Genomic DNA, 56,094 nt, shown 5'->3' with positions numbered 1-56,094 from the left:
GGCTGCTCACCCAACATCGTGTCATTCGTGCTGCCTATCGGTTATTCGTTTAACCTGGTCGGTTCCATGGTCTACTGTTCATTTGCCTCCATGTTTATCGCGCAGGCCTATAATATTCACCTCTCCTTCGCAGAAATCACCGTCCTGATGCTGACGCTGATGCTGGCGTCCAAAGGGATTGCCGGTGTGCCACGTTCAGCACTGGTAGTGTTGGCTGCAACCATCCCGAGCTTTAACATTCCGGTCGCCGGGATCCTGTTGCTGATGGGAATTGACCACTTCCTGGATATGGGACGTTCAGCAATCAACGTATTAGGTAACGGGATTGCAACGGCGATGCTGGCGCAGGATGAAGGTTTACTGGAAGAAGAACCCGAGCTGGTTGAGCGGGAAGCGTAAGAGAGAAATCTGCCGGATGCGCTACGCTCATCCGGCCTGCAACAGCAATCATTGTAGGCCGGATGAGTTATGGCGATTATGCGACGTGGGAAGCGGCAATATCCAGCAGCGCCATTTCTTCGCTGTTCAGCAGCTTCTCAATGTTGACCAGAATCAGCATCCGGTCACCCAGCGCACCCAATCCCGTCAAATATTCCGTTGACAGCGTGACCGCAAACTCCGGTGCCGGACGGATTTGATCCGTTGTCAGCGACAGCACATCCGAGACGCCATCAACCACAATTCCAACCACCCGCTGACCCAGATTCAGCACGATCACCACGGTGTTTTCGTTGTAATCCACATCGCTCTGGCTAAATTTCACGCGCAGGTCGACGATAGGCACAATCACACCACGCAGGTTTGTGACGCCTTTGATAAACGCTGGCGTGTTAGCGATGCGCGTCACCTGATCATAACCACGGATTTCCTGCACTTTCAGGATATCGATACCGTACTCTTCATCCCCCAGCGTAAACACGAGGAATTCCTGACCTGACGGTTCGCCGGCCAGTTTAGTTACATTACTCATACCGGTCATATTATTCCCTTCTCACTCAATCAGGCGGCTGTGATCGCCACACGTTGTTCGCGGTTTAACCCCTGCAATGCAGAGACATCGACAATCAGCGCGACGCTGCCGTCGCCGAGGATCGTTGCAGCAGAAATACCTGGCACTTTGCGGTAGTTGCTTTCCAGGTTTTTGACCACCACCTGGTGTTGACCAATTAACTGATCCACCAGCAGCGCATAGCGACGCCCTGCACTTTGTAAAATGACCACTATGCCCTGAGTCGCTTCAGTTTTAGCGCCTTCAACCTCAAAGACTTTCCACAACTCAACCAGCGGTAAATATTCGCCACGCACTTCCAGAACGCGCTCTCCTCCGGCCAGCGGATGGAGATCTTCTTCGCGCGGTTGCAGCGATTCCATAACGGCATTCAGTGGCAGAATGAAGACCTCATCGGCCACACGCACGGACATCCCGTCGAGGATCGCCAGCGTCAGCGGCAGCAGAATGCGAATAGTGGTCCCCTGTCCCTGTTTAGACTGGATCTCAACATGGCCGCCCATCTCCTGGATATTTCGCTTCACCACATCCATACCCACGCCGCGTCCGGAAACATCCGTCACCTGTTCGGCGGTCGAAAAGCCTGGAGCGAAGATCAGCATACCCACTTCGTCATCGCTCATGTTTTCGTGGATCGGCATGCCCTGAGAGACAGCTTTAGCCAGGATACGTTCGCGGTTCAGGCCAGCGCCATCATCGGTCACTTCAATACAAATATTCCCGCCCTGATGCTCCGCGGAAAGCGTCAGATTGCCGATTGGGCTTTTGCCGGATTCAAGGCGTTTTTCCGGCAATTCGATACCATGGTCGAGGCTGTTACGCACCAGGTGCGTCAACGGATCGATGATGCGTTCAATCAGGCTCTTATCGAGTTCGGTTGAGCTACCAACCTGCGTCAGCTCGACCTGTTTACCCAGCTTACCGGCCAGATCGCGCACCAGACGAGGGAAACGGCTGAACACGTACTCCATTGGCATCATACGAATCGACATCACCGACTCTTGCAAATCTCGGGCGTTACGTTGTAACTGACCCATACTGGTGATGAGATCGCCGTGATTGACAGGATCCAGTTCGTTAGAGCGCTGGGCCAGCATCGACTGCGTGATCACCAACTCGCCAACCAGGTTAATAAGCTGATCAACCTTTTCAACTGCTACGCGGATACTGGTCGACTCGCTGGCGCGGGCGGGTTTTTCACGTTCCGCGCGGCTATGTGGTGCTTCACTGGTGGTAGCTTTCACCGCAGGTGCCACAGCAACCGGCTGCGGCTCAGTGACAACAGCCACCTCTTCAGCTTCAGCTGCCACAGGCGCTGCGCTGACGGTTTCGAATTCAATTTGGTCAGCTTCAATGACAAAGCAAAGCACCGCGATGATGTCATCTTCTGCGAGGTTGCCATCAAGCGTTGCTGATAACGTGTCGCTTCCTTTTACCACATCGGTTAAGGTCGCCAGATTCCCCAGTTCCTCTTCCAGTAAATCCACTTCGCTGGCTTTCAGGCGCGAGAGAGTAATGCGTTTTTTGCTCTCTTCACTGGCGGGTTCAGGCTTTGCAACCGCCTCTTCCTGCATCGCGGCGCTGTCAACAACGCTAAGTTTTGCTGGGTTGACAACTGCCGGTGCGGTTTCACCTTTCGCTTCGAGCGCTAACTGCCGTAACGCCTGGCAGATATACTCAAAACTGTCGGCATCAGGCTCCACTGAGCTTTTATAGGCGTCGAGCTGTTCCTGCATAATATCTTTCGTTTCCAAAAACAGGTTGATAATGTCGGCATTGAGCTGCATCTCGCCACGCCGCGCTTCATCCAGCAGGTTTTCCATCAGATGGGTCGTTTCCTGCAAAATGGTAAAGCCGAAGGTGCCCGCCCCGCCTTTAATCGAGTGCGCTGCACGAAAAATGGCATTCAGCTGTTCGGAATCCGGGGCTTCAGGAACCAAATCAAGCAGGTGTTGCTCCATATCAGCCAACAGTTCGTCAGCTTCATCAAAAAATGTCTGATAAAAATCGCTAATATCCATGCTCACGCTATCACCTCGGATTGGCTGGTGGCGATGTGGGAACGCTTACCGGCGGGAGTTCCGCTGGCCGTTGTAAGACACTTACCGGCTCATTCTGGCTTTCAGCGTTTTCATGCAAAATGGCCTCTTCTGCCTGCTTATTGAGAACCAGCAGGCTAATACGGCGGTTGATAGCGTCTTCAGGACCGCGATCGCTCAGACGCATCGTGGCGGCCATACCTACCACACGTAATACTTTTCCATCATCCAGACCGCCGCTAACCAGCTCGCGACGCGATGCATTTGCGCGATCGGCAGACAATTCCCAGTTGCTGTACCCTTTCTCACCATTCGCGTAAGGGTAATCATCCGTGTGACCGGAAAGGCTGATCCGGTTAGGGATCCCGTTGAGCACTGGTGCAATCGCGCGCAGGATATCGCGCATGTACGGCTCAACTTCAGCGCTACCGGTCTTAAACATCGGACGATTCTGACTGTCGATAATCTGTATCCGCAGCCCTTCCTGAACTAAATCAATCTTTAAATGCGGACGCAGCGCTCGCAGTTTGGGATCGGATTCAATCAGTTGATCGAGATCGCCGCGAAGTTTGCTCAAGCGGCTCTGTTCCATACGTTTTCTCAGGTCATCAATATTCGGCTGTTTGTTCACCTCGCCCTGCTGCTGGGTGTAATCATCCCCGCCGCCTGGAATCGGGCTTTGGCTATTCGAAATACGATTTCCCCCGGTCACTGCGGTGGCCAGCGGTGTACGGAAATATTCGGCAATCTGGATCAATTCTTTAGGGCTGGAAATAGAAATGAGCCACATCACCAGAAAGAAGGCCATCATCGCGGTCATAAAATCGGCGTAGGCGATTTTCCACGAGCCATGCGCCCCACCACCGTGATTCTTATGCTTGCGTCGCTTTACAACGATAATGGGATGGGCCTGATTTTTCATGCGTCCTCGGTCGTCTGTTGCGCAGTTGGATTTCTCACCGCACGAACATGTTCTTCCAGTTCGATAAACGAAGGACGTTCGCTGGAATACAGTGTTTTACGACCAAATTCAACGGCAATCGGCGGCGCGTAACCATTCAGATTGGAGAGCAGCGTTATCTTCACGCACTGCATCATTTTGGTTGTTTCAGCGCTTTTCTGTCGCAGAACGCTGGCAAGCGGAGAAATAAATCCATAGGCCAGCAAAATACCGAGGAATGTTCCCACCATCGCATGCGCAATCAACGCACCCAGCTCTGCTGCCGGGCGATCGGCAGAAGCCAGCGCATGCACAACCCCCATAACGGCCGCGACGATCCCGAATGCCGGTAGTGAGTCGCCGACCATCGCCAGACTATTCGCCGGGACTTCAGCCTCACTCTCATGAGTCTCAATTTCTTCGTCCATCAGCGCTTCAATTTCAAACGTATTCATGTTGCCGCTGATGATCAGGCGCAGATAATCGACAATAAAATCAAGCATTACAGCATCCGCAAGAATGCGCGGATAGCTGGCGAAGATTTCACTTTCTTTTGGGTTTTCGATGTCGCGCTCAAGCGAGAACATGCCCTGTTGACGCGACTTGGCCATCAGGCGATACAAGAGCGCCAGCAGATCCATATACATCGCTTTGGTGTATTTCGAACGACGGAAAAGCAACGGGATCGCTTTCATCGTCCCTTTGATGGCTTTCCCGTTATTGCCGACGATGAATGCCCCAATACCCGCACCACCGATAATCACCAGCTCAGCCGGTTGATAGAGTGCCCCAAGGTGTCCGCCGGTCATCATGTAACCGCCGAAAACTGTACCAATAACAACCAGGTAACCTAATAAGATAAGCACGACATCATCCTTTCGCAATTGACTATGACAGGATGCGCAGTCGGGCAATTAACGTAAGGTCAGGACAAAAAAAAGCAGCGGTAATTGCTTACCGCTGCTGGAGTGTTCATCCACACCGTATCAGTTAAACAGCCTGTTCGATCTGTTCATCCAGCAGTTGTGGAATAATATCGGCAGCATTCTGGGAAAGTTTACGTCTTTTTACGGCCCGTGATGGCGGTTGGCATAAACTACAGGCAAAGCTGCCTGCGGGTTGGTGTGCGTGGGTGATAAAATTCCCACCGCAGCAATTGCATTGGGACAACTCCAGCAATCCGCTGTCGACAAATCGCACCAGCGTCCACGCGCGGGTTAACGCCAGCAGTGGCCCTTCTTCAGGCTGCGGGCACTGCTCAAGATATAACCGATACGCCTTGATCACTGCATCCACGCCGCTACAGAGACCCGTTTTGAGCAAGAATTGCCATGCATTGCAAAACATCGACGCATGAATATTTTGTTCCCACGTCATAAACCAGTCGGTGGAAAACGGGAGCATCCCTTTTGGCGGAGGACTACCGCGTAATTCTTTGTACAGCTTGATTAATCGACCACGGCTTAATTGCGTTTCGCTTTCCAGCATTTGCAAACGGGCGCCCAATGTGATTAATTCCATTGCCAACTGGATATCACGCGCTTCCTGAACAATGCTTTTTTCGCTCATCATCAAGCCCTTTTCTTACGTGCTGCATCATCGATGTCGCTTAACAGGCGTGTTGAAAGCATGATACCAGTATGAATTTGCTGAAGATCGTCAACGCGGGAGTCTTGCGTCAGGCGAGTAACAGTCTGGTGATCGTCGAAACGGAAATGACATACCAGTTGGTTTGTTTCGGCCAGTTTGACCATTTGAGGAAGAGTTAATGTTGCCAACGTGTCCGCCATTTCCTCGCTGATACCAAGGCGAAACATCGCAGATGCTTTGTCCTGAACGATCAAACGCTGTGCAAGCAATAAATATGACAAATTGATGTCATAAATGTGTTTCAGCAACTCGGATGTATGCATTATTTGCATCCATAATAACCAACATTGTTTTCATGCGGTAAAACCGCACCCCGTGATGTCGCCGGGAAGGCCCGGTAAAAAAAAGCAAAAGGTCAAATACATAGCAGCGTGACGACACTTACGCGTTGTCTAAACATTCCCTTTTAAGAAGGCAGCATCCCTTACAAGCTCACATCAATTCTTACAAATGTCTAAGATTTTTCCTAATTCGACGCAACTCTACCCGCCGTCAGTTACACATACAACGGAGCTATGCTGCGAATTTAAAGAATATGTGATCAAGATCACATAAACCAGCCAAACACTTAACATAAATCCATCAGCGTAGCTTTTACTTTGCTTATTTTTTACTCTGCCATCATCCATTTCAATTCCTGATGTACGAATATTCTTGCAATAAAAGCGAATAGTATTTTGTTCACATCCGTTAATATCACGCCGTGAAATAGCGAGCTGGATCACATATTTAACTCAAAAAATTTTTTTAATTAAATTCATTATAAACAATAAGTTAAATATTTAGAGTGATTAATTAATACCGCGATGTGACGACCTTGCAAATGTTAATATATGTTTAATTTCTATTAACACATTGTTTTCATTAGCAGTGGGTTTCACTTAAGTAACTTGAACATATCTGCAACTAATATGAATCGATTATTCTATTTATAAGAATAATTAATGAATAATCATGATGACATTCACACTATGAAGGAAGGAAACGTTGCAGTATGGAGTAAGCTGAGTAAAGCTGAAAAGCCCTCTCATAATTCTTGAAAAAAAGGAGCGAGTTATGAGCTATTCGCACATTCTTGTTGCTGTTGCCGCCACCCCTGAAAGTCAGCAGTTGTTAGACAAGGCGGTTTCTATCGCTCGCCCTGTCAACGCCCGAATTAGCCTGATTACACTGGTCTCAGACCCCGAACTGTATAACCAGTTTGCTGCCCCCATGCTGGAAGACCTGCGTGAAGTCATGCAGGAAGAGACTCAGGATTTTATCGACAAACTTAGCAAAGAAGCAAAATACCCCATTGAACATACCTTTATTACCTATGGGGCTCTGAATGAACATATCCTGGATGTATGCCGCAAACACGCCGTTGATCTGGTCATTTACGGCAACCATAACCACAGTTTTTTTTCGCGCGCTGCCTGTTCAGCGAAAAGCGTGATTCATACCAGCCAGGTGGACGTTCTTCTGGTTCCGCTAGCTGGAGATTAATCCACAGTGCCACGACTTCATGCGAGTTTAGAACAGGAAGAGATATTGTCTGGCAGTTGGCATTGACTCCGACGCGGCGTGACCGTTTTAAGATCGCAAATGAACGTCGCCTGCCAGTTGTCGATATCGTTTTTGACGATAGTCTCAAGCATTTCAGCGTGGCGCGAGATACGTTCGGTAAGTGGCATCGTCAGCGCCTGGTTTAATGCGCCTGCCACTTCATCCCGATCATAAGGATTAACAATAAGCGCGGAGGTTAGCTCGTTCGCCGCCCCGGCAAATTGCGATAAAACCAGCACGCCAGGGTTAGCAGGATCCTGTGCGGCCACAAACTCTTTCGCCACCAGGTTCATACCATCGCGCAACGGGGTCACCAACCCTACATCCGAGTAGCGGAAGATCTTCATCAGCAATTTACGATCAAAATACTGGTTCAGATAGTAAAGCGGCGTCCAGCCCAGTTGCCCATATTTGCCGTTGATTCGCCCCGCCTCTGTTTCCAGTTGGTGGCGAATATCCTGATAGGCCTGCACCTCTTCACGCGAGGTCGGTGCTATCTGCGTATAGCGAATTTTACCGTGGTGCTGCGGATAATGTTCCAGTAAGGCCTCATAGGCCTGAAAGCGCTCCGGCAAGCCTTTGGAGTAATCCAGACGCTCCACGGAGAAAATATTCTGCACATTTTTAAGCTCCGCTTTTAGCTGTGCCAGTTTTGGTGGCAGCGGACCGGACGCCTGTCGAGCAATCTCATCCGGTTCAATACCGATGGGATAGACCTGAGTGCGAAACGCTTTTCCCCATGCCAGGTGCTGCTTATCTTTATGCGTGGTCACCCGAGTCTGGGCTGCGAGACAGTCCAGAAAAGCCTGGCGATCGTTTTCGGTCTGGAAACCAAGCAAATCAAAATCACACATTTGCTCAAGCAGCGCCAGATGTGGAGGGAGCGCATTAAAAATTTCCGGCGTCGGAAACGGAATATGCAGGAAAAAACCGATGCGATTACGCACGCCGCGCTTACGTAACTCGCAGGCAAACGGCAACAGATGGTAATCATGAACCCAAATAATGTCGTCATCGCCAAGCAACGGCAGAAGTTTATCCACCAATAAGGCATTAACCCGTTGGTAGCCTTCCCAGGCAGAGCGCTGAAACTGAACTAAATCCAGTCGATAGTGAAACGCGGGCCATAAAACCGCATTTGAAAACTGGCAGTAATACTCTTCGTAATCTTGCTCACTCAAATTAAACGAGGCCCAGGTGATATTGCCACGCGTGACCTTTTTTAACGGTTTATCCTCATTACCTGTATCACCACTCCAGCCAAACCATAAACCACCAGCAGCTTTTAACGCGCCCAGTACACCGACCGCGAGCCCACCCGCGCTCCCTTTGTCATCTGGTGAGGCGATACGATTAGATACTACGACTAAACGACTCATAGCCACCTCTTCTGTTATTCGTTGCTTTCGGTTCTTGCTGCGAAGAGTTAATTTTCTCCAGCCAGCGCCAGACATCCCTGACGCCATCCAGACGCCATGTCGCCTGCGTCGGCCCGATCCCCACCTTCACGGAAATACCGCCAGCGCGGTTAACTACAGCAAACCCTGTTTCATCTGTCAGATCATCACCGAAAAACACAGGGATCCGGCCAGCAAAAGGCGCTTCCTGCATAAATGCAGCTATCGCGTCGCCTTTATTGCTGCCCTTAGGCTTTATTTCCACGACACATTTTCCGTGCTGCAGAGCAAGCTGCGGCCATCTGCGCGTGATGCCTTCAGCCAGGGTAACCAGCGCCGCTTCGTGTTCGGGTGCCTGGCGATAATGCAACGCGAAGGCCATGCCTTTGGTTTCAAGTGTTACCCCCGGTAACGTCACCAACGCTGCGTGTAATAACGCCCCGGCTTCACGTTCGATACCTTCAGGCAGGTTTACTATGTGCGTCTGACCATTGATGTCACGGCGTTCTGCCCCATGTACTCCGGCAAGCGGAAAACGAAACGGAGTAGTGAGTGCGTCAAGCTCAACCATTGAGCGCCCTGAAATCAATGCCAGCGCATCCGCATTCTGCGTCGCTAACTGATGTAGACATTGCAGGATTGTCTTCGGGACAACGACCTGGTCGGGAAAGGGTTTAATCTCAGCAAGTGTCCCATCGAGATCAAAAAAGTAAGCACAGTTTGCAGATTGTTCAGGGGGTAAAGTCAGTGATGCTGTCACCCGGTTATCCTCCTCATCATGGTCAGAACGCCACGCGGATCGCGGCATATAGATGATGTATGACGGATATAAGTATAGACAGTGTGACCATGCTCGCCATTTGAAAAAACAATCGCCAGCCGGGTAGCGGCTGGCGACGGGCAGAAGCTAGACTAAAAAGTTGGGGTTTAAATCATCAAACGGTACGCTTCGCTTTTTGCTTATAACGGTCGAAGATCACCGCCGCCAGCAGGATGAGGCCACGTACCACATACTGCGCGAACGGAGAGATATTCAGCAGGTTCATCGCATTCTCAACTGTACCCAGGATCAGCACCCCGGCCACCACATATGAGATTTTTCCGATGCCGCCTTTAAGCGAAACGCCCCCTAACACGCAGGCCGAAATAACGATCAACTCATAACCGATTGAGGTCATTGGCTGGCCGCTGGTCATACGCGATGCGAGGATAATCCCGGCAATGGCGGATACCAGACCGGAAAGAATAAAGATAATAATCTTGGTGCGAACAACCGGAACCCCAGCCAGGCGCGCCGCCTCTTCATTGCCCCCAATGGCCAGGGTATTACGCCCAAACGTGGTTTTGTTCAGCAGTAAGCCAAAGACAATGAAACAAACGACCGTGATCCAAATAGGCGCCGGCAGACCAAACCAGTTAGCATAGCCGAGTGTGAAGAAACGCTCGTCTTCAATCCCGACTGCCTTACCGTCGGAGATAATATAGGCCAGACCACGTACAATCTGCATTGTCGCAAGAGTCGTGATCAGGGCGTTAATTTTTAACCGCGCAATCACGAACCCATTGACCAGGCCACACAGAATACCGAGCAGCAGTCCGGCAGCCACACCAATCCACAGACTTTCGGTCATGTTAATAACTACGGCAGTGGTAACACCAGCACAGGCAATCACAGATGCGACAGACAAGTCGAAATCACCGGATGCCAGACAAAACAGCATCCCACATGCGACCATGCCCGACATCGATACTGCCAGCCCCAGTCCCTTCATATTGATGAAGGTGGCAAAGTTTGGCACAAAGAGGGAACAAACCAGGAACAGCACGGCGAACACCACCAGCATGCCGTATTGATCCCAAATGCGGCCCAGATTTAGCGCCGACTTCGCAGCACCTGAACCCGATGTAGAAACGGAAGACATCATACTCTCCTTATTCAGGCTACAGCCTGGCTGACTTTAGGCATAGCAAGGCTCAACGCCTGGCGCTCATCCGCCTGTTCATGAAGTAACTCACCGGCAATTTCGCCTTCTCTCATCACCACAATACGGTCGGCGACACCGAGCACTTCTGGCAGGTCACTGGAAGCAAACAATACGGCCACACCGCGCGCCGCGAGGGCATAAATCACGTTATAAATTTCATGCTTGGCGCCCACATCAATGCCGCGTGTCGGCTCATCCAACAAAATCACCTTCATCTCTTCCGATAACCAACGACCGAGGATAGCCTTCTGTTGATTCCCGCCGGAGAGGTTCATGATCAGTTGCTCTGCACCCGGCGTTTTGATGTTGAGTGAATGAATATGGTGATCGGCATTGGTCTCTTCCCAGCCGTTGTTGATCACGCATCCCCCCAGAACATGCTTACGCCGTGCACTAATGTTGATGTTGTTGCGCACTGAATGGACCGGAATGATCCCTTCGGCTTTGCGATCCTCCGGGCACAGCATCATACCCGCTTCAATGGCATGGCTTGGTTTACGGATATCGATAGGCTGTTCATCAATAAATACCTGGCCCGCCGTGATACGCGTACCGCCGAACAGCCCTTTCATTAATTCGCTACGTCCGGCCCCCACCAGGCCAAACAGCCCGACAATTTCACCGCTTCGCACAGATAAGCTGATTGGCGTACGCACGCCTGGAGCTTTGACTTCATGCAGCCGCAGACGCTCTGTGCCATACGGTCTGGATTTCCAGCCATAGATATCCCCGAGGTCACGCCCGACCATCGCCTGCACCAACGCATCGTGATCGACCTGCTGCATGTCCGAGAACGTTTTGACGTAATGACCATCTTTAAACACGGTGATGGCATCGCTGAGAGCAAAAATCTCCTCCATACGGTGCGAAACGTACAGAATGATACGTCCTTCGTTGCGCAGCTCACGGATAACGCGAAACAGATTCTCAATCTCGCGAGCCGACAGGGAGCTGGTTGGTTCATCAAAGGCGATAATTTTGGCGTTTCGCGCCAGCGCTTTTGCAATCTCCACCATCTGCCACTGGCCAATGGAGAGGTATTTCAGTGGGGTATCGGGATCAATATCCATCCCCAGATGCTTCAGCTGGATTCCTGCTTCATAGTTCAGCAGCGAGCGGTTCACAATCCCGCCTTTGTGCGGTAACTGCCCTAAGTAAATATTCTCGGCAACGGTCATTTCCGGGACGAGATGCAGTTCCTGATAAATAATGGCGACACCGGCGTTGAGTGCGGCAGTGGTATCCGCGAACGAAACTTCCTGTCCGCGGATCGTCAGAGATCCCGTTGTTGGCGCATAGTTACCGCTGAGAATTTTTAAGAGTGTTGATTTCCCGGCGCCATTTTCGCCCATCAGCGCATGCACCTGTCCGGCATAGCAGTCGAAACTGATATCCGTCAGCGCCTTAACGCCCGGGAACGTTTTGCCAATGCCGCGAAATGAGAGATACGGGGTAGACTGTTGCATAACGTCTCCGTGAGTCAGGATTTTACCGGCCTGGAAAACCGCCGGACGTAGGCCCGGTAAGCACAGCGCCACCGGGCATTGCGCCGGATGGCGGCTTCGCCTTATCCGGCCTACAACATCGCAGCATTTCTGTTACTTACCGCCTAAGCCTTTCTTCGCCAGCTCTTCTTTGAAGTTATCGCGGGTAATCAGCACCACATCCGTCACTTCAGTGAATGCCGGTGGCTCTGCACCTTTCGTTACCCAGTTGTAGAGCATTTCACTGGATTTATAGCCGTGCACGTCCGGGCTTGGCAGCAGTGAACCGTAGAACCCGGTCGCTTCGCCTTTAGACAGCTCGCTAACCGCGTCAACGCCGTTGATCCCGATACCAATCACGTTTGGTGCTTTGAAGCCCTGCCCTTCGGTAGCACGTACGCCACCCAGCACGGTGTTGTCGTTCATGCCGACAATCAGCCAGTTTTTGACTTCAGGATGCTGAACCAGCATGGAGTTGGCGGCGTCAAATGCGCCGGGGATGTCATTCGATTTTGTTGGGACCTGGTAAATTTGTTTTTCCGGGAAGCCTGCGGCTTTAAGCGCTTCCATTGAACCAGAAGTACGACGACGTGCGGTATCCAGTTCGTTGGCGGTAATGGCCATTACGGCGGTGGATTTCACATCCCAACCGCGTTTTTGCATCTCCTTGTACAGCTCCTGGCCCTGGCGTTCACCAATTTTGGTTGCCGCCATCATCACCAGCGGCACGGTATCCATCGGCTTACCTTTAGCGTTGGCAAACTGGTCGTCGACGGCAATAACTTTCATATCGTAGCCACGCGCCTTAGCCATAATGGCTGGTCCCAGTTTTGGATCTGGCGTGCAAATCACAAACCCTTTTGCTCCACTTGCAGCCAGGCTGTCGATGGCGTTAAGGGTTTTCTCACCATCCGGAACGGCAATTTTAATCACCTCAAAACCAAGGTCTTTACCGGCTTTATCGGCAAATTTCCATTCAGTCTGGAACCACGGTTCTTCCGGCTGTTTGACCAGGAAACCGAGCTTCATGGATTCAGCGATAGCGGATTGTGACATAATGGCCGCCAGACCGATGGCAGCCAGCGCTTTAGTGAATTTGTGCATGGTTAACTCCAGCTTTAACGTTCTTTTATGTAGGGTAAAATCAGACGATTTTTTGTAATTCGGACGTAAAACAAGGCATTACCTTTTATTGATAAGATCAATGCCAGTGCTGAGAGTATTTGTAGCGGGAAATTGATTCTCCATAAGAGAGCGGCATCACACCACAGAATTACAGTAATTGCGTACATAAATTCAGCGGGAAATGACATAAAAAAACGCGGTTTTGTCGACGGGAAAAAAGAGGGATAGCAGATTAGTCCATAACGTCAGCCAACGAATCCTTGTTCCCGAATACCGAAGCATTCGGGAAAATGATTACCATCGGTAATAAATGTGGTCAGCGTGATCGCGAACCGGAATGTCATCTCCCAATAGACGCGCCGCAAGCGTGAAAGCAAAATCGAAAATATGCCCTAACCCTTTACCGCTAATCAGGTTGCCATCTTCCACAACCGGCGCATCGATATATTCCCCATCCGTGACGTTTTGCCACAGATCTCCCGAACACACGTAGCGGCGCCCCTTCAGCAGGCCGTTGCCGCCCAGCACACGCGCAGCCGCAGAACACACCGGGCAAATGAGTTTTCCAGCCTCGTCATGGCGAGCGATAAACTGGATGACAGCCTCACTGGCGGCAAGATTAACGCTGCCCTGCGGCCCGCCAGGCAACACGACAGCATCGTAGAGGTCCGTCTGACGCATAGCCAGCGTGCTGTCCGTCACCATCGGCACGTCATGGTAGCTCACCACCGCACGGGACTCGGCGCAGGCCAGTGTTTCAACTTCGATCTGCAGGCGGCGCAGAATATCAATGGTAACAATGGCTTCCGCCTCTTCAAAACCAGGTGCCAGTAGCACGGCAACCTTTTTCATACACACTCCTCGATTTTTCCAAATACACCAAACAATAAATGCCGAATCATTCAGGCGCTTAACTTTATTAATTTCCACAAAACTGATCTGGCGCAAAAAATTAGCCAGCAGATAGCGTTCACCGACGCGGGTCAATGGTGAAATTTCTTCATCCGAAGACCAGATAATCATCTGGCGACAGACAATACCTGATTGTGAAATTCCATTTCGTGATATGAAACATCATTTCATTATCAATATTTTACTTTAATCCCATAAATATCAATCTGTTATATTCACAGCATTTATATGCACAAGCGGAAAAATCACTAATATTGCTATGACAATATGTAAAAAATCATAAATACGCAGATTTAAGGATTTTCTTATGTCGGGACTGGAGTTATGCTGAATCTCGATCGGGAGCGAATATAATTCGTGATCACTAAAGGACCGGCGGAACGGATTTATTCTGCTAACAGTTTTAATTGTACGTAGTGGTGACGTGTAGCGGCAGCCCGTTGCACTGACGTTAGTAACGTACATTCCCCTTTCTGGAAATAAGGATATTGATATGGCTGCAGTTGGAATTGTTCATAAACTCAACACACAAATGAACCTCGAGTTCTACGCATCGAATCTTTACCTGCATCTCAGTGAATGGTGCTACGAACACAGCCTGACTGGCACCGCAACCTTTCTACGCACCCAGGCGCAAGGTAACGTGACTCAAATGATGCGTATGTTTAATTTTATGAAAAGTGCCGGGGCTAACCCTATCGTCAAGGCTATTGATGTTCCGGGTGATGAACTAACTTCCCTTGAAGAACTGTTTCAGAAAACGCTGGATGAATACCAACAGCGCTACAGCAAGCTATCACGCTTAACTAATGAAGCAGAAGCCTTGAATGATGCAACAACCATTGATTTTCTTCACGATCTGGAAAAAGAGCAGCAGCAGGATGGCGTGCTGTTACAGACGATTCTTGATGAAGTCCGCAGCGCTAAACGTGCGGGACTGTGCATGGCGCAAACCGATAAGCACCTGCTGAACGTCGTGAACTATCAACATCACTAATCTTCAATTTTCATCGTGTTAATGCCGGATAACGATGCGACGCACCTTATCCGGCTGGTGCTTAATTTTCTCTACGCTCACGCCTCTCATTCTGCGAGGCGCAAAAAAACCTTTCTAAAACCTGAAACAACGGTTTATTTTAGTGAGATTCATTCTGCGGCGTGAATTTCAACTCGATCAAGGCAACCGCTTTTTGTATTGCGCGCATAGTGACCGGATCGGCACCTGCAGGATGGCTGGAAAAGTCGATGCTTTTCAGCTGGCTGGACATTTTCTCCCGAACTTCTACTGGGGCAATAACATCAAGAACATCCAGAATCTGCTTGATAACCAGCTGACAGGCAACAACGTCCGAGAGCAGTTCCTGATCGGCATTCAGTGTTTGGGACATAGTGAGCTCCTTATAGAAAGGTCGTCATAGTACCCATTCAACGAACGAAACGATAGCCGCGCATGCCTTCCGAATGCGCTGAAAATAAAAATAGTTCCAGTCAGTTTCTTTTGAGATGGCAAGCACAACATGAGTGAACATTTTGCGGTTGAGAACAAACGCGGTCTATCCCCGGCGGCATTACTTGTTGCCGGGGCTTTCTTTATGGAGTTTATTGACGGCACGGTGATTGCCACCGCACTGCCCGACATGGCGAAAAGTTTTGGCGTGCAGGCAGTTGACCTAAACATAGGTATCAGCGCCTATCTGATCACCCTCGCGGTACTGATCCCCGCCAGCGGCTGGATTGCGGATCGCTTCGGCGCCCGAAAGGTGTTTACCCTTGCACTGGCGATATTTACTCTCGCCTCGGTTTTATGCGGTTTGTCCGAAAGCCTTGAGAGCTTTGTCGCCATGCGAATCTTACAGGGTATAGGTGGTGCGCTAATGGTTCCGGTTGGCCGACTCGCGGTATTACGAACCACGCCTAAACATCAGTTGATCACCGCTATTGCGACCCTGACCTGGCCCGCGTTAGTCGCACCCATCATTGGCCCTCCCCTTGGCGGATTCATTACCAGCTATGCCAACTGGCGCTGGATCTTTTTCATTAATGTACCGCTCGGAATACTGGCGATTGCGCTGGCGCTACGTTTTATTCCGGATATTCATGACGACGAGCGCCGCCCATTTGATATAACGGGATTTATCGCAACCTCTGTTGCGATGGTGAGCCTGGTGTATGCCATGGAGTTACTGGGAACCCAACAGCCTCAGGGCTGGCTGACCGCCGGACTTTTGGCGCTAGGAACAGTGACCTTTCTGTTTGCACTGCATCATTTTCATCGCACCGCCTGGCCAATGATTCGCCTTGATGCCATGAACGTCCCTACTTTTCGCGTCACCATGTATGGCGGATCGCTGTTTCGTGCCTCTATCAGCGCCGTGCCGTTTCTGCTGCCGTTAATGTTTCAGGTAGGTTTTGGCATGAACGCTTTTCACGCGGGTTCGCTGGTACTGGCGGTATTTGTCGGCAATCTGACGATTAAACCTGCCACCACACCGTTGATACGCTGGCTGGGCTTTAAGAAACTCCTGTTGATTAACGGTGCACTTAACGTTCTGGCGCTGCTGGCCTGTGCATTAATTACGCCACAGACCCCCGTGTGGGTTATTTTGCTGGTGTTGTATCTGGGCGGCGTGTTCCGCTCAATTCAATTTACCGGCGTCAGCACACTTGCCTTCGCTGACGTCCCCGCGGCACAAATGAGCTACGCTAATACGCTGTTCAGTACGGCGACACAATTAGCGGTGGGGTTGGGCATTTCTTTAGCCGCTATTGGCATCCGCATTGGCGATGTGGTCAGTGAAAAGCTGGTATTGGGCAATGTTCCGGGGATCAGTTTCCGGCTGGCCTTTGTCGCTATTGCCATTATTTGTCTGGTAGGTATGGTGGATACGCTGCGGCTCACCCGTGATGCAGGAAGCGCAGTATCGAACAAGAACAGGTAGCCCGGAGGGTGAAAGCCGCCGGGCCAACAGGATTTAGCCAATCACCTCGCGTACAAACGCTTCGATTGCTTTGTCCTGGCAGTTTTCAAAGAAGCACTGCTGGAAGCGCGGGCCTGATACAGCGGTTTTCACCAGTTCAGGATCGATCGCGCGCAGCGTGTCCAGATAATTTTCTTTTACCACAGCCGCTTTCACCTGATTCAGAATACCGGCGTTACGCACCTGCGGCTCTTTACGCTCCGGTGGGTAGCCTTCACCGTTACGCCCGGTGAACGCTTTTTCAAACATATAGCGCACATTCAGCTCAGCACCCCAGCCAAAACCTTTGGCGAATGCCAGAGAAAGCGCGTTGCCGTTGTTAATCTGAGAGAACAAGAACGCATCTGCAGGATCGAGGCAATAACCACACACCACACCCGGATGGATATTCAGTGACATCATTGCCCCCTGGCCCGTACCGCAACCTGTAACAACAAAGTCTACAGCTTTGGAATTAAGCAGGATGCTGGCCATAATGCCTAAATGGATGTAGGTCAGATGATGATCATTTTCGTCGCTCATCCCAACGTTATAGACCGGAAAACCTTTCTCATCCGCAACGGCCTTAAGCTCGTTATGGATGATGGCGTTTTTGCTTGCCTGGCTGTTTTCCATCATCAATGCAATTTTCATTCTGTACTCTCCTGAATGCGCTGCGGTAGCCCGCTGAAAGTCATAACATTCAGCCACATTACTATTTTGCAATCACACTTTCAAATTTAATGAAATTTAGTTTTAAAAAACAAAGTTGCGCTCACATTCCTGTCTGAACAGTTCAGAATTGCCGCAAACAAATGACCTCGTTGTGATTAATCGCAGGTGATCTTCGGGCTATTCAAGCCATTGATGAGGGTCTCTGTATGCCATGATAGTGTATCTTCGAACTTTCAGAGCGATCTCATGAAGACTTTTATCCTGGCGCTTTTGCCGCTCATGCTGACAGGATGCACAATCACAAAACAGGCACAGGTCAGCGAAGCCAGCGCCATCACTGGTGTGGTTCGCCTCACTTATAATCAGGCCATGTTACAAACAGCACGTACCGATGACTACGTTACCCAAGGGACAGCCACCAAAGAGTGTCAGCGCCTGGGCTATGCCAGCGCAGAAGCGTTTGGTCAGCCGGTGTCAACCTGTAGCGTGTATGCTGGCTCTCTGTGCTTAAATACCAAAATTACACTCGCCTGGCAGTGTCATGGTGTCGCGGTGCCCCAATCACCTTCTTTCAATTATTAATATTTCCGACCAGCTCATTTTTGCTGGTCTTTTACCACTTTATTATTTATATCCTCCGTTTAATATCGTTAATGCGTTTTATTCCCATTCGCATTTTTAATAAATAAATTTATTATTTTACCTTTTGCAAATAATTAAATAACAAATTATAGTGACGCCACGTCAATATATAATAACGTTTGTGGAGCAGAACCATGCTGAAAACAGAAATGATCGAGCAACTGAATGAGCAAATGAACCTTGAATTATATTCATCTCTGCTCTACCAACAGATGAGCGCGTGGTGCAGCTATCACAGCTTCGAAGGTGCCGCCGCCTTTTTGCGCCGTCACGCCCAGGAAGAGATGACGCACATGCAGCGTCTGTTCGACTACCTGACCGATACCGGCAGTTTGCCGCGTATTAATACCGTTTCTTCACCCTTTGCTGAATATGCGTCTCTGGATGAACTGTTCCGTGTTACTTACGAACACGAGCAGCTAATCACCCAGAAAATTAATGAGCTGGCACACGCGGCAATGACCCACCAGGATTATCCAACCTTTAATTTCCTGCAATGGTATGTTGCCGAGCAGCATGAAGAAGAGAAATTATTTAAATCTGTTATTGATAAGCTGTCGCTGGCAGGAAAAAGCGGCGAAGGTCTTTATTTCATCGACAAAGAACTGGCTACGCTTGATACACAGAATTAATATTTTAGGGCAATGATGGCAGCCCGCCATCATTACCCCTTGAAATCAGTGACGGCAGATCTTGCTTTCGTGCGTAGAGAAGCCGTCTTCTTTTGCAATAAACTTTCCCTTCGCCGCTAAAAATGCCACCAGCTCGCCTGCCGTCATATCCGCCGCAGAACAAGTGTGAAAACGCGCCTGCTCGCCGAAACGTGCCGTAATCGCCGCTTCAAGGCTGGCATTTGAATACTGCTCGCCAGATTCAATCATCATGTTGAGCACTTCGTGACCGTGAATAGATTCCATACTACCTCCTTAATAAAGTCCGTAGCCTAATGTGAACCGCACATCGTCGCTTTGCGCTAACGCAGGTTTATCAGCAGATAAATGTCATTTGTTATACACCTTAACGGTCAAAGCATCGTAAAGATTAATGTACAGCCATTGTAACGGTGATTTGACGAAAATAGCGTTTTGCCTTAATCTGCGCCGCAGATATAACCATTGATTATCTCTGGGACAGAGGAAAGCGTGAAAAACAGAACCCTGGGTAGTATTTTTATCGTGGCGGGAACCACGATTGGTGCCGGTATGTTGGCAATGCCGCTGGCTGCGGCAGGCGTGGGGTTTAGCGTCACGCTGGTATTGTTAGTCAGTCTTTGGGCGTTGATGTGCTACACCGCGCTGTTGCTGCTTGAAGTGTATCAACATGTTCCGGCAGACACCGGGCTGGGCACGCAGGCAAAACGTTATCTTGGTCGTTACGGACAATGGGTAACGGGCTTTAGCATGATGTTTTTAATGTATGCCCTGACGGCGGCGTACATCAGTGGTGCAGGTGAACTGCTGGCTTCCAGCATCAGTGACTGGACCGGAACAAATATATCTCCGACGACAGGTGTACTGCTGTTCACCTTTGTTGCCGGTGGCGTGGTTTGTGTTGGGACCTCGCTCGTCGATCTGTTCAACCGTCTGCTATTCAGTGCCAAGATAATCTTCCTGGTGGCGATGCTGGCTCTGTTAATGCCGCATATTCATAAAGTGAACCTGCTTACGCTGCCGCTGCAACAGGGGCTGGCGCTCTCCGCGATCCCGGTCATCTTCACCTCATTCGGTTTTCACGGCAGTGTTCCCAGTATCGTCAGCTATATGAATGGTAACATCCGTAAACTGCGTTGGGTGTTTATTACGGGTAGCGCTATTCCTCTGGTCGCCTATATCTTCTGGCAATTGGCGACGCTTGGCAGCATTAACTCGACAACGTTCATGGGGCTATTAGCCAACCACGCAGGCTTAAATGGCTTATTGCAGGCATTGCGTGAAGTCGTGGCTTCGCCGCACGTCGAACTGGCGGTGCATCTGTTTGCTGACCTCGCGCTGGCGACCTCTTTCCTCGGCGTTGCATTGGGATTATTTGACTACCTGGCCGACCTCTTCCAGCGCCGCAATACCGTAGCGGGAAGAATGCAAACCGGCGCGGTGACCTTCCTGCCGCCGCTGGCATTCGCGCTGTTCTATCCGCGTGGTTTTGTCATGGCATTAGGGTATGCGGGCGTTGCCCTGGCGGTGCTGGCGCTGCTCATTCCCTCGATGCTGGCCTGGCAGAGCAGAAAACATAATCCGCAGGCCAACTACCGCGTAGCAGGCGGTGCTCCGGCGCTGGCGCTGGTATTTTTGTGCGGCATTGTGGTGATAGCGGTACAGTTTTCTATTGCAGCAGGATTACTACCAGAAGTGGGTTAAAACAAAGGGGCTTTCGCCCCTTTCTGTTAGTGCAAACAGCACTGCTTATATTTCTTGCCGCTGCCACACGGACAAGGGTCATTTCGCCCTACTTTGGCATCCACTTTCACCGGTACTTTGACCGGCGTTTCCTGAGGATGCGCCATCCAGTAAGCATGCAGGTCCAGCGCTGCCAGGCGGATGGCATCGACGCTCTCTTCAAACGCTTCCGGCGTTAGTTTCTCAACCACCGCAAAGTTCTCTTCCGTACCGTGCAGCGCAATAGCTTCAAGTGCTGGTTTTAACGTGTCCGGTAACGCGGACCAGTCTGACAGTGCGACGCCGCGCATATAACCAAAGCACCACTCTTCAACGATGGTCAGTTCATGCTCGTCAATTTCACGTAAACCAAACAGCGGCTCAAACTGCTCAGGATATTCATCCAGACGATCGGCCGTATCCGCCATATGTTGAAACGCCAGGTTCATGAAACGCGTCATTTCTTTTTCGGAGGACCAGCGAGGGACATACTGCGCGCCGCCCCAAATCGCGACCAGCCACTGCTCTGGTTCAATTTCATACGGTGAACTCAGCACCGCTGTCAGCAAACCATCCAGTTCTGACACATCCAGAATAGCCTTGTCTGTATTGTACTTAGTCAGTACATCATCCAGCCATTCCAGTTCGCTCTCGTTTAATGGTCCCGTTTTCATAACGCTTTTCCTTAGTCAAAAAATCTTGCCTGTGATCATCCTACATGGCTGGAGGGATAACAGATAAAAATGGGCATATGCGGCATACAGCTGCCGCCTGTTCAGGTTAACAGGAAACGCGTGGAATTCCGGAAGTTAACGCACAAAAGAGAACACTAAGCCGCCGGGCATCATACCGGGAAAACACAATAAAACCACCCGTAGGTGGTTTACTGTTGTTCAATACGGTTGAGCGTTGCGGTATAGCCCGTTTTCGCTACCGCGTTAAGTAAAGTATCGGTTGGGAAACCTTCTGGCACAATCGCTTCTGCTTGTCGGGTTTTTAGGGAGGATTTTGCTTTAATCACACCGTCGGTTTCACGTAGCGCCTGATTGACCGAAATAACGCATAACGAGCAGGTCATATTTTGTATATCAAGCACCACTTTTTGATTGGCCGCCTGAGCCCACAGCGGCAGAAGCAGGCATGCAACTAGCGTGAAGATCTTCATTCAAATACCTCATAAAACCAGGCAACGAGCGTTGGATAAAATAGCACCGGCAAAATCAACGCCAACGCGCACCAGTAGAGAACGCGCGCTTGCTTCAACGTTAACCATCCGGAACACCACAGCCGCCTGGAAAAATAGAGCCGCCAGAAGACGCGCAGTAATAAACCCAATGACACCAGCATCAGGGGAATTCGCAAAAACTCAAACTGGGTGAAAACAGCAAAGCTCGCCGCCGAAATACCAAACAGCAGATAGAGCAGCGGTCCAACGCAGCATAAGCCAGCGGTGACGGCAGCCGCCGCGGCCGTCAACAGGGTGAGTCCCGCCCCTTTAGCGTTGTTCTGTGGCGACATAGCTGTAGGAGAACGCTTTAGGATCATAGAAATTGATCGGGTCACCATCGACTTCAGCGTAAGGATAGCCAAAGTTGTTCATGGCTCCCTGCTCCGTTGCCGGATACAGCTCGAAATCACGCCCGTAGTTGAATCCAACCCAGTTCATTTCCCAGTTACCAAACAGGTAAGTGTTTACCGCCTGGACATCGGCGTCCTGATGCGACTTTTTCTCTGCCAGACGCATTTTGGTCACATCAGCAGGATCGCACGGTAACCAGCCGTAACCGGCCAGATAGAATTCGGCGCGACAATGTTGTCCGCCACTCACATCAGCGACACCTGCACTGTCAGCTTTGCCAAAAGCGCTTTTCGAGTAGCGTTCGAGCTTATTGGCTTTGCCCAGACGGATGCCAAACAGTTCGCGTGCCGGAATACCGCTGGCCCGTGCCAGAGCAACAAAAACGGAGCTCATGTCGGTGCATTTTCCTTTGAGCTTACCGCTTTTTAAGATCTCCGCCACATCCCCCGTGCCGCAGCCGATAACGTCGTTATCGCGCTCCATATGGCTACTCACCCACTCGTAAATCAGGCGTGCTTTTTTCAGCGGATCCTGCTCATTACCGGTAATTTTACGTGCGGTTTCCAGAACCTGCCCATCAACTGGGGTATGTGTCGTCGGCAGCAGGTACGGTTTTACATCCAGCGGATAAATAATCTGCTCCGGCGCTTGCCAGGTTTTCAGCGCATCCTGCTTCAGCGGCTCCCAGTCGGCGGTTTCAATGTCGATATCAACGTTAATCAACAGTTCACCCTGCGAGTCAGTCCAGGTGGCAAACAGCGTTTTCGCGCCATAAGTATTATTAGTGGTAACGTACGCATGCTTGTAGTTTCCGCTAAAGGCAAGCGCCGTCATTTGTTGAAACGCGGTATCTACCGGAAGCGGGATCCACAGTTTTACCACGCCGCTCGATCCCTTAGGAGGGTTAAGTTTATACGTCTGGGATAACACAAAGCGCCGACGCGCGACTGGTGCAACGGATGGCTCAGCGGCGTGAACCGTCTGGCTAATAACCGCAGGACCGACTAAACCGGCGGCGGAAAGGAGAACGCTATTTTTGAGAAATTGTCGACGTTGCATTGCTGTCTGTCCATGTTGTAAGAGTTGAGCTACGGCTAAGAAGGTAAAAACCGTGTGCGATCATCACAGCAGACAGACGCTGACATAAAAAGGTGAGCCGATGGAGGTTATTCATCAATAACAGACCTGTTAACTGTGAATGAAATAAGAAACTGCGCGACAGATAGTAAGCCATAGGCAGGCAAAAAGTACAGCCGTGAGAGCGAGTTCAGAATATATAAACATTCGTTGCCAGCTTACGGGCTAACCCTCTGGCCCCTTCGCGCATAACCATATCGTGATTCCAGCGAAAAACAGGTGCCGCCAGCGGGGCAAGATAATTCATCCAGCGGATCGTGGTACGTACATTCCAGTCATATCTGACGATAGTTTCTGCACCACTTGCAGAAAAAGACCACACGCCTCGCCCTTCAACCGCCCCGCTGGCTTGCCCCTCAAGCAGCGAGCAGGGCAGAATATTCAACACGTTGATGTCAAAGGTTAAGCGATAAGGAAGCGCTCCTTTCCAGGTATAACGATGTAGCGCCCCAATGCCCTGTATATCACCTTTTTTAATCTCAACAATGCGTTCCAGACTTTCCCACCATTCCGGCCACTGATCGGGATGAGAAAAAACATCCCATACCTCCTGAATAGAAGCCTCAACCCGCCAGACGGTGGAAAACCGATAGTTAGCCATAATACAGACTCCCTCAAGGCGAGAAGAAATTGGCGGGAAAACGGATGTTAATGACCATAGCATCCAGAAGCACGGTTTCTAATCGCTGCCCATCTGGCGCATAGCTGATCACTTTGGCAGGGAGTCCATGATAATTATCCAGCCAGACGTCATAGCGGTGAACACCATCAACCGCCATTGTTCCAGGCCCAACCACAGATACGTGCATTGTCGCCCGTCCTGCAAGGTTTTCCTTACCAACTGTGGTTGTTGTCCCTTCGCGTTGCAGATGACGAATATTGCCCAACAACACGCCGATATCAGAGCGATCCACCCGATGACCACGCTCATCCTGGATCAATGAATTAGTAGGCGACAGGTGCAAAATGGGCAATGTACCCACACCAAATGGCCATAACGTCACTTTACCGCTGACAGGATTAAAGATAAGCACCGCACCTGAATGCGGTTGGGTAAAATCCATCCGCACATACCCAGGCTTTTGAAAGCTATAGCGAATAATTTTGCTTTCATCGGATGGCGACGAGGAGCGCATCATAACCTGATAAGACCTCAGGTTATTAAATGACTGTTGAGAAAATGCGATGGGATCCGTAGCCCTGGCATTCTGCGAAATGATATCTTCTTTTTCCACCGAATATGCTGCACCACTAAGGGTGAGCAATGCTGCGAACATGACTATCGGAAAAGATGAAATGTTCATAGCAGCCCCCTGAACCAGCACTGTCTGCAAACAGAAGTAATCACCTGTTGACTGTTTTTATTATAGTTCTTAACTGCGCAGCACTACTCTTCCGATCTTTTAAATACAGTATGGACAGCAGGTTTAAAATATTGGTTTTCTTTTCAGTTAAGATGACAACATAAAGCTATACTTTAATAGCCATGCTTTTTATAGGTATTAATCATGAAACTGCCATCGGTATTTTCATGCGCCGTTCTCATATTACTGCTGCTGGCGTCATCGTCTGCCACAGCCAGCGCGTTACAAAACCAGGCCGTCAGAGAGCAAGAGTTGAGCGCGGCACTTCGAGCTGGTAATGGTGTGTTCATCATTGGCGGGACGGGTGATTTCGCTTTCACGTTCAGGGCACGAAACCGAATCCACAGACAGCTGGCGATACAGGATGGCTTTGGCGATCCCATCCTGATGAATAGTTTCCAGGACCACAACTACAATCCCGCCCGCGATGGGTTTATCAACAACCCTGCCCGAGGGGGCTTTATGTTTAACGCGCCGATTCGGCGATAGATTGATTAGCAATAGTGAGTATATAGAGGGCAGTTTACGTTTCTGGCAGGCTGCTTGACGCAAAGTATCTATGCTTGTAAAAAACAGGCACAAAAAAACCACCCGTAGGTGGTTTCACGACACTGCTTATTGCTTTGATTATTCTGTTCTTTCCCATGGTACCCGGAGTGGGACTTGAACCCACACAGCGCGAACGCCGAGGGATTTTAAATCCCTTGTGTCTACCGATTCCACCATCCGGGCTCGGGAAGAAATTGGAGGCGCGTTCCGGAGTCGAACCGGACTAGACGGATTTGCAATCCGCTACATAACCGCTTTGCTAACGCGCCGAAATCTTCTGGCTTTACAGCCAGACATCCGCTATTGCCGATGTCTTAAATTTGGAGCGGGAAACGAGACTCGAACTCGCGACCCCGACCTTGGCAAGGTCGTGCTCTACCAACTGAGCTATTCCCGCATCACCAAGTAACTTTGTTAATCACTTGATTTTGTTATCGTCTGGCAATCAATGCTGCCGTTCGATGCGTTGCATTCTACTTACCTGACGCAATGAGTCAACGATATTTTTCACCACTAACGATCGTTTGCTGAAATTTGCGTCGAAACGATCACTGATCAAGCAAATCTCCACGTGCAGCGCTCAAATACTGGAACATTGACCACAAAGTCAGTATCGCGGCGACGAAGAAAAGTGCGATCCCAGCATACTCTACCCAGATATTTGGACGCCACAGCAGCCAGGCCAGAGCAGCCATTTGCGAAGTGGTTTTCACTTTACCGATCCAGGATACGGCTACGCTGCTGCGTTTACCCAGTTCGGCCATCCATTCACGCAGTGCAGAGATGATAATTTCACGCGCAATCATTGTTGCGGCAGGAAGCGTCACCCACCAGCTGTGGTAATGCTCTGTCACCAGGACCATCGCGATTGCCACCAGCACTTTATCAGCGACCGGATCGAGGAAGGCACCAAAACGCGTGCTTTGGTTCCAGCGGCGCGCCAGAAAACCGTCAAACCAGTCAGTGACCGCTGCGATACAGAAGATCAGCGCACAAACAAAGGGAGCCCAGGTGAATGGCAGGTAAAAAGCCAATACAAAGAATGGGATCAGGATGACGCGAAACAGCGTGAGCAACGTAGGGATATTAAATTGCATATGACGGATAACTATCTGTTGTCAGTGAAATTACCCCTATGTTGCTACAGAGGGCCTAATGTTTCAACGAGTAGAAGATCTTTTCTGCCAGAGCTTGCGAAATACCCGGCACTTTTGCAATTTCTTCGATACTTGCGTTACGAAGACCTTGCAAACCTCCCATATATTTCAACAACATCTGGCGACGCTTTGGCCCGACACCTTCGATGGTCTCAAGCGTACTGGTGCTTTTCACTTTCGCCCGCTTTTTACGATGCCCGCTAATCGCATGATCGTGAGATTCATCGCGGATATGCTGGATAACGTGCAATGCTGGCGAATCCGGCGGCAGGCTAAAGCCCTCACCTTCCGGCTCAAAGAACAGCGTTTCCAGACCGGCTTTACGATCGGCCCCTTTTGCCACACCCAGCAAGAGTGGGTGCTGCTTGTCCCAGGGAACGTCCAGCTCAGCAAAAACGGCTTTCGCCTGCCCTAACTGACCTTTCCCGCCGTCGATCAATATGACGTCCGGAATCTTACTTTCTTCAATCGCCTTACCGTAACGCCGACGCAAAACCTGATTCATCGCCGCATAATCATCACCCGGCGTAATTCCGGTAATATTGTAACGCCGATATTCTGCGCGCAGCGGGCCATTGGCATCAAAGACCACGCAGGAGGCTACCGTCTGTTCACCCATCGTATGGCTGATGTCGAAGCACTCCATACGCTTCACCGCAGGTAACTTCAACACCGATGCCAGCGCCGTCAGACGTTGCGTAATCGTCGACTGCTGAGAAAGTTTTGTGGTGAGCGCCACTGCCGCGTTGGTCCGCGCCAGCTTCAGATAACGTGCGCGATCTCCTCGCGGTTTCGTCTGCACGTTAATCTTCCTGCCGGCCTGTTCAGACAGAGAGTCTGCCAGCAGGGTTTTATCGCTAAGATTAAAATCGAGCAGGATTTCCCCGGGTAAGGTACGCATCTGGCTCCCCTGCAGATAAAACTGCCCGACAAAGGTTTCGACGACCTCGCCGAGTTCCGTGCCACCGGGTACTTTCGGGAAATAGCTGCGGCTGCCCAGCACTTTACCCTGGCGAATAAACAGAACGTGCACACAGGCCATACCGGCGTCAAACGCCACGCCAATGACGTCCAGATCGTCTCCGGTATTAGAGACAAACTGTTTTTCTGTTACGCGGCGTACGGCCTGAATTTGGTCACGAATGCGCGCAGCCTCTTCAAACTCGAGATTTTGGCTGGCCTTTTCCATGCGGGCGATCAGCTGCGTTAATACCTGATCGTCTTTTCCGGACAAGAACAGACGAACATACTCGACCTGCTGAGCATACTCTTCCTCACTCACCAGACCCGCGACACACGGACCGAGACAGCGGCCAATCTGATATTGCAGACAAGGTCGAGAACGGTTGCGATAAACGCTGTTTTCGCACTGGCGGATAGGAAATATTTTCTGCAACAGCGCCAGCGTTTCACGCACCGCATAACCGTTAGGGAACGGTCCAAAGTACTCGCCTTTGGCATGCTTTGCCCCGCGATGCATCGCCAGACGCGGGTGGGTATCGCCGCTAAGGAATATAAAAGGGTAGGATTTATCATCGCGCAGCAATACGTTATAGCGCGGCTGATACAGCTTGATGTAGTTGTGCTCAAGCAATAACGCTTCGGTTTCAGTGTGCGTTACCGTGACATCAATCTGCTGGATTTGCGCGACCAGCGCTTCGGTCTTGCGTGACGCAAGATTGCTACGGAAGTAGCTAGAAAGCCTTTTTTTCAGGTCTTTCGCTTTCCCGACATAGATAACCGTCCCGGCGGTATCATACATACGATAGACGCCGGGCTGACTGGTCACGGTTTTCAGGAACGCTTTGGCATCAAACTGATCGGTCACTGGCTTGTTAATGTCTCCGCATTACACAGGCCATGGCGAATTGCCAGGTGAGTCAGCTCTACATCGCCATGAATGTTTAATTTACTGAACATTCGATAGCGATAGCTGTTCACCGTTTTAGGACTAAGATTCAGTTGTTCTGAGATCTCATTGACCTTCTGACCTTTGGTGATCATCAGCATAATCTGCAACTCGCGTTCAGACAAACTGGCAAACGGGGTTTCCGTTTTCTCAGGCTCAATCTGGCTGAGCGCCATTTGCTGAGCGATATCGGAGGCAATATAACGCTGCCCGGAAAAAACCGAACGAATCGCACTCACTACTTCCTGGGGGGCGGCGCCTTTGCTGAGATACCCTGCGGCCCCTGCCTGCATAACTTTTGCAGGTAATGGGTTTTCGGTGTGCACCGTCAGCATGATCACTTTAATGTCTGCCGTGGAACGCGCAATTTTGCGGGTTGCTTCCAGACCGCCAATACCGGGCATATTCATATCCATCAGCACAACGTCAACGGAATTTGAGCGGCACCATTTTACCGCATCTTCACCGCAGCACGCTTCGCCGACAACTTTTATGCCTTTTATATCTTCCAGAATGCGTCGTATCCCTGCGCGCACCAGTTCGTGGTCATCAACAAGAAAAACGTTGATCAAAGGAATATCTCCAGAATAGGGATAACGCTACCGATAGTTAATCGGTCCTATGTTAACGGGTTTTATCTCAACTTTGAAATGTAAAAAACGCCCGACTTTCGATTTTGCTCTCGTTTTTGGAAATTAGATTGTACGACGAGTGGAAACTATCAGTCCTGACAGCCTTCTGCCACGGTTATATCTGCATAGCTGTTTCAGAATAGTGACAAAAAATTCATATTCCTCCGCTGAATGCAAAATAGGCAGTCAAAGTTGTAACAATAATTAACGAGGAAAATACTCGAAATAAACAACATGTGGAGAAAATATATGCACTGCAACATATTGTTTATTTTAATGTCCACAACATTAATCCGCGCAAAAAACAACCACAGATATTTTTAGCCTCGCTTATGGTATACTCCGCCGCCTTAAGATTTGACATCGCACTTTTTCATTGAAACATAACGAGGAAAATAAATGAGTACGCCTGACTTTTCCACTGCTGAGAATAACCAGGAACTGGCCAATGAAGTCACCTGCCTGAAAGCCATGTTAACGCTGATGCTGCAGGCAATGGGTCAAGCCGATGCAGGCCGCGTGATTCTTAAAATGGAAAAACAGCTCGCGCTGATTGAAGATCAATCACAGGCGGCGGTATTTTCCAACACGGTTAAGCAAATTAAACAAGCTTACCGCCAGTAAAAAGAAACCGGCTGATAGCAATGCTCTCAGCCGGTTTTGCGTCTGACACTCAGAACGATAATTTACTCAGATAAGCCCGGTTGCCGCGGCATAACAGGCTATCTGCGTTTTGTTTGGCGCATTGAATTTCTTTTGCATATTCTTCTGGTGGAAGTTGACTGTATTTTCGGAAATCGACAGAATGATGGCTATCTCTGAAGAGGTCTTCCCCTCGGCCGTCCATTTCAATATTTCCTTTTCCCGCTTGCTAAAGCGCATTTCTGGCGCCATAACCATGTCATCTTCCAGCCGCGTCAGTACAGACAGGCTTTCCCGTACCAGAAGCTGCATCCTGAGCTCCACTTCATCGTTTGCAAAGCGACTATTACGGATACTCGCCCGCGATACCGATAAAAAACCCAACGCCCGATTAGGCAACATTAAGCATTGCGTCATCCCTTTGCGTAAACCGTGATTGCGTGCGGCGTCCCACAAAGGTTGCGCATCGCGAAACAGAGTATCGTTCCAGGGTAAATGCCCCTGACTGAAGTTTTCAGGTTTCAGCACCGGATCAATGGCGAAATAATTTTCGGACTGATAATGCGCCACCCATGCTTTGGGATAGGTCGTATGAAGTGACGTTTTAGGTCGGGTAAAAGGTACCGGATGACGAACACAGAGCGCGTAAAAATCAAACTCTAAGTGCTGCGTCTGTTGCTGTAATTCATTATAGACATCCTCTGCCGCCGCCATTTCCTGAAAGCGTAACAGCATGCTCCGTCGCCAGGTGAAGAAATCATGATCCTGCATACTAAGTGGTAATGCCCCTGAGATTGATAATCATCCAAACATATGAAACAAGCTAACACATAAATGTATTTTATATATGCAAATTATCGGACAAATGAACAATTACTTGAGTATTACTCAACAGCGGAAGGAAGTAACAGAATCAAATGCTAATAATAAAGCAATAATTATAAATAGTTATGCGAAGAGCACTCGCCAGAAACAATCCCAGCGAGCGCTATATGTACTATTTATTGCATCAAAAACTTTTCAAGAAACTGACGGGTACGCGGCTGCTGCGGATGCGTGAATAAGGATTTTGCTGGTCCCTGCTCTACAATCCGTCCTTGATCCATAAATATCGCTCTATCGGCAACATCGCGAGCAAAGCTCATTTCATGCGTCACAATCACCATGGTGCGTTTTTCCTGCGCCAGTTGGCGGATGGTATTAAGTACCTCGCCAACCAGTTCAGGATCAAGTGCGGAGGTCGGTTCATCAAAAAGAATAACCTCAGGTCGCATCGCCAGCGCTCGGGCAATCGCTACGCGCTGCTGCTGTCCACCCGATAAACGCCGCGGATAGCTGGTTTCTTTACCTGCTAGCCCGACTTTCGCCAGCAATTCACGCGCACGAGCTGTCGCTTCAGCTTTTGGTTCACCTTTGACTATCACCGGCCCTTCAATAATGTTTTCCAGCACCGTCCGATGCGGGAACAAATTAAAGTTCTGGAACACAAAACCGACGTGCTGACGTAACTGACGAATCAGCCCTTTCTGCTGGGTCAACGAACGCGCGGTATCAATGGTAATCTCACCCACTTTAATGGTGCCCGCCTCCGGTTGCTCCAGCAAATTAATGCTACGCAGCAGCGTGGTTTTGCCCGATCCGCTCGGCCCGATAATCGCGACTACTTCACCAGGTTTGACGTCAAGATCGATCCCATGCAGCACCGTTTGCCCATGAAATTTTTTGACCAGGTTTCTGACTTCGATAGCACTCATTTCGGCTCTCTCTCCTGGCGATTCAGTTGTTCTTCAAAATAGTTTTGCAGCGCAGAAAGCACCGTCGCCATCACCCAGTAAATCAACGAGGCCGCCAGATACATCGTAAAGACTTCCAGCGTACGCGAGGTAATCAGCTGCGCCTGACGGAACAGTTCCGGTACCTGAATAGTGGCGGCCAAAGAAGTATCTTTCACCAGACTGATAAAGCTGTTGCTCAGCGGCGGCAACGCAACGCGCGCAGCCTGCGGCAGGATTGCCCGGCGCATGGTCTGCCAGCGCGTCATACCAATACTGGCACCCGCCTCCCACTGTCCTTTGTCGATGGAAGAGATTGCCGCACGCAGGGTTTCCGCAGCGTAGGCAGCCGTATTCAGCGACAAGCCAATCATCGCCGCCGGGATGGGATCAAGCTCAATACCAAACTGTGGCAGACCGTAATAGATCATGAACAGCTGGGCAATCAGCGGTGTTCCGCGAAAAATAGAGATATAAAAACGCGCCAGCCAGCGCACAGGCAACAGCGGTGACAAACGCATCAGCGCCAGGATAAACCCCAGCACGAGGCCAAAAAACATGCCGCCGATACTCAGTTGCAGCGTAAAAACCGCGCCTTTGAGCAGATACGGCAGAGAATCAATTACCAGTTGGATACTTTCATGCATTAGCGTTTTCGACCTGGTTGTTACACGTGAGGATGGTAGGCAAACAGTGCAGGTGCCCCACCGGTATGAATAAAGAGGATTGGCCCTTCGTCTTTAAAGCGTTTCTGGCTGATACCGTCAATCAAACCCGCCATCGCCTTACCGGTATACACCGGATCCAACAAAATGCCTTCCAGGCGCGCCAGCAATTTTACCGCCTCCATGCCCTCTTCGTTTGGCGTACCGTAGCCTGGCGCAAAATAATCGTCCCATAGCAGGATATCCGCGGAGGCCGTCAGTTCCAGTTCTCGGGCAATATCCTGCTGCAGCGTAACAACTTTGGGTTTTTGATCCGCCACGCTGCGCGAGACAGTCACGCCGATAAGCTCGACGTCTGGCATCAGTTGTTCCAGGCCCACGGCCAGCCCGGCGTGCGTTCCCGCGCTGCCCGATGCCACTACTACGGAAGAGAGCGCAACAGCCCCTTCACACTGCTGGGCGATTTCCAGCGCGCTTTCCACATAACCCAATGCGCCCAGGGCGTTAGAACCGCCAACCGGGATCACATACGGGCGGAAGCCCTGTGCTTCAATGCGCGTCGCCAGTTCCTGAAGTTGCGCATTCGGGTCGGTCAGCGCATCGCACATTTCGATCTGCGTATTAAACAGGTCCAGCAGCAGACGGTTGCCATTGGTGAGATAGTTTTCCGCAGTAGTGCCAATCGAATTTTCCAACAGCGCCACGCAGTGCAGGCCAAGCTTAGCCGCTACCGCCGCCGTCTGGCGCACATGGTTAGACTGAATCGCACCTGCGGTTATCAGCGTATCAGCGCCTTCACGCAGTGCGTCTGCGGCAAGGAACTCCAGCTTACGCAGCTTATTGCCGCCCATGGCCATCGGCGTGACGTCATCGCGTTTGATGAAAATATCGCGCCCGAGGTAGTCGGAGAAGCGTGGAAGATATTCGAGCGGCGTTGGCGCGCCAATAAATTCCAGACGTGGAAAGCGCGTTAAGTTATGCAGCGGCATACAGCCTCCGGTATTCGTTGTTGTGATGTTCTTTTTATTATGCACGCTCAGGCGCAATGAAATAAAAAAAGGCGCTGTTAAAGGCGCCTTTTTTCATCGGATGCCGATTATTTCGTCACATCCGCTCCAAACCATTTTTCAGACAGCGCTTTCAGCGTACCGTCTTTCTGCATTTCAGCAATGGCCGCATCAACCGCTTTCAGCAGATCTTCATTGCCTTTGCGCAGCGCCACGCCGGACTCCTGGCGGGAGAACGCTTCACCGGTCACAGCCAGCGTATCTTTGGTTTTCTTGACCAGATCCAGCGCCGCCAGACGGTCAACCAGAATGGCGTCGATACGGCCTACACGCAGATCCTGGTATTTGGTCGGGTCATCATCATAGGTACGAATATCCACGCCCTGCACGTTCTGGCGCAGCCACTCTTCATAGTTGGTGCCCAGACCAACGCCGACTTTTTTACCTTTCAGATCGGCAGCGGTCTTAATAACGCCTTCATTACCTTTCTTCACCAGCGCCTGAATACCAGAAACCGTATACGGGGTAGAGAAATCGTATTTTTTCTTACGTTCGTCAGAGATGGTCACCTGGTTGATGACCACGTCAATGCGCTTGGAATCAAGAGAGGCCAGCATACCGTCCCACTTGGTCGGCTTCAGATTAGCTTTCACCCCAAGGTGCTTGGCCAGTTCCTCAGCGAACTCCACTTCGAAACCGGTCAACTTGCCATCATCGCCCTGAAAACTAAACGGGGGATAGGTCCCTTCCAGGCCCACCAGCAGCGTGCCACGCTCTTTAACTTTATTTAACAGACCTTCATCTGCATAAGTCTTTACGCTCATTCCAGCGACAAGTGCAACAGCCATTACACCCATCAGAGCCTGACGTCCCAGAAGTGCTAATTTCATAGTTACCCCGATTATTGTCATTAGTGACTGCTATTTATGAGCATAGTGTAAAGCGTTTGCTGTGTTCCACAAACACGACTCTGTTACACCTTATTCGTTTTTAATATATATCAGAACTGGCTGTCCAGGAGGATTTCTGCATATGTCCCATATGGGTATGGGCTTTGAACTGCTCATACTTACGCAAGGCGATGCGGTAATTGTTGGTGCTGGTTTCCGGCAGCCACGGGGCAAGGTTTTCGTCGAGGAACCCTTCCTGCAGCAGGTCATGAGAGATATTTTGTTCGGTCAGGTGATTCCCGAGGCGACGCAGGCGGACAACGTATTCACGTACCGTACCGTGACTCATTTCGGTCTGCTCAAATAAAAACTGTTTAAAACCGATAATGTCGAAAAAGTCGCTCTGCTCTTTGCAATGCAAATCGCCGCAAAAACGACACAGTGCCACCCACTCTTTTTTCTCCTGCTCCCACTCGGCTTCATCCAACAAAGTGTCCAGTCGGGCGATGGCGATTTTATTCACAATTTGCCCGCGACGAACCAGCGTGATCCGGTCGAGCAACTTAAAGCAATGGGCGCAATGCGTCTGGCTGTGTTTGAAATCTTTGAGGTAGCGGCTTAGAGGCCGTCTTTTTGATTGCTGCACCGTCATGAGAACTCCTGGTAGTCAATTCGTAATGCGGCATTGTTCGGGGTAATGATGTACCCCTATAGCTTACCCAGCTTGGTGCGTAGACGTTTGATGGCCTGACTGTGCAACTGGCTGACCCGTGATTCCCCGACTTCCAGTACCGCGCCAATCTCTTTCAGATTCAGCTCTTCCTGGTAGTACAGCGTTAACACCAGCTTTTCACGCTCCGGCAACGCCTCGATCGCGTCCATCACGCGCTGGCGGAGGTTACCCTCAAGAAGCTGTTGTAACGGGTTTTCCTGCTGATGTTCTTCCGTCACCAGCTCAATACTATCGCCATGCTCTTCCCGCCACTCGTCATAAGAGAAGAGCTGGCTATTATTGGTATCGAGCAACATCTGACGATACTCTTGCACAGGAATAGCCAGACGCGCCGCCACTTCGGTTTCCGTTGCGTTGCGCCCTAATTCCTGCTCCAGTTGTCCCATCGCCTGTGCCACTTCGCGAGCATTGCGCCGAACGCTACGCGGCACCCAATCCCGGCTACGTAGTTCGTCCAGCATTGCTCCACGAATACGCTGCACTGCGTAAGTGGTAAATGCCGTTCCTTGCAAAGCGTCATATCGGTCAACGGCATTCAATAACCCGATGCCGCCCGCTTGTAGCAGGTCATCCAGTTCTACGCTCGCCGGCAAACGCACCTGAAGGCGCAATGCTTCGTGACGCACCAACGGTACATAACGCTGCCACAGCGAGTGTTTATCCATTACACCTTCAGCGGTATACAGTGAATTCACGATAAACAGCCCTGCGTTAAATGAGTTATCGGCATGATTATCCGTTTCTGCAGGGGTTTTAATCGGGTGAATAGTGGGTGAAATGAGGGGTTATTTGGGGGTTACGGGTAAAGCTAAATATAAAAAACCCCGCCGGAGCGGGGTTTGCGCGATAAGCGTAAATTAACGCAGAAGAGACAGAACGTTCTGCGTGGTCTGGTTAGCCTGCGCCAGAACAGAAGTACCCGCCTGTTGCAGGATCTGAGCACGAGACATGTTAGACACTTCGGTCGCGTAATCAGCATCTTCGATACGGCTACGAGCAGAAGACAGGTTGTTAACGGTGTTACCCAGGTTGGTGATGGTAGAATCGAAACGGTTCTGCACCGCACCCAGATCAGAACGCAGCGCATCAACTTGTGCCAGCGCTTTATCTAGGGCTTTCAACGGATCACTTGTTGCTGAGCCAGTGCTAGTAGTGTCTGTTGTCAGTTTGCCATCAGCGCTTTTATAAACGGAGGCACCAATTTCTGGAGCATACTTGCCATCCACATCGGTGGCCGAAGTATAAGATGCAACAGAAACAGCACCATTATCTTTATTTACAGAATAAGCAACTTTATAGTTAGCTACGTCGGTAATATCACCTTTATTGTCAATAAAGGTGGCAGCTGAAGTACCAGTAGCAAAGTCGACTTTTTTACTAAGAGATCCAGAGTTAAAAGTAACTGAAGAGGCTGCTGCCGCTTTCGCATCAGAAAGCACAACATCTTTACTTACGGACGCTTTGTAAGTTACAACCCCCGAAGTCGCTGCAGCACTACCGCCGGCAATTTTATAATCAGTACCTTTAAAATTCAGTGTTGCGCCGTCTACCCCATCACTTGCTTTTTCAAACACGGACTTCATATTTGCTGCAACAGAACCAGTTGCGTTGTTTGTTGATAGATTTCCTGCAGCATCAACAAATGCAGCCTTACCGCCGATAGTCAAGTTGCCCGAGGAGTCAGCTTCAAAGTTTACGACACCGGTTTTAGTTGTGTATGTACCACTAACTGTTTTACCTGGATCAGCTTTGAGTGTTGCAGCCAAATTATCTCGAGCAGTATCTTTAGCTGTATCGTCAGCACCGGTCGTCGTTTTTGTTGTGGTAAAATTACCAGCCTCTGCATTGTAAGTATACTTTTCGGCACCAATAGTAACCGTATCGCCGGTATTCAATTTTTCAAATGCAGCATCGGAAGTTAATGCTTTATTTGTTGTAGTTAGCTCGTAGAGACCAGTACCTGTATTCAGTGTCGCACCTGCAGAGGTTAAATCACTAACTGTTGCTGCTTTGTTAGTTGATACTCCTTTCCCGTTAACGTTAAAACCATTCAGACCCAACGTAGAGGAAGTAATTTCTTTCAGGTCGATGGTGATGGTTTCGCCGTCGTTCGCGCCAACCTGAATTTTCATGGAGCTGTCGGACGCCAGTACTTTCACGCCGTTAAACTGAGTCTGACCGGAAACACGGTCAATTTCACTCAGACGCTGGGTAATTTCGTTCTGGATGGAGTCCAGGTCAGACTGGGAGTTAGTACCGTTGGTTGCCTGAACGGACAGTTCACGCACACGCTGCAGGTTGTTGTTGATTTCGGACAGTGCACCTTCAGTGGTCTGCGCGATGGAGATACCGTCGTTGGCGTTACGGGAAGCCTGGGTCAGACCTTTAACGTTAGCAGTGAAACGGTTAGCGATCGCCTGACCAGCAGCATCGTCTTTCGCGCTGTTGATACGCAGGCCGGAAGACAGACGCTCGATAGCGGAGCTCAGGGAAGACTGAGATTTGTTCAGGTTGTTCTGGGTCAACAGCGACAGGCTGTTTGTATTGATGACTTGTGCCATGATCTTTTCCTTATCAATTACAACTTGATGTTATTGGGCTGTTGCCCACGGTTTCTCACCGTAACCCATGTATCGGCACCTTAAATTCGAACTTTAGAAAATTTTTACTTTCCGCCCTCTTTTTTATTAGCCTCAGAAATACCCGCAATATGCCCCACTATTCTGCGCATTATTTTTACAAAACTATCATTAAACTTTGCGCGCAGATTGCCGATAACCCGCTTAACTACTGTTTGCAATCAAAAGGAATTAGGCATGGCTTCATTTACTTCTCTTGGCGTCGGGTCAAATCTGCCGCTGGATACGTTGCTGAACAACCTGACTATCGCGGAAAAAAAACGCTTAAACCCAATCACTCAACAACAAAGCGATAATACCGCGCGTCTGACCGCCTACGGCACATTAAAAAGTGCACTGGAAAAATTTCAGACTGCGAACACTGCGTTAAATAAAGCCGATCTGTTCAAAAGCACGACCGTTACCAGCAGCAGCGAAGATCTGAAAGTGACCACCGAAGCTGGGGCGGCACCGGGTATCTATACCATTAGCGTCACCCAACTTGCGCAAGCGCAATCTTTAAGAACCAATTCAACGACTACGATTGCTTCAACAAAAGACGCGCTGGGTGATAGTTCAGCAGAAACACGCACCATAAAAATTACGCAGGAAGGCCGTAAAGAGCCACTGGAAATTAAGCTGAATAAAGACCAGACCTCACTGGATGAGATCAGCAAAGCGATAAACGATGCCGATAGCGGAATTTCGGCCAGCATCGTTAAGGTTAAAGATGGCGACTACCAATTGGTACTGACTGCCAGTGAAGGCGAAGCCAATAAAATGACTATCTCCGTTGAGGGAGACAGCAAGCTAAATGACCTGCTGGCGTATGACAGCGAAACCGGTACCGGGAATATGAAGGAACAGGTTAACGCTCAAAATGCGAAGTTAACCGTAAATGGTATCGATATTGAACGTTCCAGTAATAAAATTACCGATGCTCCTCAGGGCGTAGTACTCGATCTGACCAAAAAAGTCACTGACGTTCGAGTCACGGTAACAAAGAATAACGACAAAGCAACCGAAGCCATTAAAGGCTGGGTCGATTCATATAATTCCCTTATCGACACCTTTAATACGCTGACCAAATATAAAGAAGTTGACCCGGGTGCTGAAGCGCAAGACAAAAATAACGGAGCGCTGCTTGGTGACAGTGTTGTTCGTACGATTCAAAGTGGAATTCGTGCACAATTTGCCAACGGTGCCAGTGATGGCGCTTTTAAAACATTAAATGAAATTGGTATTAAGCAGGACGGCGCAACCGGCAAGCTAAAAATTGACGATGATAAGCTGAAAAAAGTCCTGAACGAAAATACAGCCTCCGTGCGTGAACTGTTAGTTGGCGATGGTAAAGAAACCGGTATTACCACCAAAATTGCCACCGAAGTAAAAAGCTATCTGGCCGATGACGGTATTATCGACAGCGCACAAGACAGTATTAACTCAACGCTGAAAAAACTGACTAAACAGTATCTGTCTGTCAGCGCCAGTATTGATGACACCGTGGCGCGTTACACGGCACAGTTTACGCAGTTAGACACCATGATGAGCAAGCTCAACAACACCAGTAACTATCTGAGCCAACAATTTACGGCGATGAATAAATCCTGATAACACGAGGTAAGTATGTATACCGCGAGCGGTACCAAAGCCTATGCACAGGTCAGCATAGAGAGTGGCGTAATGAGCGCCAATCCGCATCAGCTGATTGAAATGTTGTTTGATGGCGCGAACAGCGCCCTCGTGCGCGCTCGCCTGTTTATGCAACAGGGTGATATCGTCGCCAAAGGCGAGGCCTTAAGCAAAGCCATTAACATTATCGACAATGGTCTGAAAGCAGGCCTGGATCAGGAGAATGGCAGTGAAATTGCCACCAACCTGTCCTCGCTGTATGACTATATGATTCGCCGTTTACTGCAAGCTAACTTGCGTAATGATTGTCAGGCCATTGAAGAAGTCGAAGAGTTACTCGGCAACATTGCAGATGCCTGGAAACAGATCTCACCGAAAGCGTCGTCCCAGGAGTCTCGTTAATGACCTCAGCCGTGGAGTTTATCAACCGTTGGCAGCGCATCGCGCTACTCAGTCACTCGCTGCTGGAACTGGCGCAGCGCGGTGAATGGGACCTTTTACTGGAACAGGAAGTTACCTATCTGCAAAGTATTGAAGTGGTCATGGAAGAGCAAACTCCACCGGGCATTACGCGAAGTATTCAGGACTTGGTTGCCGGGTATATTAAACAGACGCTGGATAACGAACAATTACTTAAAACGTTGTTGCAGCAGCGCCTGGATGAGCTCAGCAACCTCATCGGCCAGTCGACACGCCAAAAGACGCTGAATAACGCCTATGGCCGTCTTTCCGGTATGCTGCTGGTACCCGATGCCCCCACCTCGCCACAATAATTTCCCGTCTCGTCTGAATTATCTTCCATACTCCAGAGGTCGGCCAAACGACTTCTGGAGCACGGAAGATGAAAAATCCCACGTTATTGCAGTACTTCCACTGGTATTACCCTGATGGCGGTCAACTCTGGCCCGAGCTTGCCGAACGCGCAGGCGGACTCAATGATATCGGCATCAATATGGTATGGCTGCCCCCCGCCTATAAAGGCGCGTCCGGCGGCTATTCCGTTGGCTATGATTCCTACGATCTGTTTGATCTGGGCGAATTCGACCAAAAGGGAACCGTCGCCACCAAATACGGCGATAAAAACCAGCTGCTGGCGGCAATTGACGCGCTAAAACACAATGATATTGCCGTACTGCTGGACGTGGTGGTTAACCACAAAATGGGCGCAGATGAGAAAGAAAAGATCCGCGTCCAGCGCGTTAACACTGAGGATCGCACGCAAATAGATGATGAGATTGTCGAGTGCGAAGGCTGGACGCGCTATACCTTCCCTGCCCGCGCTGGCCAGTACTCGCAATTCATTTGGGATTTTAAATGCTTCAGCGGCATTGACCATATCGAGAATCCAACCGAAGACGGGATTTTTAAAATCGTTAACGACTACACTGGCGAAGGCTGGAACGATCAGGTTGATGATGAGTTGGGTAATTTTGATTATCTGATGGGCGAAAACATTGATTTTCGCAATCACGCGGTGACTGAGGAGCTCAAATACTGGGCGCGTTGGGTTATGGAGCAAACCCAGTGCGACGGCTTTCGTTTAGATGCCGTGAAACATATTCCGGCATGGTTTTACAAAGAGTGGATCGAGCACGTGCAGGAAGTGGCACCCAAGCCGCTGTTTATTGTGGCGGAATACTGGTCCCATGAAGTCGATAAGCTGCAAACCTACATTAATCAGGTGGAGGGGAAAACCATGCTGTTCGACGCCCCTTTGCAGATGAAATTCCACGAGGCCTCCCGTCAGGGCCGCGATTACGACATGAGCCAAATTTTCACCGACACTCTGGTGGAGGCCGATCCGTTTCATGCCGTCACGCTGGTGGCCAATCACGACACCCAACCCTTGCAGGCGCTGGAAGCCCCCGTCGAACCATGGTTTAAGCCGCTGGCCTATGCGCTGATCCTGTTGCGCGAAAACGGCGTGCCGTCGGTATTTTACCCTGACCTCTACGGAGCGCATTACGAAGACACCGGTGGCGATGGCGAAACCTATCCTATTGACATGCCGATCATTGAACAACTTGATGAACTGATCCTCGCACGCCAGCGCTTCGCGCATGGGGTACAAACGCTCTTTTTCGATCATCCTAACTGTATCGCTTTTAGCCGCAGCGGTACGGATGAGGATCCCGGATGTGTGGTGGTATTGTCTAACGGCGATGACGGGGAAAAGACCATCAATCTCGGTGCCAATTATGGCAATAAAACCTGGCGGGACTATCTGGGAAATCGTGAAGAAAGTGTGGTCACCGATGAAAACGGTGAAGCGACGTTTTTCTGTAACGGCGGGAGCGTCAGCGTGTGGGTGATTGAAGAAGTGTTGTAAAGCTCAACCCCGGTGACCGATGGTTACCGGGGCGTACGGCTTATGGCAGTGGCGTGGCCAGCGGCGTTTTCTTTAACGCGTCAGCACATTCTTGCGTCGGGCGATCCACCCGTTGCAGCGTCATACCGTCATATTCCAGCGTATTGCCTTCTCGCTCAATCTCGTACAGCTCGCGTTTAACCGTCACGTTGGTGAGATCGCCAGAGAGCATCGTCAGTTTCCCCGGCAGCGCGATCACCCGCTGCCACTGGCGACAATCCAGCGTATCGCCCTCTTTCGTTATCACCAGACTGGCAATGGCTTCCGGGCTGACCAGACTGCGTTGCGGACCTTTTGACTGCCAGTATCCTTCCAGACCGGCTGGCGCTGGCGTTTTCACCACGTCGTTATAATTTTCTACTTCGGCGCATCCGGTAAGCGCCAGAAATACACCAACGATTGCTAATTTTTTCATCATTCATCCTGCATGCGAAGAAAATGGGATTGTGGCATTAAAGGCCTGATGTCGCCAGCCTTTCGGCAGCGTTGAGAAAGATTGATCCAGACGGTGTTACCTCTTATTACTCATAGTCAAAAATTCTGAACGGTGTAGTATCCACACTTCTTGTTACATACCTTCTGAGTTCAGAGGCACAACGCATGTCATGGCAACACTTCAAACAGGCCTGGTTGATTAAATTTTGGGCCCCCGCCCCTGCGGTCATCGCAGCGGGTATTCTCTCCACTTACTATTTCGGCATTACGGGAACCTTCTGGGCCGTTACCGGTGAATTCACCCGCTGGGGTGGTCAAATCCTGCAACTGTTTGGTGTGCACGCCGAAGAGTGGGGATACTACAAGCTGATCCATCTCGAAGGCTCGCCCCTGACCCGCATCGACGGCATGATGATCCTCGGTATGTTCGGCGGCTGTTTTGCTGCCGCACTGTGGGCCAACAACGTCAAGTTACGCATGCCGCGCAGTCGGGTGCGCATTATGCAGGCGATAGTCGGCGGGGCAATCGCCGGATTCGGCGCACGGCTGGCAATGGGCTGTAACCTGGCCGCATTCTTCACCGGCATTCCGCAGTTCTCACTACACGCCTGGTTTTTTGCGCTGGCTACGGCTATTGGCTCATGGTTTGGCGCACGCTTTACCCTGCTGCCAATGTTTCGTATTCCGGTCAAAATGCAGAAAGTCTCCGCCGCTTCGCCGTTGACGCAAAAACCGGATCAGGCCCGTCGCCGTTTCCGCCTCGGGATGCTGGTGTTTATCGCCATGATCGGCTGGGCGCTGCTCACCGCGATGGATAAACCCAAACTCGGTCTGGCGATGCTGTTCGGTGTTGGGTTCGGTCTGCTGATTGAACGGGCGCAAATCTGCTTCACCTCCGCCTTCCGCGACCTGTGGATTTCTGGTCGCACCCACATGGCAAAAGCGATCATCTTCGGGATGGCGGTCAGCGCCATCGGTATCTTTAGCTACGTGCAACTGGGCGTCGAGCCTAAAATCATGTGGGCGGGTCCAAATGCGGTGATCGGCGGCTTGCTGTTCGGCTTTGGCATCGTTTTAGCGGGCGGATGTGAAACCGGCTGGATGTATCGCGCCGTTGAAGGTCAGGTGCATTACTGGTGGGTTGGTCTGGGCAACGTTATTGGCTCGACCATTCTGGCCTACTACTGGGATGATTTTGCTCCCGCGCTTGCCACCAACTGGGACAAAGTGAATCTGCTCAACACCTTCGGTCCGCTCGGCGGTCTGCTGGTGACCTATCTGCTGTTGTTTGCCGCGCTGATGCTCATTATCGGCTGGGAAAAACGTTTCTTCCGTCGCGCAGGGCTGACGCCTGCCAAGGAGTCTGTATGAAAAATATCGTGCCTGATTATCGCCTCGATATGGTCGGCGAACCGTGTCCATACCCGGCTGTAGCCACGCTGGAAGCGATGCCGCAATTGAAGAAAGGTGAAATTCTGGAAGTGGTGAGCGATTGCCCGCAGTCAATCAACAATATTCCACTGGATGCGCGTAATCACGGCTATACGGTGCTGGATATTCAGCAGGATGGCCCAACGATCCGCTATTTGATTCAGAAGTAACTGGTTGCCGGATGGCACTGCGCTTATCCGGCAAACATTTTCTGCACGTTGTCCCTACACCTGCATCGACATGACTTCCTGATAGGCCGACACCAGTTTATTACGCACCTGAATACCCATCTGCATCGATACCGACGCTTTTTGCATATCGGTCATCACATCATTTAACGCAATACCCGGCTCACCCAGGGTAAATTTCTCAGCCTGCGTACGGGACGCGGTTTGCACATCGCTGATCCTGTCTAACGCAGCATGCAGTTGTCCGGCAAAACTCACGGTCGGTTGTGGCTGCACATCCTGCATTTTTGCTGACATCGCCGTGGCCTGTAACTGGCTGATGACCCCTTCAATCCCCTGTATTGCCGACATTCTGATCCCCTGGATGATTTTTTACGTAGCTGAGATTACCAGTTAGTCAATAAGATAAAGGCGTTAAATAACGATAAAAAACCACGGTTTTTAACGCATAGAAAAATTCGAAACCGCAAATAATGAGACCGTCAATTTTTCGAGTTTGCTGACCCGGGAGTGAGTCTTGTTCCACTTTGCAAAAAACGCCGTCCACGATAAGCCACGAGGTGCGAGATGAGTGCGACAGCATCGACTGCAACCCAGCTTAAACCTCTCGAGTGGTTAAACCGCCTGCGCGCGAATCCCAGAATTCCTTTGATTGTGGCGGGAGCCGCTGCCGTCGCTATCATCGTGGCGATGGTCCTGTGGGCGAAAGCGCCTGACTATCGCACGCTGTTCAGCAATCTTTCCGATCAGGATGGTGGCGCGATTGTCACCCAACTGACGCAGATGAACGTTCCCTATCGTTTTACTGAGGGAAGCGGTGCTATAGAAGTTCCTGCCGATAAAGTCCACGAACTGCGTTTACGTCTGGCGCAGCAAGGTCTGCCGAAAGGCGGCGCCGTTGGTTTTGAACTGCTGGATCAGGAAAAGTTTGGTATCAGCCAGTTTAGCGAGCAGGTCAACTACCAGCGTGCGCTGGAAGGTGAATTAGCCCGTACCATTGAAACGCTTGGACCGGTAAAACGCGCCCGCGTGCATCTGGCAATGCCGAAACCGTCGCTGTTTGTGCGTGAGCAAAAAGCGCCTTCGGCCTCCGTGACCGTGAATCTTGAACCGGGTCGCGCACTGGATGAAGGTCAGATCAGTGCAGTTACACATCTGGTTTCCAGCGCTGTCGCAGGGTTACCGCCGGGCAACGTTACGCTGGTCGACCAGGCAGGTCATCTGTTAACTCAGTCGAACACCAGCAGCCGCGATCTTAACGATGCTCAGTTGAAATACGCCAGCGATGTCGAAGGCCGCGTTCAACGTCGTATCGAATCGATCCTGTCGCCGATTGTCGGCAACGGTAACGTACATGCGCAGGTCACCGCGCAGCTGGATTTTGCTAATAAAGAGCAAACCGAAGAACAGTACCGTCCAAACGGTGATGATTCCCAGGCCGTCCTACGTTCACGCCAGTTAAACGTCAGCGAGCAGATCGGAAGCGGAGCGCCAGGCGGCGTACCGGGCGCATTGTCTAATCAACCAGCACCGGCTAATACCGCGCCAATCGCCAACCCTCCGGCTAATCAGCAAAATGCGCAAACCACGCAGACGGCAAATAACAACAATAATGCCGGTCCACGCAGTACGCAGCGCAATGAAACCAGCAACTATGAAGTCGACCGTACCATTCGCCACACCAAAATGAACGTCGGCGATGTGCAGCGTCTCTCGGTTGCAGTGGTGGTCAACTATAAAACGTTGCCGGACGGCAAACCGCTGCCGTTAACCGCCGATCAGATGAAACAAATTGAGGACCTGACCCGCGAAGCGATGGGCTTCTCCGACAAACGTGGCGATACCCTGAACGTGGTGAACTCTCCGTTCACGGCGACCGACGATTCCATTGGCGAGCTGCCGTTCTGGAAACAGCCGTTCTTTATTGATCAGTTGATGACCGCAGGCCGTTGGTTGCTGGTTCTGCTAGTTGCCTGGATCCTGTGGCGCAAAGCTGTTCGCCCGCAGTTGGTTCGCCGCAGCGAAGAAGCAAAAGCGGTACAAGAACAAACGCGTATCCGTCAGGAAACCGAAGAAGCGGTAGAAGTTCGCCTCAGCAAAGACGAACAGACCCAGCAGCGTCGTACGAATCAGCGTCTGGGTGCAGAAGTGATGAGCCAGCGTATTCGTGAAATGTCAGATAACGATCCGCGCGTCGTGGCGCTGGTCATTCGCCAGTGGATGAGTAACGATCATGAGTAATGCCCTTACCGGTACCGATAAAAGCGTCATCCTGCTGATGACCATTGGCGAAGATCGCGCGGCAGAGGTGTTTAAACACCTTTCCACGCGCGAGGTTCAGGCGCTGAGTACAGCGATGGCGAACGTACGCCAGATCTCCAACAAACAGTTGACGGAAGTGCTGGCCGAGTTTGAGCAAGAAGCAGAACAGTTTGCCGCGCTGAATATCAACGCCAACGAATACCTGCGCTCCGTGCTGGTGAAAGCGCTGGGCGAGGAACGCGCCTCCAGCCTGCTGGAAGATATTCTGGAAACCCGCGATACCACCAGCGGCATTGAAACGCTCAACTTTATGGAGCCGCAAAGCGCCGCCGACCTTATCCGCGACGAGCATCCGCAGATTATCGCCACCATTCTGGTACACCTCAAACGGGGCCAGGCCGCCGATATTCTGGCGCTGTTCGACGAGCGTTTACGTCACGACGTGATGCTGCGTATCGCCACCTTCGGCGGCGTGCAGCCTGCCGCGCTGGCAGAACTGACCGAGGTACTGAACGGTCTGCTCGATGGCCAGAACCTCAAGCGCAGCAAAATGGGCGGCGTGAGAACGGCGGCAGAAATTATCAACCTGATGAAAACCCAGCAGGAAGAAGCGGTTATTACCGCCGTACGCGAATTCGACGGCGAACTGGCGCAGAAAATTATCGACGAGATGTTCCTGTTCGAAAACCTGGTGGAAGTCGACGATCGCAGTATCCAGCGTCTGCTGCAGGAAGTGGATTCCGAATCGCTGCTGATTGCGCTGAAAGGTGCCGAACAGCCACTACGCGAGAAGTTCCTGCGCAACATGTCGCAACGTGCTGCCGATATTCTGCGCGACGACCTTGCCAACCGCGGTCCGGTGCGCTTGTCGCAGGTGGAAAACGAACAGAAAGCGATTCTGCTTATTGTGCGTCGTCTGGCGGAAACCGGCGAGATGGTGATCGGCAGCGGCGAGGATACCTATGTCTAACGAACTGCCGTGGAAAGTCTGGACTCCGGACGATCTCGCCCCACCAATGGCAGAGTTCGTGCTGGCTGACCACAGCGAAACGCCGCTGTCCGAAGAGACGGAAGAACCCGAGCTTTCAGCAGAGCAACAGCTTGAACAACAGCTCGCACAGCTGCAAATGCAGGCCCATGAGCAAGGGTATAACGCGGGGCTGGCGGAAGGTCGACAAAAGGGTCATGAACAAGGCTATCAGGAAGGTCTGAGCCAGGGGCTGGAGCAAGGCCAGAACCAGGCGCGCGTGCAGCATGCGCCGATCCATGCCCGCATGCAGCAGTTGGTGAGCGAGTTTCAGAATACGCTGGACGCACTGGACAGCGTCATTGCCTCGCGCCTGATGCAAATGGCGCTGGAAGCTGCGCGTCAGGTGATTGGTCAGACGCCTATCGTGGATAACGCTGCGCTGATTAAACAGATTCAACAGTTATTGCAACAGGAACCGCTGTTTAGCGGTAAACCGCAGCTGCGCGTCCATCCGGACGATCTCCAGCGTGTTGAGGAGATGCTCGGTGCCACGCTCAGCCTGCACGGCTGGCGGCTGCGCGGCGATCCCACGCTGCATCACGGCGGTTGTAAAGTCTCAGCAGACGAAGGCGATCTGGATGCCAGCGTCGCCACTCGCTGGCAAGAACTCTGCCGTCTGGCAGCGCCGGGAGTCGTGTAATGACCACTCGCCTGACTCGCTGGCTCAATACGCTGGACAACTTTGAAGAGAAAATGTCGCTGCTGCCTGCGGTGCGTCGTTACGGTCGCCTGACCCGCGCCACCGGGCTGGTGCTGGAAGCCACGGGGTTACAGCTGCCGTTGGGTGCCACCTGCGTCATTGAACGCCAGGATGGCAACGAAACCCAGGAAGTTGAAAGCGAAGTCGTAGGCTTTAACGGTCAACGTCTGTTTCTGATGCCGCTCGAAGAGGTCGAAGGCGTTCTGCCCGGCGCGCGCGTCTACGCGAAGAACATTGCCGGAGAAGGTCTGCAAAGCGGGAAGCAATTACCGCTTGGCCCTGCTCTGCTGGGGCGTGTGCTGGACGGCAGCGGCAAACCGCTCGACGGACTGCCCGCCCCGGATACCACCGAAACCGGCGCGCTGATTACGCCACCGTTTAACCCGCTGCAACGTACCGCAATTGAACACGTCCTGGATACCGGTGTACGCCCCATCAACGCGTTATTAACCGTTGGTCGCGGCCAGCGTATGGGGCTTTTCGCAGGTTCCGGCGTCGGTAAAAGTGTCCTGCTCGGCATGATGGCGCGCTATACCCAGGCCGACGTCATCGTCGTGGGCCTGATTGGCGAGCGTGGCCGCGAAGTTAAAGATTTTATTGAAAATATTCTCGGCGCTGACGGTCGCGCACGCTCGGTAGTGATTGCCGCTCCGGCGGATGTCTCGCCGCTGTTACGTATGCAAGGCGCGGCCTACGCCACGCGCATCGCCGAAGATTTCCGCGATCGTGGACAGCACGTATTGCTGATTATGGATTCCCTCACCCGCTATGCGATGGCGCAACGTGAGATAGCCCTGGCAATCGGCGAGCCGCCGGCAACCAAAGGTTATCCGCCGTCAGTATTCGCCAAATTACCGGCGCTGGTTGAACGGGCCGGGAACGGTATCCACGGCGGCGGTTCAGTTACCGCGTTTTATACAGTACTGACCGAGGGTGACGACCAGCAGGACCCGATTGCCGATTCCGCGCGCGCGATACTGGACGGGCACATCGTGCTGTCTCGTCATTTAGCCGAAGCGGGTCACTATCCGGCCATCGATATTGAAGCTTCAATCAGCCGCGCCATGACCGCGCTCATTAGTGAAAAACACTATGCACGGGTACGTAACTTTAAACAGCTGCTGTCCAGCTTCCAGCGTAACCGCGATCTGGTTAGCGTGGGGGCGTATGCCAAAGGCAGCGATCCAATGCTGGATAAAGCCATCGCCTTATGGCCACAGCTGGAAGCGTTCTTACAGCAAGGCATTTTTGAACGGGCTGACTGGGAAGATTCTCTACAAGCTTTAGAACTGATTTTCCCTGGTGTGTGATTAAGCAGGAGAGCATAGGTCATGGCACAACATGGTGCGTTAGCAACACTGAAAGACCTGGCTGAAAAAGAGGTAGATGACGCCGCTGTCTTATTAGGAGAGATGCGTCGTGGCTGTCAGCAGGCAGAAGAACAGTTAAAAATGCTGATCGATTATCAGCATGAGTATCGCAACAATCTGAATACCGATATGGGCCAGGGTATTACCAGCAATCGCTGGATTAACTACCAGCAATTTATTCAGACGCTGGAAAAAGCGATTGAGCAACACCGCCAACAGCTCAATCAGTGGACGCAAAAAGTGGACATGGCTTTGAACAGTTGGCGCGACAAAAAACAACGATTACAGGCGTGGCAGACGTTGCAGGACAGACAAACCTCGGCGGCGTTACTAGCCGAAAACCGTCTGGATCAGAAAAAAATGGATGAATTTGCTCAGCGCGCAGCTATGAGGAAACCCGAATGATTACTTTACCCCAACTGATTACCACCGACACCGACGTAGCCGCAGGTCTTCAGTCAGGCAAAGCGGTAGATTCACCCGAGGATTTTTTAGCGCTGCTGGCTGGCGCATTAGGCGCGGGCGACGCGCAAGGTAAAGACGCACCTCTGTCGCTTGCCGACTTACAGGTGGCCAGCAGTAAGCTGCAAAAAGGGTTACTGCAAAAAAATGGCGATGCCGCGCAGTCGGTCAAATTAACCGATCTGTTGGCGCAACAGGAGCTACAAACCGAGGCTTCTCTTGCCGACATGACGGACGCTCAGCAACTGTTGTCTGCCCTCACGCCTTCACTAAAAGCTAATGCCCTGACGACACTGGGCAAAGTTGCTCAGCAGGACGAAAAAAACACCACGCTGAGTGATGACGATCTCGCCAATCTGAGCGCGTTGTTCGCCATGCTGCCAGGACAACCGCTGGCTACGCCTGCCGTCGACAGCGCACCAGCCCCAGTTGATGCCACGCTTTCGGCGTTGTCACGTGGCGCTGCACACGGTGCTATCGCCGATAACGCTGGCGAATTGCTGGCGGGTGATGCCAAAAAAGGCAAAGCGGATGTCACGGTTGCTGGCGGTGGTGCAAATCAAGTAAACAATCCAGCACTAACCCCGCTGACAGCGGCGGCGAACGCCAGAGCTGAAATCGACAGCACCCCGTCACCAACCAGCATTGGCATGACTGCGGCCCCGCTAAGTGGTCCGCAAACACACGCACAACCGTTACCGACGGCCGCGCCGGTGTTAAGCGCTCCGTTAGGTAGCCATGAATGGCAGCAATCGCTGAGCCAGCACGTCACATTGTTCACGCGCCAGGGCCAGCAAAGCGCAGAGCTGCGTCTGCATCCGCAGGACCTGGGTCAGGTACATATTTCCCTCAAGATGGACGACAACCTCGCACAGTTGCAAATGGTTTCACCGCACAGTCACGTGCGCGCCGCACTGGAAGCCGCATTACCGATGCTGCGTACGCAGTTGGCTGAAAGCGGGATCCAACTGGGGCAAAGCAACATCAGCAGTGAAAGCTTCGCCGGACAACAGCAGTCTTCCGGGCAGCAACAGCAGGCGGGTCGCGCTCAGGGACAAGACATTTTTGCTGCTGAAGATGACGCAATACTGGCAACCCCAGCCTCACTGCAAGCCGCTGCCCGCGGCGATGGCGCAGTAGACATCTTCGCCTAACGCCAGAGGTAGCATGATTATCCGCGTCTTTTCCACGCTTTGTCGTGGACAGGACACGGGATAATCAGCCCATAAGCTGTACCGAAACAGGAAGCCCGTATCTGATGACTGACTCCGCGATTAACAAAAAAAGTAAACGCGCTATTTGGATCCCTCTGCTGGTATTAATTACCCTCGCCGCCTGCGCAACTGCGGGTTATAGCTACTGGCGCATGCAGCAGCAGCCGTCCGCCAGCGTCAAAGCGGAACCGCCTCCACCGCCAGCCCCGGTGTTCTTTGCGCTGGATACCTTTACCGTCAATCTGGGTGATGCAGACCGTGTGCTGTATATCGGTATCACGTTGCGCATGAAAGATGAGGCGACACGTTCACGTCTTAATGAATATCTGCCGGAAGTGCGCAGCCGCTTGCTGCTGCTGTTCTCTCGTCAGAATGCAGCCACACTCGCCACCGAGGAAGGTAAGCAACAGCTGATTACCGCCATCAAAGAGACGCTGGCGACTCCGCTCGTTGTTGGACAGCCGAAACAGGTTGTCACCGACGTTCTTTATACAGCTTTTATTCTGCGGTAAAGACATGGGCGACAGTATTCTTTCTCAGGCTGAAATCGACGCATTGCTCAACGGCGATAGCGAAACCAAAGACGAACCCATTTCAGGTATCGCAAAAGAAAGCGATATTCGTCCTTATGATCCCAACACTCAGCGTCGCGTGGTACGTGAGCGTTTACAGGCGCTGGAGATCATTAACGAACGCTTTGCGCGCCAGTTCCGTATGGGGTTATTTAACCTGTTGCGCCGTAGCCCGGATATTACCGTGGGTGCGATCCGTATCCAGCCATACCATGAATTTGCGCGCAACTTACCGGTTCCGACCAACCTGAACTTAATCCACCTGAAGCCGCTGCGCGGTACGGGTCTGGTGGTGTTCTCACCGAGTCTGGTATTTATCGCCGTAGACAACCTGTTTGGCGGTGACGGTCGTTTCCCGACGAAAGTCGAAGGTCGCGAATTTACACACACGGAACAGCGCGTTATCAACCGCATGCTGAAGCTGGCGCTGGAAAGCTATAGCGACGCGTGGAAGGCCATCAACCCACTGGAAGTGGAATACGTTCGTTCCGAGATGCAGGTGAAATTTACCAATATCACCACCTCTCCGAACGACATCGTGGTGAATACCCCGTTCCACGTTGAAATTGGCAACCTGACCGGTGAATTTAACATCTGTCTGCCATTCAGCATGATTGAACCACTGCGTGAGCTGCTGGTGAATCCGCCGCTGGAAAACTCACGTAATGAAGATCAGAACTGGCGCAATAATCTGGTGCGTCAGGTTCAGCATTCTGAGCTGGAGCTGGTGGCAAACTTTGCCGACATTCCGCTGCGGCTATCCCAGATTTTAAAACTGAAACCCGGCGATGTACTGCCGATTGAAAAACCCGACCGCATTATTGCTCATGTGGACGGCGTGCCTGTGCTGACCAGCCAGTATGGCACCGTAAACGGTCAGTATGCGTTACGCGTAGAACATCTGATAAACCCGATTTTGAATTCGCTGAATGAGGAACAGCCCAAATGAGTGATATGAATAATCCGTCCGATGAGAACACTGGCGCATTGGACGATCTGTGGGCTGACGCGTTAAACGAGCAAAAAACCACGCCCACCAAAAGTGCGGCCGATGCGGTATTCCAGCAGTTAGGTGGCGGCGACGTCAGCGGTGCTTTGCAGGACATCGACCTGATCATGGACATTCCGGTCAAGCTGACCGTCGAGCTGGGCCGTACCCGCATGACCATCAAAGAGCTGCTGCGTCTGACGCAGGGTTCGGTTGTCGCACTGGATGGTCTGGCAGGCGAACCGCTGGATATTCTGATCAACGGTTATCTGATTGCGCAGGGCGAAGTCGTCGTAGTTGCAGATAAATACGGTGTGCGTATCACTGACATTATCACCCCGTCTGAACGTATGCGCCGTCTGAGCCGTTAATCATGAATACCCAGGCTACTGTTTCTCAACCCGCCGCCGTTCCCGGCTCACCGCTGGTGCAGGTAAGCGGCGCGCTGCTCGGGATCATCGTCTTGATCCTGGCGGCGGCCTGGGTCATTAAACGTCTGGGGTTTGCCCCCAAAAGTGCCGGTACGCGCGGGTTGAAAGTTACGGCCAGCACCTCACTGGGTCCACGTGAGCGCGTGGTGATTGTCGAGGTCGAAGATGCCCGTCTGGTACTTGGCGTCACAGCCTCGCAGATTAACGTCCTGCACACCCTGCCCCCGGCACCTGCCGATGCAGAAGAAAAAACGGCCTCCCCTGCGGATTTCCAGGCCATGATGAAGAGTTTGCTGAAGCGTCCTGGGAGATCCTGATGCGCCGTTTGTTATCCCTTACGCTGGCAGGCTTGTGGCTTTTCAGCCCCGTTGCCCTCGCCCAACTCCCGGGTCTGGTCAGTCAGCCGTTGCCGGGCGGCGGACAAAACTGGACGTTGCCCGTGCAGACGCTGGTGTTCATCACCTCGCTGACGTTCCTGCCTGCAATTTTACTGATGATGACCAGCTTCACCCGCATCATCATCGTTTTCGGTCTACTGCGAAATGCGCTGGGTACCCCCTCTGCACCGCCTAACCAGGTGCTCCTGGGCCTGGCGCTCTTTTTGACCTTTTTCATCATGTCGCCGGTGATCGATAAAATCTACGTTGACGCATACCAACCGTTCAGCGAAGAAAAGATCTCCATGCAGGAAGCCATGGAGAAAGGTGCCCAGCCGCTGCGTGAGTTTATGTTGCGCCAGACCCGTGAAGCCGATCTGGCACTCTTCGCGCGCTTAGCAAACAGCGGTCCGTTACAGGGACCAGAAGCCGTGCCGATGCGAATTTTGCTGCCTGCTTATGTCACCAGTGAGTTGAAAACAGCATTCCAGATAGGCTTTACCATTTTTATTCCGTTTCTGATTATCGACCTGGTGATTGCCAGCGTGCTGATGGCGCTCGGGATGATGATGGTACCGCCCGCCACAATCGCGTTGCCGTTCAAGCTAATGCTGTTTGTGTTGGTAGACGGTTGGCAGCTGCTTGTCGGCTCGCTGGCACAAAGCTTTTACAGTTAGAGGCGCGAAATGACTCCTGAATCGGTCATGATGATGGGCACAGAGGCGATGAAAGTCGCCCTGGCCCTTGCCGCGCCTTTGCTGTTGGTCGCTCTGGTCACAGGTCTTATCATCAGTATTCTGCAGGCGGCGACCCAGATTAACGAAATGACGCTGTCCTTTATCCCCAAAATTGTCGCGGTTTTTATTGCCATCATTGTTGCTGGCCCGTGGATGCTTAACCTGCTGCTCGACTACGTGCGTACGCTGTTCAGCAACATCCCCTATATCATCGGGTAGACAACGTTATGTTGCAGGTGTCCAGCGTTGAGTGGCTCCACTGGCTGAATTTATACTTTTGGCCTTTGCTGCGCATACTGGCGCTCATCTCAACGGCCCCCATCCTCAGTGAACGAGCCATCCCTAAACGGGTAAAGCTGGGGCTGGGATTGATGATTACCGTCGTTATTGCCCCGTCGATTCCCGCCGTTGACGTCCCCATCTTTTCTGTTGGCGCGCTTTGGCAGGCAATGCAACAAATCCTGATCGGTATCGCTTTAGGCTTCACCATGCAGTTTGCGTTTGCCGCAGTACGTACCGCCGGGGAATTAATTGGCCTGCAAATGGGCCTTTCCTTCGCGACGTTCTTCGATCCCGGTAGCCGTCTGAATATGCCGGTTCTGGCACGACTGATCGACATGCTCGCCATGCTGCTGTTCCTGACCTTTAACGGCCATTTATGGCTGATTTCGCTGCTGGTAGATACTTTTCATACTCTGCCCATCGGCGGCAATCCGGTGAACAGCAATGCGTTTCTCGCGCTGGCACGGGCGGGCAGCCTGATTTTCCTCAACGGACTAATGCTGGCCCTGCCGGTAATGACGCTGCTGCTCACGCTGAACCTTGCACTTGGTTTGTTAAATCGCATGGCACCACAGCTGTCGGTTTTCGTCATCGGCTTTCCTCTCACTCTGACCGTAGGTATTTCACTAATGGCGGCGCTAATGCCATTAATTGCGCCATTCTGCGAACGATTATTCAGTGAAATTTTTAATTTACTGGCCGATATCGTCAGCGAAATGCCTGGAAAATAATAACCCTTATTTTTTATCCTGTTTTACTAAGGATTGTCCTAAATTTAAAAAGTGACAACATCCACCAGGATATCTCTGTCGCGGCTTATTTGTTTTTGCCTCACTCACATAACGCAACATTCACTTTACTTTAAGATGTTTCCTGGCAAATTATACGCAACTTTACGGGATAGTAAATTCGCCTGAAAAACAGCGAAAGCGTCATCTTGGGTCGTTATTATTCCGTTTAGTTGTGATGAAATAATCAGGTAAGGGGAATTATCGTTACGCATTGAGTGAGGGTATGCCATGTCAACGATTATTATGGATTTATGCAGTTACACCCGACTAGGGTTAACCGGATATCTGGTAAGTCGGGGAGTGAAAAAAAGGGAAATCAACAACATTTCCAACGTTGATGAACTCAGTCTCGCCTGTGTCTCTCAACAACCCGCTGTGGTGTTTATTAATGAGGACTGCTTTATCCACGATCCTGCTAATAGCCAGCAAATAAAGCGAATCATTAATCAGCATCCCAGCACGTTATTTATTGTGTTTATGGCAATTGCCAACGTGCATTTTGATGAATATCTACTCGTTAGAAAAAATTTATTGATTAGCTCTAAATCGATTAAACCTGACTCACTGGATAAACTACTTGGCGATATTCTGAAAAAGGAAGTAGATATTGCTATTGATGTGAATCTGCCGACATTATCATTAAGTCGAACCGAATCCAGCATGCTGCGTATGTGGATGGAGGGTCAGGGAACAATACAGATATCAGATCAAATGAATATCAAAGCCAAGACGGTGTCATCCCATAAGGGGAATATAAAACGAAAGATTAAAACGCATAATAAGCAAGTTATCTATCACGTTGTGAGGCTTACGGATAACGTCACCAATGGTATCTTTGTGAATATGCGCTAAGACGTTCTGACTGGTGGTGACTCCACCAGTCAGAATCAAACAGCAGAACTCATGTCACTCCACTTTTTCCACAAAGATACCATCCTGATGACCTGATTCATTAAAGAACCAGATACCGAGCGGGTAGTCTTCCAGCGAAACCAGGTACATGGTGCCTTCACTAAACTCTTCGATTGCCAGTACCACGCCCGGTCGACGAGGACCGCCGTCCGTTTTGACTGTGACCCGATCATTCACCTTCATAGTTTTCCTCCTGTGGCTTTGTGCCAGTGTAGAACAAATTCCTTTTTCTGGCAGCGCTGTGCACGCGCGATTGCGGGTTTTATCGACGGTCTATACTTAAGTTGTGCGTATCTGATGTTTGGGTACGCTCCCCCGGTATCCTTAACGGTTGAGAGGTATGAGGATGAAAACCGCGAAAGAGTACAGCGATACGGCCAAACGTGAAGTCAGCGTCGATGTCGACGCGCTGCTAAAGGCAATCAACGAAATCTGCGAGAGTGAAATTCATCGTAGCCAGGATGACCCGGAGCGCGTCAGCGTTGACGGGCGTGATTACCATACATGGCATGAACTGGCCGATGCG

65 protein-coding genes, 3 tRNA genes and 1 pseudogene (2 of these 69 cut by a window edge) are annotated in these 56,094 nt (G+C 51.1%); 31 read left to right on the top strand and 38 right to left on the bottom strand.

The window, feature by feature from the left end; all coding sequences use genetic code 11:
• A protein-coding gene (locus OGX89_RS12255) for a dicarboxylate/amino acid:cation symporter (RefSeq protein ID WP_003833882.1) crosses the window boundary here: on the top strand, nt 1-399 show its end. 861 nt of this gene lie to the left of the window's left edge; only the last 399 of its 1,260 coding nucleotides appear in the window; its start codon lies off the left edge, out of view; its stop codon occupies nt 397-399.
• 76 nt (nt 400-475) lie between these two features.
• Here OGX89_RS12255 and cheW read toward each other — a convergent pair whose 3' ends face one another.
• From cheW to flhD, 6 genes are all read right to left on the bottom strand, one after another.
• Nucleotides 476-979: a chemotaxis protein CheW gene (gene cheW / locus OGX89_RS12250; protein ID WP_003034638.1), complete on the bottom strand. Its 504-nt coding sequence runs from the start codon at nt 977-979 to the stop codon at nt 476-478.
• 20 nt (nt 980-999) lie between these two features.
• Nucleotides 1,000-3,036 (bottom strand): chemotaxis protein CheA, encoded by a 2,037-nt coding sequence (cheA, locus tag OGX89_RS12245; protein WP_063940886.1) that lies wholly within the window; start codon nt 3,034-3,036, stop codon nt 1,000-1,002.
• 4 nt (nt 3,037-3,040) lie between these two features.
• Nucleotides 3,041-3,970, bottom strand: coding sequence for a flagellar motor protein MotB (gene motB / locus OGX89_RS12240; protein WP_003034631.1), 930 nt, complete (start codon nt 3,968-3,970; stop codon nt 3,041-3,043).
• A complete protein-coding gene (motA, locus tag OGX89_RS12235) occupies nt 3,967-4,854 on the bottom strand; it encodes a flagellar motor stator protein MotA (RefSeq protein WP_003034628.1) in 888 nt (295 codons plus the stop codon). Before motA ends, motB begins: the two co-directional genes overlap by 4 nt.
• Nucleotides 4,855-4,978: 124 nt before the next feature.
• Nucleotides 4,979-5,563 (bottom strand): flagellar transcriptional regulator FlhC, encoded by a 585-nt coding sequence (gene flhC / locus OGX89_RS12230; RefSeq protein ID WP_008785071.1) that lies wholly within the window; start codon nt 5,561-5,563, stop codon nt 4,979-4,981.
• The gene (flhD, locus tag OGX89_RS12225) at nt 5,560-5,901 is read right to left on the bottom strand and encodes a flagellar transcriptional regulator FlhD (protein ID WP_003034622.1); all 342 of its coding nucleotides are present in this window, start codon (nt 5,899-5,901) and stop codon (nt 5,560-5,562) included. The genes flhC and flhD overlap by 4 nt, the downstream gene beginning before the upstream one ends.
• Before the next feature lie 793 nt (nt 5,902-6,694).
• Here flhD and uspC point away from each other — a divergent pair.
• Nucleotides 6,695-7,123: a universal stress protein UspC gene (gene uspC / locus OGX89_RS12220; RefSeq protein ID WP_003833893.1), complete on the top strand. Its 429-nt coding sequence runs from the start codon at nt 6,695-6,697 to the stop codon at nt 7,121-7,123.
• Between the two features lie 17 nt (nt 7,124-7,140).
• On the opposite strand, the gene otsA is transcribed toward uspC, so the two are convergent.
• From otsA to OGX89_RS12190, 6 genes are all read right to left on the bottom strand, one after another.
• Nucleotides 7,141-8,562, bottom strand: a complete 1,422-nt coding sequence (otsA, locus tag OGX89_RS12215; RefSeq protein WP_032943805.1) for an alpha,alpha-trehalose-phosphate synthase — start codon at nt 8,560-8,562, stop codon at nt 7,141-7,143.
• Nucleotides 8,537-9,388: a trehalose-phosphatase gene (gene otsB, locus OGX89_RS12210; RefSeq protein WP_370613075.1), complete on the bottom strand. Its 852-nt coding sequence runs from the start codon at nt 9,386-9,388 to the stop codon at nt 8,537-8,539. Before otsB ends, otsA begins: the two co-directional genes overlap by 26 nt.
• 127 nt (nt 9,389-9,515) lie before the next feature.
• Nucleotides 9,516-10,502 (bottom strand): L-arabinose ABC transporter permease AraH, encoded by a 987-nt coding sequence (gene araH, locus OGX89_RS12205; protein WP_003034609.1) that lies wholly within the window; start codon nt 10,500-10,502, stop codon nt 9,516-9,518.
• Between the two features lie 14 nt (nt 10,503-10,516).
• On the bottom strand, nt 10,517-12,031 hold the full coding sequence (gene araG / locus OGX89_RS12200) for an arabinose ABC transporter ATP-binding protein AraG (protein ID WP_125112498.1): 1,515 nt from the start codon (nt 12,029-12,031) through the stop codon (nt 10,517-10,519).
• 132 nt (nt 12,032-12,163) lie between these two features.
• Complete coding sequence (locus OGX89_RS12195) at nt 12,164-13,153, bottom strand: arabinose ABC transporter substrate-binding protein (RefSeq protein WP_003833897.1); 990 nt, start codon at nt 13,151-13,153, stop codon at nt 12,164-12,166.
• A 315-nt stretch (nt 13,154-13,468) separates the two neighbouring features.
• Nucleotides 13,469-14,026 carry a DJ-1/PfpI family protein gene (locus OGX89_RS12190; RefSeq protein WP_125112757.1) on the bottom strand — a complete coding sequence of 186 codons (558 nt, stop codon included), beginning with the start codon at nt 14,024-14,026 and terminating at the stop codon, nt 13,469-13,471.
• Between the two features lie 553 nt (nt 14,027-14,579).
• On the opposite strand from OGX89_RS12190, the gene OGX89_RS12185 reads away from it, so the two are divergent.
• Nucleotides 14,580-15,083, top strand: a complete 504-nt coding sequence (locus tag OGX89_RS12185; protein WP_003034597.1) for a non-heme ferritin-like protein — start codon at nt 14,580-14,582, stop codon at nt 15,081-15,083.
• A 139-nt stretch (nt 15,084-15,222) separates the two neighbouring features.
• On the opposite strand, the gene OGX89_RS12180 is transcribed toward OGX89_RS12185, so the two are convergent.
• The gene (locus OGX89_RS12180; protein ID WP_003034595.1) at nt 15,223-15,474 is read right to left on the bottom strand and encodes a DUF2766 family protein; all 252 of its coding nucleotides are present in this window, start codon (nt 15,472-15,474) and stop codon (nt 15,223-15,225) included.
• 129 nt (nt 15,475-15,603) lie between these two features.
• Here OGX89_RS12180 and OGX89_RS12175 point away from each other — a divergent pair, with 129 nt between their 5' ends.
• The gene (locus tag OGX89_RS12175; RefSeq protein ID WP_125112499.1) at nt 15,604-17,025 is read left to right on the top strand and encodes an MFS transporter; all 1,422 of its coding nucleotides are present in this window, start codon (nt 15,604-15,606) and stop codon (nt 17,023-17,025) included.
• Nucleotides 17,026-17,058: 33 nt separating this feature from the next.
• Here OGX89_RS12175 and OGX89_RS12170 read toward each other — a convergent pair whose 3' ends face one another.
• A complete protein-coding gene (locus tag OGX89_RS12170; protein ID WP_003034591.1) occupies nt 17,059-17,697 on the bottom strand; it encodes an RpiB/LacA/LacB family sugar-phosphate isomerase in 639 nt (212 codons plus the stop codon).
• A gap of 267 nt (nt 17,698-17,964) precedes the next feature.
• Between OGX89_RS12170 and yecR the strand changes: the two genes are divergently transcribed.
• Nucleotides 17,965-18,300 carry a YecR family lipoprotein gene (gene yecR / locus OGX89_RS12165; RefSeq protein ID WP_008785081.1) on the top strand — a complete coding sequence of 112 codons (336 nt, stop codon included), beginning with the start codon at nt 17,965-17,967 and terminating at the stop codon, nt 18,298-18,300.
• 194 nt (nt 18,301-18,494) lie between these two features.
• Nucleotides 18,495-18,992: a non-heme ferritin gene (gene ftnA / locus OGX89_RS12160; RefSeq protein WP_125112500.1), complete on the top strand. Its 498-nt coding sequence runs from the start codon at nt 18,495-18,497 to the stop codon at nt 18,990-18,992.
• A 45-nt stretch (nt 18,993-19,037) separates the two neighbouring features.
• On the opposite strand, the gene OGX89_RS12155 is transcribed toward ftnA, so the two are convergent.
• Complete coding sequence (locus OGX89_RS12155; RefSeq protein WP_003034586.1) at nt 19,038-19,277, bottom strand: YecH family metal-binding protein; 240 nt, start codon at nt 19,275-19,277, stop codon at nt 19,038-19,040.
• A 225-nt stretch (nt 19,278-19,502) separates the two neighbouring features.
• Here OGX89_RS12155 and tyrP point away from each other — a divergent pair, with 225 nt between their 5' ends.
• Nucleotides 19,503-20,714 carry a tyrosine transporter TyrP gene (gene tyrP, locus OGX89_RS12150; RefSeq protein WP_286560553.1) on the top strand — a complete coding sequence of 404 codons (1,212 nt, stop codon included), beginning with the start codon at nt 19,503-19,505 and terminating at the stop codon, nt 20,712-20,714.
• Nucleotides 20,715-20,740: 26 nt separating this feature from the next.
• Here tyrP and OGX89_RS12145 read toward each other — a convergent pair whose 3' ends face one another.
• From OGX89_RS12145 to OGX89_RS12120, 6 genes are all read right to left on the bottom strand, one after another.
• The gene (locus OGX89_RS12145) at nt 20,741-21,406 is read right to left on the bottom strand and encodes a YecA/YgfB family protein (protein WP_003034581.1); all 666 of its coding nucleotides are present in this window, start codon (nt 21,404-21,406) and stop codon (nt 20,741-20,743) included.
• 209 nt (nt 21,407-21,615) lie between these two features.
• Nucleotides 21,616-21,897 (bottom strand): heavy-metal-associated domain-containing protein, encoded by a 282-nt coding sequence (locus tag OGX89_RS12140; RefSeq protein ID WP_003833910.1) that lies wholly within the window; start codon nt 21,895-21,897, stop codon nt 21,616-21,618.
• A complete protein-coding gene (locus OGX89_RS12135) occupies nt 21,894-22,250 on the bottom strand; it encodes a mercuric transporter MerT family protein (protein WP_003833912.1) in 357 nt (118 codons plus the stop codon). Before OGX89_RS12135 ends, OGX89_RS12140 begins: the two co-directional genes overlap by 4 nt.
• Nucleotides 22,228-23,370 (bottom strand): transglutaminase-like domain-containing protein, encoded by a 1,143-nt coding sequence (locus tag OGX89_RS12130; protein ID WP_125112501.1) that lies wholly within the window; start codon nt 23,368-23,370, stop codon nt 22,228-22,230. The genes OGX89_RS12135 and OGX89_RS12130 overlap by 23 nt, the downstream gene beginning before the upstream one ends.
• 208 nt (nt 23,371-23,578) lie before the next feature.
• Nucleotides 23,579-24,049, bottom strand: coding sequence for an SRPBCC family protein (locus tag OGX89_RS12125; RefSeq protein ID WP_003833916.1), 471 nt, complete (start codon nt 24,047-24,049; stop codon nt 23,579-23,581).
• Between the two features lie 13 nt (nt 24,050-24,062).
• A complete protein-coding gene (locus tag OGX89_RS12120; RefSeq protein WP_125112502.1) occupies nt 24,063-24,752 on the bottom strand; it encodes a LolA family protein in 690 nt (229 codons plus the stop codon).
• 204 nt (nt 24,753-24,956) lie between these two features.
• On the opposite strand from OGX89_RS12120, the gene OGX89_RS23780 reads away from it, so the two are divergent.
• On the top strand, nt 24,957-25,301 hold the full coding sequence (locus OGX89_RS23780) for a hypothetical protein (protein ID WP_125112503.1): 345 nt from the start codon (nt 24,957-24,959) through the stop codon (nt 25,299-25,301).
• A gap of 156 nt (nt 25,302-25,457) precedes the next feature.
• Here the strand turns inward: OGX89_RS23780 and OGX89_RS12110 are convergent.
• From OGX89_RS12110 to uvrY, 6 genes are all read right to left on the bottom strand, one after another.
• Nucleotides 25,458-25,544: transfer RNA gene (locus OGX89_RS12110), tRNA-Leu, on the bottom strand.
• A 12-nt stretch (nt 25,545-25,556) separates the two neighbouring features.
• Nucleotides 25,557-25,630: transfer RNA gene (locus tag OGX89_RS12105), tRNA-Cys, on the bottom strand.
• A gap of 52 nt (nt 25,631-25,682) precedes the next feature.
• A tRNA-Gly gene (locus OGX89_RS12100) sits at nt 25,683-25,758 on the bottom strand.
• A 151-nt stretch (nt 25,759-25,909) separates the two neighbouring features.
• Complete coding sequence (pgsA, locus tag OGX89_RS12095; RefSeq protein WP_003030490.1) at nt 25,910-26,458, bottom strand: CDP-diacylglycerol--glycerol-3-phosphate 3-phosphatidyltransferase; 549 nt, start codon at nt 26,456-26,458, stop codon at nt 25,910-25,912.
• Nucleotides 26,459-26,513: 55 nt separating this feature from the next.
• Complete coding sequence (gene uvrC / locus OGX89_RS12090) at nt 26,514-28,346, bottom strand: excinuclease ABC subunit UvrC (protein ID WP_125112504.1); 1,833 nt, start codon at nt 28,344-28,346, stop codon at nt 26,514-26,516.
• Nucleotides 28,343-28,999, bottom strand: coding sequence for a UvrY/SirA/GacA family response regulator transcription factor (gene uvrY / locus OGX89_RS12085; RefSeq protein ID WP_003834023.1), 657 nt, complete (start codon nt 28,997-28,999; stop codon nt 28,343-28,345). Before uvrY ends, uvrC begins: the two co-directional genes overlap by 4 nt.
• Before the next feature lie 296 nt (nt 29,000-29,295).
• Here uvrY and OGX89_RS23880 point away from each other — a divergent pair, with 296 nt between their 5' ends.
• A complete protein-coding gene (locus OGX89_RS23880; RefSeq protein WP_420269641.1) occupies nt 29,296-29,439 on the top strand; it encodes a hypothetical protein in 144 nt (47 codons plus the stop codon).
• Between the two features lie 19 nt (nt 29,440-29,458).
• On the top strand, nt 29,459-29,683 hold the full coding sequence (locus tag OGX89_RS12080) for a DUF2594 family protein (RefSeq protein ID WP_003030482.1): 225 nt from the start codon (nt 29,459-29,461) through the stop codon (nt 29,681-29,683).
• 66 nt (nt 29,684-29,749) lie between these two features.
• Here OGX89_RS12080 and sdiA read toward each other — a convergent pair whose 3' ends face one another.
• The 8 genes from sdiA to OGX89_RS12040 form a co-directional block, all read right to left on the bottom strand.
• Entirely contained in the window at nt 29,750-30,472 is a 723-nt protein-coding gene (gene sdiA / locus OGX89_RS12075; RefSeq protein WP_032934487.1) for a quorum-sensing transcriptional regulator SdiA, read from the bottom strand.
• 230 nt (nt 30,473-30,702) lie between these two features.
• Complete coding sequence (tcyN, locus tag OGX89_RS12070; RefSeq protein ID WP_003030477.1) at nt 30,703-31,455, bottom strand: L-cystine ABC transporter ATP-binding protein TcyN; 753 nt, start codon at nt 31,453-31,455, stop codon at nt 30,703-30,705.
• Entirely contained in the window at nt 31,452-32,120 is a 669-nt protein-coding gene (gene tcyL, locus OGX89_RS12065) for a cystine ABC transporter permease (protein ID WP_003030474.1), read from the bottom strand. The genes tcyN and tcyL overlap by 4 nt, the downstream gene beginning before the upstream one ends.
• A 20-nt stretch (nt 32,121-32,140) precedes the next feature.
• Nucleotides 32,141-33,127: a D-cysteine desulfhydrase gene (dcyD, locus tag OGX89_RS12060; RefSeq protein ID WP_125112505.1), complete on the bottom strand. Its 987-nt coding sequence runs from the start codon at nt 33,125-33,127 to the stop codon at nt 32,141-32,143.
• 107 nt (nt 33,128-33,234) lie between these two features.
• Nucleotides 33,235-34,035: a cystine ABC transporter substrate-binding protein gene (tcyJ, locus tag OGX89_RS12055; protein ID WP_003030469.1), complete on the bottom strand. Its 801-nt coding sequence runs from the start codon at nt 34,033-34,035 to the stop codon at nt 33,235-33,237.
• Nucleotides 34,036-34,135: 100 nt separating this feature from the next.
• On the bottom strand, nt 34,136-34,687 hold the full coding sequence (gene fliZ, locus OGX89_RS12050; RefSeq protein WP_003030467.1) for a flagella biosynthesis regulatory protein FliZ: 552 nt from the start codon (nt 34,685-34,687) through the stop codon (nt 34,136-34,138).
• Nucleotides 34,688-34,743: 56 nt separating this feature from the next.
• Complete coding sequence (locus OGX89_RS12045) at nt 34,744-35,463, bottom strand: RNA polymerase sigma factor FliA (protein WP_003030465.1); 720 nt, start codon at nt 35,461-35,463, stop codon at nt 34,744-34,746.
• 162 nt (nt 35,464-35,625) lie between these two features.
• Entirely contained in the window at nt 35,626-37,329 is a 1,704-nt protein-coding gene (locus OGX89_RS12040) for a FliC/FljB family flagellin (protein ID WP_279890935.1), read from the bottom strand.
• A 255-nt stretch (nt 37,330-37,584) separates the two neighbouring features.
• Between OGX89_RS12040 and fliD the strand changes: the two genes are divergently transcribed.
• The 4 genes from fliD to amyA all read left to right on the top strand — a co-directional run bounded on the left by fliD (nt 37,585) and on the right by amyA (nt 41,347).
• A complete protein-coding gene (fliD, locus tag OGX89_RS12035; protein ID WP_125112507.1) occupies nt 37,585-38,997 on the top strand; it encodes a flagellar filament capping protein FliD in 1,413 nt (470 codons plus the stop codon).
• A 15-nt stretch (nt 38,998-39,012) separates the two neighbouring features.
• Entirely contained in the window at nt 39,013-39,420 is a 408-nt protein-coding gene (gene fliS, locus OGX89_RS12030) for a flagellar export chaperone FliS (RefSeq protein ID WP_125112508.1), read from the top strand.
• A complete protein-coding gene (fliT, locus tag OGX89_RS12025; RefSeq protein WP_008785101.1) occupies nt 39,420-39,791 on the top strand; it encodes a flagella biosynthesis regulatory protein FliT in 372 nt (123 codons plus the stop codon). The genes fliS and fliT overlap by 1 nt, the downstream gene beginning before the upstream one ends.
• 68 nt (nt 39,792-39,859) lie before the next feature.
• Complete coding sequence (gene amyA / locus OGX89_RS12020; RefSeq protein ID WP_197385778.1) at nt 39,860-41,347, top strand: alpha-amylase; 1,488 nt, start codon at nt 39,860-39,862, stop codon at nt 41,345-41,347.
• A gap of 40 nt (nt 41,348-41,387) precedes the next feature.
• On the opposite strand, the gene yedD is transcribed toward amyA, so the two are convergent.
• Nucleotides 41,388-41,801, bottom strand: a complete 414-nt coding sequence (gene yedD / locus OGX89_RS12015; protein WP_003030454.1) for a lipoprotein YedD — start codon at nt 41,799-41,801, stop codon at nt 41,388-41,390.
• Nucleotides 41,802-41,986: 185 nt separating this feature from the next.
• Between yedD and yedE the strand changes: the two genes are divergently transcribed.
• Nucleotides 41,987-43,192, top strand: a complete 1,206-nt coding sequence (gene yedE, locus OGX89_RS12010; protein ID WP_032943831.1) for a selenium metabolism membrane protein YedE/FdhT — start codon at nt 41,987-41,989, stop codon at nt 43,190-43,192.
• On the top strand, nt 43,189-43,422 hold the full coding sequence (yedF, locus tag OGX89_RS12005; protein WP_000790504.1) for a sulfurtransferase-like selenium metabolism protein YedF: 234 nt from the start codon (nt 43,189-43,191) through the stop codon (nt 43,420-43,422). The genes yedE and yedF overlap by 4 nt, the downstream gene beginning before the upstream one ends.
• Before the next feature lie 54 nt (nt 43,423-43,476).
• Here the strand turns inward: yedF and fliE are convergent, their stop codons facing one another.
• Nucleotides 43,477-43,791, bottom strand: coding sequence for a flagellar hook-basal body complex protein FliE (gene fliE, locus OGX89_RS12000; protein ID WP_125112510.1), 315 nt, complete (start codon nt 43,789-43,791; stop codon nt 43,477-43,479).
• 216 nt (nt 43,792-44,007) lie between these two features.
• Between fliE and fliF the strand changes: the two genes are divergently transcribed.
• The 14 genes and pseudogenes from fliF (at nt 44,008) to rcsA (ending at nt 55,508) form a co-directional block, all read left to right on the top strand.
• Nucleotides 44,008-45,681 (top strand): flagellar basal-body MS-ring/collar protein FliF, encoded by a 1,674-nt coding sequence (fliF, locus tag OGX89_RS11995; protein WP_125112511.1) that lies wholly within the window; start codon nt 44,008-44,010, stop codon nt 45,679-45,681.
• Nucleotides 45,674-46,672 (top strand): flagellar motor switch protein FliG, encoded by a 999-nt coding sequence (gene fliG, locus OGX89_RS11990; RefSeq protein ID WP_003834047.1) that lies wholly within the window; start codon nt 45,674-45,676, stop codon nt 46,670-46,672. The genes fliF and fliG overlap by 8 nt, the downstream gene beginning before the upstream one ends.
• Nucleotides 46,665-47,372, top strand: coding sequence for a flagellar assembly protein FliH (gene fliH, locus OGX89_RS11985; protein ID WP_125112512.1), 708 nt, complete (start codon nt 46,665-46,667; stop codon nt 47,370-47,372). Before fliG ends, fliH begins: the two co-directional genes overlap by 8 nt.
• Nucleotides 47,372-48,742, top strand: coding sequence for a flagellar protein export ATPase FliI (gene fliI / locus OGX89_RS11980; RefSeq protein WP_003030440.1), 1,371 nt, complete (start codon nt 47,372-47,374; stop codon nt 48,740-48,742). Before fliH ends, fliI begins: the two co-directional genes overlap by 1 nt.
• Before the next feature lie 21 nt (nt 48,743-48,763).
• Complete coding sequence (fliJ, locus tag OGX89_RS11975; protein WP_003834052.1) at nt 48,764-49,207, top strand: flagellar export protein FliJ; 444 nt, start codon at nt 48,764-48,766, stop codon at nt 49,205-49,207.
• A complete protein-coding gene (fliK, locus tag OGX89_RS11970) occupies nt 49,204-50,418 on the top strand; it encodes a flagellar hook length control protein FliK (protein ID WP_125112513.1) in 1,215 nt (404 codons plus the stop codon). The genes fliJ and fliK overlap by 4 nt, the downstream gene beginning before the upstream one ends.
• A gap of 104 nt (nt 50,419-50,522) precedes the next feature.
• Nucleotides 50,523-50,990 carry a flagellar basal body-associated protein FliL gene (fliL, locus tag OGX89_RS11965; protein ID WP_003834054.1) on the top strand — a complete coding sequence of 156 codons (468 nt, stop codon included), beginning with the start codon at nt 50,523-50,525 and terminating at the stop codon, nt 50,988-50,990.
• 4 nt (nt 50,991-50,994) lie between these two features.
• Nucleotides 50,995-51,999: a flagellar motor switch protein FliM gene (gene fliM, locus OGX89_RS11960; protein WP_003030434.1), complete on the top strand. Its 1,005-nt coding sequence runs from the start codon at nt 50,995-50,997 to the stop codon at nt 51,997-51,999.
• On the top strand, nt 51,996-52,409 hold the full coding sequence (gene fliN, locus OGX89_RS11955; RefSeq protein ID WP_003030433.1) for a flagellar motor switch protein FliN: 414 nt from the start codon (nt 51,996-51,998) through the stop codon (nt 52,407-52,409). Before fliM ends, fliN begins: the two co-directional genes overlap by 4 nt.
• A complete protein-coding gene (gene fliO / locus OGX89_RS11950) occupies nt 52,409-52,786 on the top strand; it encodes a flagellar biosynthetic protein FliO (RefSeq protein WP_103014243.1) in 378 nt (125 codons plus the stop codon). The genes fliN and fliO overlap by 1 nt, the downstream gene beginning before the upstream one ends.
• Nucleotides 52,786-53,523 carry a flagellar type III secretion system pore protein FliP gene (fliP, locus tag OGX89_RS11945; protein ID WP_003834056.1) on the top strand — a complete coding sequence of 246 codons (738 nt, stop codon included), beginning with the start codon at nt 52,786-52,788 and terminating at the stop codon, nt 53,521-53,523. Before fliO ends, fliP begins: the two co-directional genes overlap by 1 nt.
• Before the next feature lie 9 nt (nt 53,524-53,532).
• Nucleotides 53,533-53,802: a flagellar biosynthesis protein FliQ gene (fliQ, locus tag OGX89_RS11940; RefSeq protein WP_003030425.1), complete on the top strand. Its 270-nt coding sequence runs from the start codon at nt 53,533-53,535 to the stop codon at nt 53,800-53,802.
• Between the two features lie 8 nt (nt 53,803-53,810).
• Nucleotides 53,811-54,651 (top strand): annotated as a pseudogene (gene fliR, locus OGX89_RS11935) (flagellar biosynthetic protein FliR).
• A gap of 233 nt (nt 54,652-54,884) precedes the next feature.
• Complete coding sequence (gene rcsA / locus OGX89_RS11930; protein WP_125112514.1) at nt 54,885-55,508, top strand: transcriptional regulator RcsA; 624 nt, start codon at nt 54,885-54,887, stop codon at nt 55,506-55,508.
• Between the two features lie 54 nt (nt 55,509-55,562).
• On the opposite strand, the gene dsrB is transcribed toward rcsA, so the two are convergent.
• On the bottom strand, nt 55,563-55,751 hold the full coding sequence (dsrB, locus tag OGX89_RS11925; protein ID WP_003030419.1) for a protein DsrB: 189 nt from the start codon (nt 55,749-55,751) through the stop codon (nt 55,563-55,565).
• Nucleotides 55,752-55,914: 163 nt separating this feature from the next.
• Between dsrB and yodD the strand changes: the two genes are divergently transcribed.
• On the top strand, nt 55,915-56,094 hold the 5' portion of the coding sequence (yodD, locus tag OGX89_RS11920; protein WP_003030417.1) for a YodD family peroxide/acid resistance protein. Its footprint extends 48 nt past the window's final position; only the first 180 of its 228 coding nucleotides appear in the window; it begins with the start codon at nt 55,915-55,917; its stop codon lies off the right edge, out of view.

Source organism: Citrobacter sp. Cpo103 (assembly GCF_030332605.1).
Lineage (GTDB): Bacteria > Pseudomonadota > Gammaproteobacteria > Enterobacterales > Enterobacteriaceae > Citrobacter > Citrobacter portucalensis.
Note: the sequence above shows the minus strand (reverse complement) of the source record. Positions and strands in the feature narration are given on the sequence as shown.

Coding starts and splice junctions, on each gene's coding strand:
- fliM (WP_003030434.1), top strand. CDS start 50,995: ATGGGCGACAGTATTCTTTCTCAGGCTGAAATCGACGCATTGCTCAAC.
- cheW (WP_003034638.1), bottom strand. CDS start 979: ATGACCGGTATGAGTAATGTAACTAAACTGGCCGGCGAACCGTCAGGT.
- OGX89_RS12145 (WP_003034581.1), bottom strand. CDS start 21,406: ATGAAAACGGGACCATTAAACGAGAGCGAACTGGAATGGCTGGATGAT.
- yedE (WP_032943831.1), top strand. CDS start 41,987: ATGTCATGGCAACACTTCAAACAGGCCTGGTTGATTAAATTTTGGGCC.
- OGX89_RS12140 (WP_003833910.1), bottom strand. CDS start 21,897: ATGAAGATCTTCACGCTAGTTGCATGCCTGCTTCTGCCGCTGTGGGCT.
- OGX89_RS12155 (WP_003034586.1), bottom strand. CDS start 19,277: ATGGAATCTATTCACGGTCACGAAGTGCTCAACATGATGATTGAATCT.
- OGX89_RS12185 (WP_003034597.1), top strand. CDS start 14,580: ATGGCTGCAGTTGGAATTGTTCATAAACTCAACACACAAATGAACCTC.
- OGX89_RS12040 (WP_279890935.1), bottom strand. CDS start 37,329: ATGGCACAAGTCATCAATACAAACAGCCTGTCGCTGTTGACCCAGAAC.
- OGX89_RS12175 (WP_125112499.1), top strand. CDS start 15,604: ATGAGTGAACATTTTGCGGTTGAGAACAAACGCGGTCTATCCCCGGCG.
- fliF (WP_125112511.1), top strand. CDS start 44,008: ATGAGTGCGACAGCATCGACTGCAACCCAGCTTAAACCTCTCGAGTGG.
- OGX89_RS23780 (WP_125112503.1), top strand. CDS start 24,957: ATGAAACTGCCATCGGTATTTTCATGCGCCGTTCTCATATTACTGCTG.
- fliI (WP_003030440.1), top strand. CDS start 47,372: ATGACCACTCGCCTGACTCGCTGGCTCAATACGCTGGACAACTTTGAA.
- fliH (WP_125112512.1), top strand. CDS start 46,665: ATGTCTAACGAACTGCCGTGGAAAGTCTGGACTCCGGACGATCTCGCC.
- fliZ (WP_003030467.1), bottom strand. CDS start 34,687: ATGACGGTGCAGCAATCAAAAAGACGGCCTCTAAGCCGCTACCTCAAA.
- flhD (WP_003034622.1), bottom strand. CDS start 5,901: ATGCATACATCCGAGTTGCTGAAACACATTTATGACATCAATTTGTCA.
- fliK (WP_125112513.1), top strand. CDS start 49,204: ATGATTACTTTACCCCAACTGATTACCACCGACACCGACGTAGCCGCA.
- yedF (WP_000790504.1), top strand. CDS start 43,189: ATGAAAAATATCGTGCCTGATTATCGCCTCGATATGGTCGGCGAACCG.
- fliL (WP_003834054.1), top strand. CDS start 50,523: ATGACTGACTCCGCGATTAACAAAAAAAGTAAACGCGCTATTTGGATC.
- OGX89_RS12125 (WP_003833916.1), bottom strand. CDS start 24,049: ATGGCTAACTATCGGTTTTCCACCGTCTGGCGGGTTGAGGCTTCTATT.
- tcyN (WP_003030477.1), bottom strand. CDS start 31,455: ATGAGTGCTATCGAAGTCAGAAACCTGGTCAAAAAATTTCATGGGCAA.
- OGX89_RS12135 (WP_003833912.1), bottom strand. CDS start 22,250: ATGTCGCCACAGAACAACGCTAAAGGGGCGGGACTCACCCTGTTGACG.
- OGX89_RS12190 (WP_125112757.1), bottom strand. CDS start 14,026: ATGAAAAAGGTTGCCGTGCTACTGGCACCTGGTTTTGAAGAGGCGGAA.
- OGX89_RS12120 (WP_125112502.1), bottom strand. CDS start 24,752: ATGAACATTTCATCTTTTCCGATAGTCATGTTCGCAGCATTGCTCACC.
- uspC (WP_003833893.1), top strand. CDS start 6,695: ATGAGCTATTCGCACATTCTTGTTGCTGTTGCCGCCACCCCTGAAAGT.
- otsB (WP_370613075.1), bottom strand. CDS start 9,388: ATGCCGCGATCCGCGTGGCGTTCTGACCATGATGAGGAGGATAACCGG.
- pgsA (WP_003030490.1), bottom strand. CDS start 26,458: ATGCAATTTAATATCCCTACGTTGCTCACGCTGTTTCGCGTCATCCTG.
- fliD (WP_125112507.1), top strand. CDS start 37,585: ATGGCTTCATTTACTTCTCTTGGCGTCGGGTCAAATCTGCCGCTGGAT.
- otsA (WP_032943805.1), bottom strand. CDS start 8,562: ATGAGTCGTTTAGTCGTAGTATCTAATCGTATCGCCTCACCAGATGAC.
- OGX89_RS12170 (WP_003034591.1), bottom strand. CDS start 17,697: ATGAAAATTGCATTGATGATGGAAAACAGCCAGGCAAGCAAAAACGCC.
- dcyD (WP_125112505.1), bottom strand. CDS start 33,127: ATGCCGCTGCATAACTTAACGCGCTTTCCACGTCTGGAATTTATTGGC.
- araG (WP_125112498.1), bottom strand. CDS start 12,031: ATGCAACAGTCTACCCCGTATCTCTCATTTCGCGGCATTGGCAAAACG.
- amyA (WP_197385778.1), top strand. CDS start 39,860: ATGAAAAATCCCACGTTATTGCAGTACTTCCACTGGTATTACCCTGAT.
- fliQ (WP_003030425.1), top strand. CDS start 53,533: ATGACTCCTGAATCGGTCATGATGATGGGCACAGAGGCGATGAAAGTC.
- fliS (WP_125112508.1), top strand. CDS start 39,013: ATGTATACCGCGAGCGGTACCAAAGCCTATGCACAGGTCAGCATAGAG.
- araH (WP_003034609.1), bottom strand. CDS start 10,502: ATGTCTTCCGTTTCTACATCGGGTTCAGGTGCTGCGAAGTCGGCGCTA.
- OGX89_RS12180 (WP_003034595.1), bottom strand. CDS start 15,474: ATGTCCCAAACACTGAATGCCGATCAGGAACTGCTCTCGGACGTTGTT.
- yedD (WP_003030454.1), bottom strand. CDS start 41,801: ATGAAAAAATTAGCAATCGTTGGTGTATTTCTGGCGCTTACCGGATGC.
- OGX89_RS12130 (WP_125112501.1), bottom strand. CDS start 23,370: ATGCAACGTCGACAATTTCTCAAAAATAGCGTTCTCCTTTCCGCCGCC.
- fliJ (WP_003834052.1), top strand. CDS start 48,764: ATGGCACAACATGGTGCGTTAGCAACACTGAAAGACCTGGCTGAAAAA.
- rcsA (WP_125112514.1), top strand. CDS start 54,885: ATGTCAACGATTATTATGGATTTATGCAGTTACACCCGACTAGGGTTA.
- ftnA (WP_125112500.1), top strand. CDS start 18,495: ATGCTGAAAACAGAAATGATCGAGCAACTGAATGAGCAAATGAACCTT.
- fliE (WP_125112510.1), bottom strand. CDS start 43,791: ATGTCGGCAATACAGGGGATTGAAGGGGTCATCAGCCAGTTACAGGCC.
- fliG (WP_003834047.1), top strand. CDS start 45,674: ATGAGTAATGCCCTTACCGGTACCGATAAAAGCGTCATCCTGCTGATG.
- sdiA (WP_032934487.1), bottom strand. CDS start 30,472: ATGCAGGATCATGATTTCTTCACCTGGCGACGGAGCATGCTGTTACGC.
- fliP (WP_003834056.1), top strand. CDS start 52,786: ATGCGCCGTTTGTTATCCCTTACGCTGGCAGGCTTGTGGCTTTTCAGC.
- motB (WP_003034631.1), bottom strand. CDS start 3,970: ATGAAAAATCAGGCCCATCCCATTATCGTTGTAAAGCGACGCAAGCAT.
- fliN (WP_003030433.1), top strand. CDS start 51,996: ATGAGTGATATGAATAATCCGTCCGATGAGAACACTGGCGCATTGGAC.
- fliT (WP_008785101.1), top strand. CDS start 39,420: ATGACCTCAGCCGTGGAGTTTATCAACCGTTGGCAGCGCATCGCGCTA.
- tcyJ (WP_003030469.1), bottom strand. CDS start 34,035: ATGAAATTAGCACTTCTGGGACGTCAGGCTCTGATGGGTGTAATGGCT.
- yecR (WP_008785081.1), top strand. CDS start 17,965: ATGAAGACTTTTATCCTGGCGCTTTTGCCGCTCATGCTGACAGGATGC.
- OGX89_RS12080 (WP_003030482.1), top strand. CDS start 29,459: ATGAGTACGCCTGACTTTTCCACTGCTGAGAATAACCAGGAACTGGCC.
- dsrB (WP_003030419.1), bottom strand. CDS start 55,751: ATGAAGGTGAATGATCGGGTCACAGTCAAAACGGACGGCGGTCCTCGT.
- OGX89_RS12195 (WP_003833897.1), bottom strand. CDS start 13,153: ATGCACAAATTCACTAAAGCGCTGGCTGCCATCGGTCTGGCGGCCATT.
- tcyL (WP_003030474.1), bottom strand. CDS start 32,120: ATGCATGAAAGTATCCAACTGGTAATTGATTCTCTGCCGTATCTGCTC.